Source organism: Metabacillus litoralis (assembly GCF_007994985.1).
GTDB classification, from domain to species: domain Bacteria; phylum Bacillota; class Bacilli; order Bacillales; family Bacillaceae; genus Metabacillus; species Metabacillus litoralis.
Genome location: NZ_VOQF01000006.1, coordinates 173,014 through 230,684 on the forward strand (window position 1 = coordinate 173,014; position 57,671 = coordinate 230,684).

At 34.3% G+C, this 57,671-nt stretch carries 42 protein-coding genes and 1 pseudogene (2 of these 43 only partly in view); 6 read left to right on the forward strand and 37 right to left on the reverse strand.

Annotated elements, in window-relative coordinates; genetic code table 11:
• Positions 1–352: the start of a glycoside hydrolase family 127 protein gene (locus tag FS935_RS11670; protein ID WP_146948732.1), read on the reverse strand. Its footprint begins 1,928 nt before the window's first position; 352 of the gene's 2,280 nt are visible here — the first part of the coding sequence; it begins with the start codon at positions 350–352; its stop codon lies beyond the left edge, outside the window.
• 150 nt (positions 353–502) lie between these two features.
• Between FS935_RS11670 and FS935_RS11675 the strand changes: the two genes are divergently transcribed.
• Positions 503–1,375, forward strand: a complete 873-nt coding sequence (locus FS935_RS11675) for an AraC family transcriptional regulator (RefSeq protein ID WP_146948734.1) — start codon at positions 503–505, stop codon at positions 1,373–1,375.
• A 171-nt stretch (positions 1,376–1,546) separates the two neighbouring features.
• On the opposite strand, the gene FS935_RS11680 is transcribed toward FS935_RS11675, so the two are convergent.
• Entirely contained in the window at positions 1,547–2,833 is a 1,287-nt protein-coding gene (locus FS935_RS11680; protein WP_146948735.1) for a glycoside hydrolase family 27 protein, read from the reverse strand.
• A 285-nt stretch (positions 2,834–3,118) separates the two neighbouring features.
• Here FS935_RS11680 and FS935_RS11685 point away from each other — a divergent pair, with 285 nt between their 5' ends.
• The gene (locus tag FS935_RS11685) at positions 3,119–4,009 is read left to right on the forward strand and encodes an AraC family transcriptional regulator (protein ID WP_146948737.1); all 891 of its coding nucleotides are present in this window, start codon (positions 3,119–3,121) and stop codon (positions 4,007–4,009) included.
• A 91-nt stretch (positions 4,010–4,100) separates the two neighbouring features.
• Here FS935_RS11685 and abnB read toward each other — a convergent pair whose 3' ends face one another.
• Positions 4,101–7,982: an arabinan endo-1,5-alpha-L-arabinosidase AbnB gene (abnB, locus tag FS935_RS24195; RefSeq protein ID WP_146949014.1), complete on the reverse strand. Its 3,882-nt coding sequence runs from the start codon at positions 7,980–7,982 to the stop codon at positions 4,101–4,103.
• A gap of 410 nt (positions 7,983–8,392) precedes the next feature.
• Between abnB and abnA the strand changes: the two are divergent.
• Positions 8,393–9,325, forward strand: a pseudogene (gene abnA / locus FS935_RS11695) (arabinan endo-1,5-alpha-L-arabinosidase AbnA); the annotation flags it as partial.
• An 18-nt stretch (positions 9,326–9,343) separates the two neighbouring features.
• The gene (locus tag FS935_RS23905; protein WP_275669612.1) at positions 9,344–9,772 is read left to right on the forward strand and encodes an RICIN domain-containing protein; all 429 of its coding nucleotides are present in this window, start codon (positions 9,344–9,346) and stop codon (positions 9,770–9,772) included.
• A gap of 414 nt (positions 9,773–10,186) precedes the next feature.
• Here FS935_RS23905 and rhaA read toward each other — a convergent pair whose 3' ends face one another.
• The 9 genes from rhaA to ganA all read right to left on the reverse strand — a co-directional run bounded on the left by rhaA (position 10,187) and on the right by ganA (position 23,209).
• On the reverse strand, positions 10,187–11,440 hold the full coding sequence (gene rhaA / locus FS935_RS11700; RefSeq protein WP_146948739.1) for an L-rhamnose isomerase: 1,254 nt from the start codon (positions 11,438–11,440) through the stop codon (positions 10,187–10,189).
• Positions 11,441–11,445: 5 nt separating this feature from the next.
• Positions 11,446–12,861: a rhamnulokinase gene (rhaB, locus tag FS935_RS11705; protein ID WP_146948741.1), complete on the reverse strand. Its 1,416-nt coding sequence runs from the start codon at positions 12,859–12,861 to the stop codon at positions 11,446–11,448.
• Positions 12,862–13,309: 448 nt separating this feature from the next.
• On the reverse strand, positions 13,310–14,272 hold the full coding sequence (locus tag FS935_RS11710; protein WP_146948743.1) for an AraC family transcriptional regulator: 963 nt from the start codon (positions 14,270–14,272) through the stop codon (positions 13,310–13,312).
• Between the two features lie 118 nt (positions 14,273–14,390).
• Complete coding sequence (locus FS935_RS11715) at positions 14,391–15,155, reverse strand: DeoR/GlpR family DNA-binding transcription regulator (RefSeq protein ID WP_146948745.1); 765 nt, start codon at positions 15,153–15,155, stop codon at positions 14,391–14,393.
• Between the two features lie 226 nt (positions 15,156–15,381).
• Positions 15,382–17,451, reverse strand: a complete 2,070-nt coding sequence (locus FS935_RS11720; RefSeq protein ID WP_146948747.1) for a bifunctional aldolase/short-chain dehydrogenase — start codon at positions 17,449–17,451, stop codon at positions 15,382–15,384.
• 108 nt (positions 17,452–17,559) lie between these two features.
• On the reverse strand, positions 17,560–18,279 hold the full coding sequence (locus FS935_RS11725) for a LutC/YkgG family protein (RefSeq protein ID WP_146948749.1): 720 nt from the start codon (positions 18,277–18,279) through the stop codon (positions 17,560–17,562).
• Positions 18,280–18,282: 3 nt separating this feature from the next.
• Complete coding sequence (locus FS935_RS11730) at positions 18,283–19,707, reverse strand: LutB/LldF family L-lactate oxidation iron-sulfur protein (RefSeq protein WP_146948751.1); 1,425 nt, start codon at positions 19,705–19,707, stop codon at positions 18,283–18,285.
• Position 19,708: 1 nt separating this feature from the next.
• Complete coding sequence (locus FS935_RS11735) at positions 19,709–20,431, reverse strand: (Fe-S)-binding protein (RefSeq protein WP_146948753.1); 723 nt, start codon at positions 20,429–20,431, stop codon at positions 19,709–19,711.
• A 714-nt stretch (positions 20,432–21,145) separates the two neighbouring features.
• Positions 21,146–23,209, reverse strand: coding sequence for a beta-galactosidase GanA (ganA, locus tag FS935_RS11745; RefSeq protein ID WP_439116642.1), 2,064 nt, complete (start codon positions 23,207–23,209; stop codon positions 21,146–21,148).
• A 707-nt stretch (positions 23,210–23,916) separates the two neighbouring features.
• Between ganA and FS935_RS11755 the strand changes: the two genes are divergently transcribed.
• On the forward strand, positions 23,917–24,534 hold the full coding sequence (locus tag FS935_RS11755; protein ID WP_146948761.1) for a LysE/ArgO family amino acid transporter: 618 nt from the start codon (positions 23,917–23,919) through the stop codon (positions 24,532–24,534).
• Between the two features lie 159 nt (positions 24,535–24,693).
• On the opposite strand, the gene FS935_RS11760 is transcribed toward FS935_RS11755, so the two are convergent.
• The 21 genes from FS935_RS11760 to FS935_RS11860 form a co-directional block, all read right to left on the reverse strand.
• Complete coding sequence (locus FS935_RS11760) at positions 24,694–25,203, reverse strand: type 1 glutamine amidotransferase domain-containing protein (RefSeq protein ID WP_146948763.1); 510 nt, start codon at positions 25,201–25,203, stop codon at positions 24,694–24,696.
• 332 nt (positions 25,204–25,535) lie between these two features.
• The gene (locus FS935_RS11765; protein ID WP_146949016.1) at positions 25,536–28,127 is read right to left on the reverse strand and encodes a rhamnogalacturonan lyase; all 2,592 of its coding nucleotides are present in this window, start codon (positions 28,125–28,127) and stop codon (positions 25,536–25,538) included.
• Positions 28,128–28,756: 629 nt separating this feature from the next.
• Positions 28,757–30,133, reverse strand: coding sequence for a family 4 glycosyl hydrolase (locus FS935_RS11770; protein WP_146948764.1), 1,377 nt, complete (start codon positions 30,131–30,133; stop codon positions 28,757–28,759).
• Positions 30,134–30,154: 21 nt separating this feature from the next.
• On the reverse strand, positions 30,155–32,146 hold the full coding sequence (locus tag FS935_RS11775) for a beta-galactosidase (RefSeq protein WP_146948766.1): 1,992 nt from the start codon (positions 32,144–32,146) through the stop codon (positions 30,155–30,157).
• A gap of 89 nt (positions 32,147–32,235) precedes the next feature.
• Positions 32,236–32,910, reverse strand: coding sequence for a rhamnogalacturonan acetylesterase (locus FS935_RS11780; RefSeq protein WP_146949017.1), 675 nt, complete (start codon positions 32,908–32,910; stop codon positions 32,236–32,238).
• Between the two features lie 55 nt (positions 32,911–32,965).
• Positions 32,966–34,000, reverse strand: coding sequence for a glycoside hydrolase family 88/105 protein (locus FS935_RS11785; protein ID WP_146948768.1), 1,035 nt, complete (start codon positions 33,998–34,000; stop codon positions 32,966–32,968).
• A 22-nt stretch (positions 34,001–34,022) separates the two neighbouring features.
• Positions 34,023–35,219, reverse strand: a complete 1,197-nt coding sequence (locus FS935_RS11790; protein ID WP_146949018.1) for an ABC transporter substrate-binding protein — start codon at positions 35,217–35,219, stop codon at positions 34,023–34,025.
• A 242-nt stretch (positions 35,220–35,461) separates the two neighbouring features.
• Positions 35,462–36,127 (reverse strand): YesL family protein, encoded by a 666-nt coding sequence (locus FS935_RS11795; RefSeq protein ID WP_158638599.1) that lies wholly within the window; start codon positions 36,125–36,127, stop codon positions 35,462–35,464.
• Between the two features lie 79 nt (positions 36,128–36,206).
• Positions 36,207–37,040 (reverse strand): carbohydrate ABC transporter permease, encoded by an 834-nt coding sequence (locus FS935_RS11800; RefSeq protein ID WP_146949019.1) that lies wholly within the window; start codon positions 37,038–37,040, stop codon positions 36,207–36,209.
• Between the two features lie 62 nt (positions 37,041–37,102).
• Positions 37,103–38,002: a carbohydrate ABC transporter permease gene (locus FS935_RS11805; RefSeq protein WP_146948772.1), complete on the reverse strand. Its 900-nt coding sequence runs from the start codon at positions 38,000–38,002 to the stop codon at positions 37,103–37,105.
• 163 nt (positions 38,003–38,165) lie between these two features.
• Positions 38,166–39,473 (reverse strand): ABC transporter substrate-binding protein, encoded by a 1,308-nt coding sequence (locus tag FS935_RS11810; protein WP_146948774.1) that lies wholly within the window; start codon positions 39,471–39,473, stop codon positions 38,166–38,168.
• A gap of 554 nt (positions 39,474–40,027) precedes the next feature.
• Positions 40,028–41,566 (reverse strand): response regulator transcription factor, encoded by a 1,539-nt coding sequence (locus tag FS935_RS24200; RefSeq protein ID WP_158638600.1) that lies wholly within the window; start codon positions 41,564–41,566, stop codon positions 40,028–40,030.
• Complete coding sequence (locus FS935_RS11820; RefSeq protein WP_146948778.1) at positions 41,559–43,325, reverse strand: sensor histidine kinase; 1,767 nt, start codon at positions 43,323–43,325, stop codon at positions 41,559–41,561. Before FS935_RS11820 ends, FS935_RS24200 begins: the two co-directional genes overlap by 8 nt.
• Before the next feature lie 157 nt (positions 43,326–43,482).
• The gene (locus FS935_RS11825; protein WP_146948780.1) at positions 43,483–43,854 is read right to left on the reverse strand and encodes a sensory rhodopsin transducer; all 372 of its coding nucleotides are present in this window, start codon (positions 43,852–43,854) and stop codon (positions 43,483–43,485) included.
• Between the two features lie 61 nt (positions 43,855–43,915).
• Entirely contained in the window at positions 43,916–45,289 is a 1,374-nt protein-coding gene (locus FS935_RS11830; RefSeq protein ID WP_146948782.1) for an MATE family efflux transporter, read from the reverse strand.
• A gap of 230 nt (positions 45,290–45,519) precedes the next feature.
• Complete coding sequence (locus FS935_RS11835) at positions 45,520–46,455, reverse strand: glycoside hydrolase family protein (RefSeq protein WP_146948784.1); 936 nt, start codon at positions 46,453–46,455, stop codon at positions 45,520–45,522.
• A 629-nt stretch (positions 46,456–47,084) separates the two neighbouring features.
• The gene (gene kduI / locus FS935_RS11840) at positions 47,085–47,915 is read right to left on the reverse strand and encodes a 5-dehydro-4-deoxy-D-glucuronate isomerase (RefSeq protein WP_146948785.1); all 831 of its coding nucleotides are present in this window, start codon (positions 47,913–47,915) and stop codon (positions 47,085–47,087) included.
• 168 nt (positions 47,916–48,083) lie between these two features.
• On the reverse strand, positions 48,084–48,839 hold the full coding sequence (gene kduD / locus FS935_RS11845; protein WP_146948787.1) for a 2-dehydro-3-deoxy-D-gluconate 5-dehydrogenase KduD: 756 nt from the start codon (positions 48,837–48,839) through the stop codon (positions 48,084–48,086).
• Between the two features lie 125 nt (positions 48,840–48,964).
• The gene (locus tag FS935_RS11850) at positions 48,965–49,729 is read right to left on the reverse strand and encodes a DeoR/GlpR family DNA-binding transcription regulator (protein ID WP_146948789.1); all 765 of its coding nucleotides are present in this window, start codon (positions 49,727–49,729) and stop codon (positions 48,965–48,967) included.
• An 88-nt stretch (positions 49,730–49,817) separates the two neighbouring features.
• Positions 49,818–50,456 (reverse strand): bifunctional 4-hydroxy-2-oxoglutarate aldolase/2-dehydro-3-deoxy-phosphogluconate aldolase, encoded by a 639-nt coding sequence (locus FS935_RS11855; RefSeq protein ID WP_146949020.1) that lies wholly within the window; start codon positions 50,454–50,456, stop codon positions 49,818–49,820.
• A 13-nt stretch (positions 50,457–50,469) separates the two neighbouring features.
• Positions 50,470–51,420: a sugar kinase gene (locus tag FS935_RS11860; RefSeq protein ID WP_146948790.1), complete on the reverse strand. Its 951-nt coding sequence runs from the start codon at positions 51,418–51,420 to the stop codon at positions 50,470–50,472.
• Between the two features lie 313 nt (positions 51,421–51,733).
• Here FS935_RS11860 and FS935_RS11865 point away from each other — a divergent pair, with 313 nt between their 5' ends.
• Positions 51,734–52,369, forward strand: a complete 636-nt coding sequence (locus FS935_RS11865) for a pentapeptide repeat-containing protein (RefSeq protein ID WP_439116649.1) — start codon at positions 51,734–51,736, stop codon at positions 52,367–52,369.
• Positions 52,370–52,474: 105 nt separating this feature from the next.
• Here the strand turns inward: FS935_RS11865 and FS935_RS11870 are convergent, their stop codons facing one another.
• The 4 genes from FS935_RS11870 to FS935_RS11885 all read right to left on the reverse strand — a co-directional run.
• Complete coding sequence (locus FS935_RS11870; RefSeq protein WP_146948794.1) at positions 52,475–54,184, reverse strand: SulP family inorganic anion transporter; 1,710 nt, start codon at positions 54,182–54,184, stop codon at positions 52,475–52,477.
• Positions 54,185–54,368: 184 nt separating this feature from the next.
• Complete coding sequence (locus tag FS935_RS11875) at positions 54,369–55,040, reverse strand: serine/threonine protein kinase (protein WP_146948796.1); 672 nt, start codon at positions 55,038–55,040, stop codon at positions 54,369–54,371.
• 520 nt (positions 55,041–55,560) lie between these two features.
• Positions 55,561–56,046, reverse strand: a complete 486-nt coding sequence (locus FS935_RS11880; protein WP_146948798.1) for a nitroreductase family protein — start codon at positions 56,044–56,046, stop codon at positions 55,561–55,563.
• Positions 56,047–56,308: 262 nt separating this feature from the next.
• Positions 56,309–57,671: the 3' portion of a heparinase II/III family protein gene (locus FS935_RS11885; protein ID WP_146948800.1), read on the reverse strand. It continues 461 nt past the right edge of the window; the window shows 1,363 of its 1,824 coding nt (coding positions 462–1,824); the start codon falls outside the window, past its right edge; the stop codon is at positions 56,309–56,311.

Genomic DNA, 57,671 nt, shown 5'->3' on the forward strand with positions numbered 1-57,671 from the left:
CTCCACCTGCAAACACTTGATCATAACATTCTCTTGGAAATCCGCTTACATACCCATAAGGATCAAATGATTGGACATGTGCTAGTTCATCTATTGCATAATTTAGTTTTTCCTTTAATTTCTCATCTTTTGTTACTGAATACATAGTGGCTGCAGCAGAAAGCCAATGTCCTATAGAATGACCACTAATTCCTCTCGTTTCCCAGCCACCATAACGTGGTTTTTTTGGTGTTAGTGATGCTGCATCATAACAACTAGCAACAAGACGATCTACATCAAGATACAGTAAATATTCTTTCCCTATTCTCTCTGAATCTTTAAAAATACCATCTAATAGCATTACATTATTCATTGTTAGTCACCTGCTTTTCATATTTTATACTACTATTATGAATGTAAAATTTAGTAACGGGAATTCACTAAACAATAGATTACATATCTTTTTTTTAGATATTTATGTTATTCTAACATTGATAGATAACATATGATAAAGGTGATAAATATGAACAACATAAAGATAAACTCATATAATCTTCCACTAATTAGAGATATAGGTTATATCCATGATAGTAACGGAATATTTCGTCATCCTGATCGAAAAATGGAGAAAATTCATGTTTTCATATTTGTCGTTGAAGGATCTATACATGTCTTTGAAGATGAAACAGAATTTCGAATAAATGAAGGATCATATCTATTTCTCAGAAAGAATATATATCATTGGGGTGGAGATTTATATAAACCTGGTACGAAATGGTACTATATTCATTTTTATGATTCTCCACAAAGTGAATCAATGATAGAAGATATAGAATACAAGTATTATCCTCAATCTTCTTTAATAAATGAAGATACCTATTCAACTAAATTAAGTCTACCAAAGCATGGAACAGTAACAAACGCTAATTATACTGAATCCAAACTTAAAAACCTTGTAGCACTATATGACAATCCACATCCGTTACGACCTTTACAGCTTTCATTACAAACTTATCAATTTTTTATTGAATTGTATTCAAATCATATAGAAGATCAGCAAGAATCGAAAAATCATTATATTGTCAATCAAATGATTAAAATAATGAGAAACTCTGAACATAAATTAACAGGAGAAGAAGTAGCTACTACACTTGGTATGAATTATGCTTATTTATCGACCATCTTTAAAAAGCAAACAGGTAGAAGCGTAAACGTTTATCAAAATGAATTACTTATTGAAAAGGCAATTGAAATGTTCAAAAAGAACGAAGGAAATGTTTCTGAAGTTAGTGATATATTAGGATTTTCTAACCCTTTTTATTTCAGCCGAGTCTTTAAAAGAATTACTGGTGTTGCTCCGACAACATATATTAATGAGAATTATCGGTATCAATAAAAAGAAAAGCTCAAGGGTCTTGTTCAGGACGATTATGAAAAAGGGTTTATTTTTCCCTCGAGATTCTAGTGGAAAACAAAGTCTGAAGCTTTCTTATTACATAAAAAAGCAGTGTCAAATAAGTAACACTGCTTTTGATCCTGTAGCTACAAAATTAACTAAAATATATTACTATAAATCTATTTTTAATAGCATTGAAGAATGTGGCAATAATTCATAGCTAATACAACTGTCCATAATATCCACTTGCTGTTGCTTCCATAAATCTTTAACTTGAGTTTTTACTATATTGCTCAACCCTAATGCCTCAAGTTTTACAGATACTTCTTGCTTATCATTTGATATATTAAATAACGCCACATAAATTTCATTTTCACCTTTAGCTGTCCAAACCACTTTATCATTTTCACGGTAAACTTGACGGGCACTATGACTATTTTTGTGCATATCAAGAACTTCTTCATTAGTTAGTAAAGATAATGTCCATTCATCATTATCTCTTAATTCCCCGCCAAACATTAATGGTGAACGAAAGATTGACCATAACGTCATCATAGTTACTTGCTCATCTTTAGTGAATCTTGTGTAACGATCACTGGCTCCTCCATCAACTGACCGAATTCCAATATGTCCTAAAGGTAGCATGTCAGCATCTGGCCAATAACCAGGTCCTATATTTTTACTCCATTTATAACAACGATCAAACATGTTATAAAGCAATTCCCACAGATCCCAGAAATCATCAGTCATGCGCCACATATTTGCATTTTCTTCAAGTAAACTCGCTTGTTCTAACGGAGCAGGCCCTGGTGAAAGACTTAACACCATTGGACGACCACATTGATCTATTGCCTTTCTAATCATTTGGATTTCATCTATGTGTGGACCATAAAGCTTTGAATCTGCAATATCATCGACTTTAACGAAATCAACTTCCCATTCTGCATAAAGCTTAAAAAGAGAATTATAGTATTCTTGGGCACCCTGTTTTGAAACATCAATACCATACATATCTGTATTCCATGGACAAATTGAATTAGGTTTAGCTATGTCTCTTGCAGTACTATTTGTACCGAGTATGGGTCCATTTTGATGTACAGCCTGACGTGGAATTCCTCTCATAATGTGAATACCAAATTTTAATCCAAGATTGTGTATGTAATCAGATAATGGCTTAAACCCCTTCCCACCCTTTGCTGATGGAAAACGATTTTCTGCTGGTATTAATCGAGAGTATTCATCCATTTCTAGGGGAACAAAAGGACGATAAGCAGAAGAAACTGCCCCAGATTCTGACCACTGTATATCAACAACAACATACTCCCAACCATATTGCTTTAAATGCGTTGCCATATAATCTGCATTTCCTTTTACTTCATCTTCTCTCACAGTAGCACCATAACAGTCCCAACTATTCCACCCCATTGGAGGTGTTAATGCATATTGATGATGTTTCATTTTTCTCCCTCCTCTTCAAAAAGTAATCGTTTACAAAAATACTCAAATAATTAAAAATATATCCAGGTAATAAGTTGAACGAATGTATTTTTTGCTATATTATTATTTGTACGTACATTAAGATTAATGTATATAATAGATCTTTGTCAAGGTATAAACAAGGTCTAACTCCTATTAAACTGGCATTACAAAAAGAATGTAGATTCGTTTTTATTATAATTCTTTCAACACAATTTACGCTCGTTACCAAGATAAATTATGTAGAAATATTGAGGGGGATCAAATTTGTACGAACAACCAGCGTTTAAAGAATATACTTTCATTCCTGATAAGACCTTTCCACTAAATATATTCAAGGTCTCTCCTACTAATGGAGCAGGTATCCCTTTGCATTGGCAGGAACATTTGGAATTTATATTAATCCGAAAAGGAATATTTAGTATACAAATACAGGATCAATTTACAGATTTAAATGAAGGTGATGTATTATTTATAAATGCAAAGGAAATCCACGGGGCATACCCCATAAATAAAAATTCAGAATTAATATCAATTGTCTTTAATGATGCTTTAATCCGCAATCTTTCGCTTGATAGTACGGAAAAGAAGTATGTTCTTCCTATTATTAACCAAGAATTAACGATCCCTAGTATCATTAGAGCTGAAAATCCGGTAGCTGCACCGCTAACTAAGCGACTAGAAGATCTGTATATTGAATTTAAAGAAAAGAAAAAAGGATTTGAACTTTTCATTAAAGCTAATCTTATCCATTCTATCGCATTAATTTATAGATTATCTGAAGCGAAGCCTGATACTATTCAAAATAATCGAGAAGACTCATCTATTCAAAACATACTCACTCATCTTAGTGAAAATTTCCAAAATTCAACTACTATCAATGAAGCAGCGACTATTTGTAATCTAAGTCCAAATTACTTTTGTTACGTATTTAAGAAAACAACGGGGAAAACGTTTGTAGAATATGTAAATATGTTACGTGTTCATGAAGCAGATCGGTTATTAAGGGAAGGCTATAACTCTATTAGTGATGTTGCACATAGAGTTGGGTACTCGAACCTTACATATTTCGGAAGAGTCTTTAAACAGTATAAAGCTTGCAGACCAAGTGATGTTGTGAAGGAAGTAAAAGAAGCCTTGGAAACTGTCAATACTTAAAAAAACCTACATTTAAATATAACTAAAAAAGCTTTCTCAACAGATTCAATAAGAATCTGTTAGAGAAAGCTTTTTTTAAAATGTTGTATACTTAACTAGCCATACCATTCTTTCTTCTTTGTAAGTAGAAGAATACTCCACCAATGACTAAGATCATAATTCCCATTGCTAGGAAGTTGAAAGTTGAAGTAGCAGTGTTTGGAAGCTCATAGCTTTCTGTTGATGCACTTGCTAGTTCGATTACTTCTTCTTCATTTTCAATCTCTACAACAGAATAGATACTCAAGTGATCTGTTGATACAGTCACTTTACCATCCTTGTAAACCGCATTTTCTACAATTTCCCATTTATTTGTGTCTTCATTGAAATATACAACTCTAAGATTATCAGTATTTTTCACTTTTTTCGTATCTACTTCAAAAGATAACTCAAGTGGTACTTGGAATGAATGTAGAGTCACATCCCCAACTTTAATCGTAAAATCATAAATTCCACTAACAAATCTTGAGTCTGTAGTATCCTTTAGACGTTTAATTTCAACATCTGCTCCTGCCTCAATCATACTAAGAGGAATACTGATGCTAGATCCAACACCTTTTGGAGAAACAAGGACCGTTTCAACGCCTTTTCCTTTTAGTAAAGCAATGTTTTCTTTTGTTAAAGTAACAGGTGCATTTGAGTTCTTGAATTCAACAATCAATAGCCCATTGTTTTCATCAATTTTCTCTAAATCTTTGTTATCAATTATTACTTTACCATCTTTCACTTTAGGTGAAACAGTTGCTGGTTTTTTATCTTTCTTTGGTTTCTCTTTTTCAGGACTTGGTGTTGTTGGTGTTTCTCCTCCATCACCTTCGCCTGGCTGTTCTGGTGTTGTTGGTGTTTCTCCTCCGTCACCTTCGCCTGGCTGCTCTGGTGTTGTTGGTGTTTCTCCTCCGTCACCTTCGCCTGGCTGTTCTGGTGTTGTTGGTGTTTCTCCTCCATCACCTTCGCCTGGCTGTTCTGGTGTTGTTGGTGTTTCTCCTCCATCACCTTCGCCTGGCTGTTCTGGTGTTGTTGGTGTTTCTCCTCCGTCACCTTCGCCTGGCTGCTCTGGTGTTGTTGGTGTTTCTCCTCCGTCACCTTCGCCTGGCTGTTCTGGTGTTGTTGGTGTTTCTCCTCCATCACCTTCGCCTGGCTGTTCTGGTGTTGTTGGTGTTTCTCCTCCATCACCTTCGCCTGGCTGTTCTGGTGTTGTTGGTGTTTCTCCTCCGTCACCTTCGCCTGGCTGTTCTGGTGTTGTTGGTGTTTCTCCTCCATCACCTTCGCCTGGCTGTTCTGGTGTTGTTGGTGTTTCTCCTCCATCACCTTCGCCTGGCTGTTCTGGTGTTGTTGGTGTTTCTCCTCCATCACCTTCGCCTGGCTGTTCTGGTGTTGTTGGTGTTTCTCCTCCATCACCTTCGCCTGGCTGTTCTGGTGTTGTTGGTGTTTCTCCTCCATCACCTTCGCCTGGCTGTTCTGGTGTTGTTGGTGTTTCTCCTCCATCACCTTCACCTGGTTGTTCTGGTGTTGTTGGTGTTTCTCCTCCGTCACCTTCTCCTGGAGGTGTTGGTTGTGTCTTACCTGGTACTTCTCCAGTTTGATAGTAAGCCAAAATCTCTTCTTCAGTTAGTGACATATTATCATAAATTAATAACTCATCCATTAGACCTTTGAATGGAGTATCCCAGAAGTTAACTCCTAAGCCAAATACTCCGTCAGTTGTTGTAAATACATCTCCGAAATTTTCTCCTGAATACGTATTTACTCCGTTAATATAAATGTTTAGTGACCCATTGTTAACTGTAAACGCAACATGTGCCCATTCATTTGTGTTTAAAGCTAAATTAGTGTTTGCATCAACCCAGTTACCATCACTTGTTGACCAAATCATTGTGTTATGTTGTACCCAATCACCGCCTTGTGGAACAAAGCTTATCCAGTTATCCTCATTTCTAGCTCCAAAGAAAGCTGTTGTAAAGTTTGTTTTTTCTTCTGGATTTAACCAAAATGAAACAGTATATTCATTACTTGAAATAAGTCCATTAGGTAAGCGAATACCTGATGATCCGTCAAATATAGCAGCTTGTCCTACTTGTCCAGCTCCATAAGTATTGTTGCCATCTGTACTATCAATAGTAGCACCAGTCACTGTTCCCTCTTCAACATTTCCTGTGCTGTCTTCGATATTATCCTCAAAAGCATAGTGAGCTACTAATTTACCTTCTTTTTGATGTAAAACAACTACTGAGAATTCTTTCGTTGTAGTAAATCCACCTTTTGTAATTGTTGCTGTTAATGTAACCGTAGCATCAGCATCAGTTGGACGTGAAACTGCTCCATCCTCTGAAACAATCTCCGGATGAGTTGATTGCCATTTAATTTCAGTATTACGATAACCTTCTGTTGGAAGTGTTAAGTTACTAATTACCTTGCTTGTATCACCAAGATCTAAGTTATTCTTCACTTGTTCTACAAGCTCTTCATCTGTTTGAGTGATTGCTTTACTACCCCATATTGCAATACCTTCAGAAGATAAAGTAGTAAAAGTCATTAAATAACTCTGAGTAGTTGGATCCCATTGACGAACAAATACTCCATCATAAGTTTGTCCTTCTACTTGTAACTGAACTTTATTATCATCAATAAACTCCCATGTACCTGTAACTTCACCAGTAATGGTTCCATCACTATTTAAGCCTACAAGAACCGACTTTTTAATTTCAGCAGTTATATCTTTGCCATGATTAATAAGTTTATATTCTCCGATAACATCTGCTTCTGTAACAGTTTCTAATGATTCTCCTGCATACTGATAAGGAGATACTACAGGCCAGCCATTTGAATTCGTATACATTTTATGTACGCGAATTTCATGCTGTTCTCCTCTTTCAGGAAAACGAGTATGGAAGATTAAGAATTGTTCACCAGTTTCTTCATCATAGTAAACTGAGTTATGACCAGGTGAAACATATCCAGTTCCAATACCTGTTCCTGGTTCTCCAACTTTTCGATCAAATAAGAAGTTACCCATCAATTTCACACCGTAAAGTTCAATAGATGCATCATCAAATATCGGAAGATCAGGATTAGCCTTCACATCAATCATGTCATTTCCTTCTGCATCAAGATAAGGACCATCTGGATTTTCTGAACGAACAACTCGCATATTATACCCACCAATTGCATCAAGTCCACCAAATGATAGGTACATATAGTAATAACCAGTTTCTGGTACATATTGAATATATGAAGCTTCTATTCTACTATGATTACCACCAAGTAGTTTTTTCCCATACCCTTGACCAGGTAATTGCTTACCTGTTTTTGGATCCATTTCTAAAATGAAAATTCCACCAGAATAAGAACCATAAGTCATCCAAAGCTTACCATTAGCATCAAAAAATGTATCAGGGTCTACAGCATTTGGATGAATTGTTGCATCATAAATTGTTCCATCTTCACTAATTTGGTCCCACATACCTGATTTTAGAATAATTCCTAAATCTTCATAAGGACCTTCTACTGAATCTGCTACTGCAATTCCAAGTGCAGAACGTGGAGAGTCTCCTTTACATGCATTGTAGTACATATAAAACTTTCCATCTTCAAGTTGAATAACATCTGCTGCCCATAACGTATCAGTTTCAGCCCATTCAAATGTTTCTTTTAAGTTTTCTCTTACATCATCAAATAACGGATTATTTGCATCAACTTCAGATGCAAACTTGTCCCATTTCATTAAATCTGGAGATTTGGCAGCTGCCAAGTGTGATCCGAATACATAAAACATGTCATCAACCTTGATAACAGAAGGATCATGTACAGATGCATTTTGAAAAACAGGTACCTCTGCTGCTTGAACCTTAGGTACATGTTTAAATGCTGAACTTGGAATAGCAATGACGATTACAAATAATAAAATCAAAAACTTTTGCAACAACTGTTTCTTCATTTTCTCCTTCACCTCTTCTTTTATGACGAAGCTAAATTTATGTAATTTATACGCTCCACCAATTTAGTTTTTTAAAAGAACCCTTACAAAACTGAATTTTCAATTTGTAAGCGCTTTTCCTTTACGAAATTTATCGTATTATACACATACGTACATGTCAATATATTTTTATCTTTTGTAAGGTTAACTTTTTAAAAAATCATTGTTAATTGTACGAACCTATTTTATAATTAAACTAAGTCAACTAGTGTTTCATACTATAACGCAAAAATGATAGCGCTTACTTTAGTGTTTATCAATCTAGTTAAATGACGAAAGGAGGTTTCCTAATAGGAAATAGTATTAGATAACAAAATAACGGAGGGATTCTTTTGATTAAACAAAAAAGCTGGAAAGTAAAAGGAAAGTTTATTCTGTTAACTGTTCTAATGGTTTTTACACTTACTCAAACTGTTTCTGCTTCATTTTGGAATTTATCAGGAGATGTGATGCTACACGACCCATCTATTATTAAAGAAGGTAACACATGGTGGGCTTTTGGTACAGGAGAAGCTGATAAAACCGGCTTACGAGTTTTGAGATCTGACAATGGTACCAATTGGTCTGCAACACCTGTTATTTTCCCACAGCCTTTATCGTGGTGGAGTAACTATGTTCCGGGCCATACAAGTGCTCAATGGGCACCAGATGTTAATTATTATAATGGTAGATACTGGGTTTACTATTCTGTATCTAAATTTGGGACAAACACATCTATGATTGGGTTAACCTCTACAGAAAGTATCAATTCAGGTAACTGGAGAGATGACGGATTGGTGATAAGATCCACATCTTCAAATGATTATAATGCAATAGATGGTGATCTGGTTATTGATAAGAATGGAGATCCTTGGCTTTCTTTTGGTTCTTTCTGGAGTGGAATTAAATTAACTAAATTAGATAAAAACACAATGAAACCAACTGGTCAGCTTTATTCAATTGCTGCTAGACCAAACCATCCAGAGCATGCTATTGAGGCACCTAATATTACCTATAAGGATGGGTATTACTATCTATTTGTTTCTTTTGATAAATGCTGTCAAGGTGTAGATAGCACTTACAAAATTGCCTATGGACGATCTGAGAATATTACAGGTCCTTATGTAGACAAAAATGGCGTAAACATGATGAATGGTGGTGGTACAATTCTTGATGCTGGTAATGATCAATGGATCGGACCAGGTCACCAAGATGTTTATAACAACAACATCATTGTTCGTCACGCATATGATGCTCAAAATAATGGAATGCCTAGATTGCTAATTAATGACCTCTATTGGGATGCTAACGGCTGGCCTACTTATGATAGCAATGCTGCAGGTATTCTCACTGGATCCAAATATAAATTAATTAACCGTGGAACCGGTAAAATAGCTGAAGTGAACGCAAAAAGCACAGCTGATGGTGCCGATGTGATTCAATGGTCTGATAATGGTGGTACTCATCAACAATGGACAATCACCAATCTTGAAAACGGTTACTATAAATTAAAAAATGTAAATAGCAGTAAAGCTCTGGAGATCTTTGGCTGGGACACAAATAACAGTGGTGATGCTGTTCAATACTCAGATCTTGGTGGAAACAACCAACAATGGAGCTTTGTTCCACTTGGGAATGGATACTATAAAATAATTAACCGTCATTCTGGCAAAGCACTAGATGCTTTTGGATCGACAAATGGCTCAGATATTATTCAATATGATTACCATGGTGGCACTAATCAGCAATGGCAATTAATAAAGGTGAATTAAGTTTAATATCGATAAGCTAAAAAACTTAGAAACGTCGAAATTTAAAGAGGCTGGGAAAAAGTATTTAAGTTAATCATAAACCCGAAATATTAGGTGATATTTAAATTAATTATCCGCCTAATATTTCGGGTCTTTATTTGCTGCCTTCAATAGATTTTTTGATTTTGCATACTATTTTTAAGATCTAGTGGAATGGAGCGGAAGACATTTGACTCCTGCGGGTGCAGAGGAAAGGCTGAGACCCCACAGGCGCGCAGCTTACGAGGGAGGCTTAGCTTCCTCCCCGCGGAAAGTAAATGTCTGCAGCGCAATGGAACGAACTTGTTTCTTTCAACTTACTGAATTTAGATTTATTCGTCTTTTTGTATGACTTCTTTAATTAAGTCACAGCCTCTCTCTTCTATACCTTATATTTTATCTTTGAGAAAGAACGTCCTTCTCATATTTCTTAACATCTTCCAACCAAGCTTCTTTCACAGGTACCCCCATTTGCTCACAATAATAATCCCAAATTGCTCCAAATGGATATGTTTTGAATTCCTCTATTAAAGCTAATCTTTCTGTGAAGTTTCCTTCTTCTTGTAATTGTTTTAAATGCTCGTTTGGTACAAGCATGGCATTCAGTAAAGATTTAATCATGTTACGAGTTCCGATTGTCCACGCTGCCACACGATTTATACTAGCATCAAAGAAGTCCAGTCCGATCATAACTTTATCTAGTGCATCATTACGTACGATCTCTAAAGATATTTCTTTAAGCTCATCATCAAGTGTCACAACATGGTCACTGTCCCAACGTACTGGTCTTGATACATGTAATGCTAACTTTTCACTATATAACAGCATGGAAGAAATTTTATTTGAAACCATTTCTGTTGGATGATAATGCCCTGTATCTAGTAAACAAAGCTTATTATTTTTCAAAGCATATCCTAAATAAAATTCATGTGAACCAACAACATACGATTCAGATCCAATACCAAATAATTTACTTTCCACAGCATCGATATTATATTGCTCATCAATTTTCGCTTCAAAGATTTTATCTAATGACTCTTTTAAGCGAACTCTTGGTGTTAATCGATCACTTGGTACATCTTTATAACCATCAGGAATCCAGATATTTGTTAAAGTTGGAGTTCCTAGCTCTTTACCAAAGTACTCGGCAATTTTACGACTAGCAATACAGTGATTAATCCAAAACTCACGAATTTCTGGGTTTGGATGTGATAATGTTAAACCATCCGCAGCTTTATCATGGGAAAATAATGTTGGATTAAAATCAAGTCCTAATCCATGTTCCTTTGCCCAATCCACCCAGTTCTCAAAGTGCTTAGGCTCTAATTGATCACGCTCTACCACTTCACCGTTTGTTTCAGCGTAAATAGCATGTAGGTTGACACGATGTTTCCCTGGAATTAGTGATAACGCCTTTTCCAGGTCACTTCTTAATTCTTCAGGTGTTCTTGCTTTACCTGGGTAATTTCCCGTTACATCAATTCCTCCAGATAATTCACCTTTGTTTACTTCAAAACCACCTACATCATCTCCTTGCCAGCAATGAATCGATATTGGTACTTGCTTTAACTGATCTAGTACTTCCTCAACATTAATTCCCCATTTTTCATACTGTTTCTTTGCTAATTCGTAGCTCTCTTTTACTGACATATTTGTCATCCTCTCACGTATTGTGGTTTATATGTTTTTACTTCGAATGAATTCTTTATTAACGCTCTTGCTTGCTGAATATCTTCTACTTCTTCTAGAGCCATAAGCTGTACGACAAGATTTCCGATGGCTGTTGCTTCAATTGGACCTGCACAAACTTCTTTATTCGTGACATTCGCAATCATTTGATTGAGCATCTCGTTTTGGCAGCCTCCACCAATAACATTTATTCTTGAAAAACTTTTTTCAAAGATTTCTTCAATTTCATTGATTGCTCGTTTATAGCTATTTGCTAAACTATCATAAACACATTTTGCTATTTGTCCTGGAGTTAGAGGTATTTGTTGATTAGTTTGCTGACAATATTGTTGAATTTCTTTTACCATATTTTCTGGTTTTAAAAATCGATCATCATCTACATTAACAAAAGATTGAAAGTTTTTCTCTTTTTCAGCAAGAGTGACAAATTCGGCAAATGAATAATTGTCATGATAATTTCTCTTTACTTCTTGTATCATCCAAAGTCCCATAATATTTTTCAAAAAACGAAAACGATAATCCAATCCACCTTCATTTGTGAAGTTATACTTAAGAGCTTTTGGAACACAAATTGGGAAATGGTTTTCTACACCTATTAATGACCAAGTACCAGAGCTAAGATAAACCGTTTCCTCTATTTCAGGAACAGAAATCACGGCTGAACCTGTGTCATGTGTAGCAGGTAAAACTACCTTCATATCAAAGCCAAATTCTGAAACAAGCTCCTCTGATAAAGTGCCTACAACCTCTTTTGGTGGCTGTATTTCAAGAAACATCTCTTTATTAATTCCTAACTTAGCCAACAATTCATAGTCCCATTGTTTTGTAAATGCATTAACAAGCTGTGTAGAGGTAGCGTTTGTGTACTCATTTGCTTTTTTACCTGTTAATAAAAAATTCAGATATTCTGGAATCATTAAAAATGATTTTGCTTTATCAATTACTTCGGGTGACTTCTTTTTTAATGCGAACAACTGATAAATCGTATTAAACTTTTGAAATTGAATACCAGTCTCCAAGTACAGCTTTTCCTTTGACATAATCTCAAATACTTCTTCCATGATTCCATCTGTTCTTGGATCACGATATGCCACAGCATCTGTTAATAAATTGTCATTTTCATCTAATAACACAAAATCAACTGCCCATGTATCAATACCAATACTTTCAGGCTTAATATTTAGCTCGTTACACTTGTTAATTCCCACTTTTATTTCTTGAAATAAAGCTTCAATATCCCAACAGAAGTGTTCATTTCTTTTTACTATATTATTGTCAAATCGATGAATTTCGTTTAATTGTAGCTTTCCATTTTCTACATGGCCAAGGATTAACCTTCCACTTGAAGCGCCAATATCGACGGCTAAACTATATTTAGTCATGATTACCACCCTTTTTTTTGGAGGCTTTTTCTGTTAAAATAGTGTTTTTATTGTTCTAATAGAAAAAGATGCCACTAGACTTTATTCAGTGCTGTTTTCTTCAAGAATCTTATACGAAGTTTATGAAAACAACTCTTATCGAAAACGCTTACTTATTTACATTTTAAAATATTATTTTCCCCTTTACTATAACTTGATTAAACTCTTTTATTGTCCTTATTTGCCACTATAGTGTTGAAAAAATATATAGTTAATAATTTATGTAGACTTTTGCCTCAAACGTTCGCTTTTAAGTGACAATTCTTAAATATTCACCCTATTTTCTATCTTAGGCAACCTTTGGATATAAGAAGAACATATCTTTCACTACAAATAAACACTTCATTTATGCTCTTAATAGTCAAAAATAAAATAGCCATATCATCTACTTTAATTAGTAGTAATACGGCTATTTTTTCAATATTTCATCTCTATAATTTTTAGGAGTATAACCGTATTTGCTCTTAAACACACGGTAAAAGTAACTTATATTTTCATATCCAACCTCTTCTACAATTGATGTAATCGGTAAAGATGTGTTAACCAATAATTCCTTTGCTACACTTAGTCTTTTCTCCTGAACAAGATCCTTAAATGTGAATTTTGTTGCCTTTTTAATTTCTTTGCTTAACGTGTAATGTGGTAGATTTAAATTAGCAGCCAATTCATACAATGTAGCATCTTTATAATTTTCGTCAATGTATTTTAGTGACTCTACAATGGTCTGATGTTTATGGCTCTCTTCGTTATATCTAACTTTATCAGAGTTCTTAATAAGCTCTACCATTAGTAATCCCATATATAGCTTGATCGTTGATTCTGACAACAAAGAAGGTTTCATAATTTCAATAATCATTTTTTCTATAAGCTCTTGTATACTTTCAATTTGTGATACAGCAAAATAAAGATATTCTCCATTTTGTGTTTCATTAAAAATACTACTTATTAAAAAATTCGAAATCATATTCTCTGTTGTTAAATACGAAAAGATAAACGAAAAAAACTCTGGTTTAATGATAAAGTTAATAATAATATCTTCTTCTGAGCATGCTTCAAGTTCATGTTCGATATATTGATTTAGGAAAAGAATATCTCCCTTTTTTAATTCAAGCTTCTCATTGCCAACTGTTTGATTAAGTGTGCCATTATAAACATAGTTAACTTCAATATAATTGTGTTTATGTTTAGGAAATGGTACAAACCTCGTATGTTTTCGTACCATAATCATTCTATTATTTAAAAATTTTTCACCTTCAACAATAAAACTCTCTTGACTCGTATAGAGCTCTTTTTGCACTTCTCTCTTTTGTTGAAGCACTAACTTTTCTTCATCATTTAAGGTTAATAATTCTTGTAAAAGATCGTATTTCATTAATATCCCTCTTTTATATCAAACATAACATTTTATTTTCCTATATTGTAGCATTCAACCCCAATTTTACTTAAAGAAAAACGGCATAGACTAAGCTATACCGTTATCTCCTATGTTTTTATATCTTAACTATTTGAAGCAGCACACCTTTTTCTTCCAAAGCTCGAGAATACGAATCATCAATGCTATCATCGGTAATAACACGTCCAATATTTTGTATTTCTTTAATTTGGGCGAAAGTTCGTACTCCGAACTTAGTAGAATCAGCCAATAATATCGTTTGATCTGCGATAAACATCATTTGCTTTTTCAACAATGCTTGCCACTCATTTGAATCACTTAAACCCGCATCAATATGAACGCCCTTGCACGATATAAAAGCCTTATTCACATGATACATATTAAGTGATCTCTCCGCTAATGGACCAACATATGAAAGTGATTTAGGTTGCAGCATTCCACCAGTAGAAATAACTCGAACTTGCTCTTTTTTACTAAGTTCAACTGCTACTTTAATTGAGTTAGTTAAAACGGTTAGTGGTAAATCTGGCATCTCTTTTGCCATATACCAAGCAGTTGTACTAGCATCAAGGACAATTTGGTCTCCTGGTTCAATTAGTTTAACTGCCTCAATGGCAATTGCTCTCTTTTGTGCTGCATTTGTAATTTCTCTTTCTGTATAAGAAACTTCTGTTTGTTCATCTTGTATACTTACAGCGCCACCATGACTTCGGCGTAATAGGTTTTCTTTTTCTAATTTTTCTAAATCTCGTCTTATTGTTTCTTCTGTTACCTTAAAAATTTTACTTAGTTCTGTTACTCTAACACTTAATTTTTCATTAACAACATCGACTATTTTACGGTGTCTTTCTGCCACAAGCATGTGTGTATGTGCCTCCTAGTTCTCACAATGAGAAATTAAATTATGAGATTGAGCTTACTTGCTAAAAGAGTCAGCTCTTATGCTTGTAGGCTCTAGATATTATTATGACATAGTATAAACTGAAACGCATCGTTTTTAGTTCTTTTACGCTTTCATACTATTAGCTACAAAACAAGGTGTAATAGAATTTTCATCTTTTACACCTTGTTTGTAACCATATTATTTATTATCTAGTAAATGCAGCTGGAACTCCACCATCAACTGTTATCATACAACCAGTTGTTCTATCTGATTTTGATGATGCGAAAAATAAAATAGATTGTGCAATATTTTTTGGATAAATATTCACTAATAAAGTCGTACGTTTACGATAGTGTTCTTCTAATTGATCTGGATGAATACCATATGCTGCTGCACGTTCTTCTCTCCAGCTTGATCCCCAAATAGCTGATCCTTGAAGAACTGCATCTGGAAGAACAGAGTTTACACGAATACCAAATTCTCCACCTTCAGCTGCAATACATCTAGCAAGATGAGTTTCCATCGCTTTTACAGAGCTATATGCTGCTGCGTTCTTTCCTGCATATACAGAGTTTTTTGAACCGATGAACACCATATTTCCGCCAGTTCCCTGTGTTTTCATTTGCTTGAACGCTTCACGAGCAACTAAGAAATAACCCGTTCCAAGAACATTCATGTTTAAATTCCACTCTTTTAATGATGTTTCATCAAAAGGACTTGAAGTGGCAAGTCCAGCATTATTGACAATTGTGTCTACTCCACCATAAGTTAAAGCAGTTTGTTTGAATGCTTCTTGAACAGCTTCTTCACTAGTTACATCCATTTTCACTGCAAATGCTCGTTTTTCACCATATTGTTCATTGATTTCCGCTGCTACCTTTTCCGCACCTTCCAGGTTAAGGTCAGCAATCACAACATGTGCTCCTTCAGCTACAAATTGACGACAAGTTTCACTACCGATTCCACCTGCACCACCTGTTACAAATGCTACTTGTCTTGAAAATTCCGCTTCTGCTGGAGCTAATGATAATTTATAAAGCTCTAAAGGCCAATATTCAACATTGAATGACTCATTTTCATTTAAAGAAACAAAGCTTCCTAGTGTAGTAGATCCTTTCATAACTGCAATTGCACGATGGTATAAAGCACCACTAACATTAGCCATCGGAATATTTTTTCCGCTATTAACCATACCAATACCAGGAATTAAAATAACTCGTGGTGCTGTTTCAGAAATTTTGTCACCTTCGTTTTTATTTCTTTCAAAATATGCTTTGTATTCTTCTTTAAAGTCTTCAATTCCAGCTTTTACTTTTTCTACTAAACTAGCAACATCTTCTGATTGTGGATTCCAATCAATGAATAAAGGTGTCATTTTTGTATGAACTAAATGATCAGGACATGCTGCTCCAACTTGTGATAATTCAGCAGCGTCTTTACTGTTTACAAATTGTAGTACATCTTTTGCATCATCATAAGTTAATAGCATTTTCTTTTCTTCACTAACAGCACCACGAATGACAGGCATCACTTGAGCTAAAATATCTTTACGATCTTCTTCTGGTAAAGCTTCATATTTTTGTCCACCAAATACATTTTCTTCAACAAGTTTTGATTGGATATATTGCTCAGCTTCATTGATAACAGAAATTGTTTTTTCATAGCTTTCTTCAGCCGTTTCACCCCAAACTACAAGACCATGTTTCTCCATTAATACTAATTCAGCATTAGGGTTATTTTTCACACCTTCTGCAATCATTTTTGATAAAGTGAATCCCGGACGAACATATGGTACCCATACAAATCGATCTCCATAAATTTCTTCTGCAATTTGTCTACCATTGTCTGCACAACAAACGCTAATAATCGCATCTGGATGTGTGTGATCAACATGTTTAAAAGGTAAGAATGCATGTAATAGAGTTTCAATTGAAGCACGTGGATGCTTACTGTCAATCATACAATGTGCTAGATAAGCAACCATCTCTTCATCAGGCATTTCATCACGTTCAATTAAAGGACGAATATCTTCCATTTTTAAGCCTGTGAAGTTATGAGCCTTCATTGTCGCTAAATCTGATCCACTTCCTTTTACATACATAACCTCTACATCACGGCCGCGGAAATCTTTTTCAATTGTTTTCATTGATGTATTCCCGCCACCCCAGTTACATACAGAACGATCTGTTCCAATTAAGTTAGAGCGATAAACTAATTCTTCAACACCTTGAGATAATGAAGCTGCTTTTTCTTTATTCCATAAACTTTGTACCATTTTTGTTTCCTCCTCTATTGTTTGTATCTGTTTTTGTTTGTTTTATCTGTTTTTAATTATAAACTACGTTTGTTTGTTTTTGAATATATTTTTTGTTTATTTTTGAAATTATTTATCATGCACAAGAATATAGGTTGCTTTTATCGGTCCGTGAACACCTACAATTAAGTTTAATTCAATGTCAGCACTATTACTTGGACCTGTAATAAAATCAATACAGGAAGAAATGTTTCTACCCTCTTGAACTTGTTTATTTATATAAGCAGTTGCTTGAGTCATTCTTGGTACTAATGTACTTTTGGGGATAATGGCAATATAGGTTTTCGGTAATAAACTAACAGATCTACCTTTGTTTTCACTACTAAATAAAACGACTGTGCCTGATTCAGCTAAAGTCATATCACTAAATGTAATTCCGACATCTGCTTTTTCTGCAGCTTGAATATTTTTCTCTTTTAGAGATGGGTCCCAAATATGAACATCGATATCCTCTTTAGGTAATTCCTTCAATAACTTATCTTCTAAGCCGAACTGTTTATACCGCTCATCTTTCCAAGTTACTACACTTGATACTTCATATTGTTTGAAAACATTTCGGATTTGTTTCGTAAGATCTTCTGAGTTTGTCTCGATAAATTGAGTATGAATTACTTCACAATGTTTTTTTAGGACTTCAACCAACTCATCTTTTGTTGCGTCTTTTAACACGTCATATTGTGGAGTTGTTGTCCACTCTGGTTTTGTTACTGTTTTTCTTCTTTGTCTACCTAGTTTTTCAGCAAGATTATTAAGAAATGTTTCTTGATGATGGATTTGTCCTTCTGCCATTATTTATTCGCCTCCTTTGTTCCTCTTTTTATACCAGTCTCTAAATCTCTCTTTATTAGGAGCAGGAAAATCACGTACATCTGTCCAAGGCTTCATTGGTCCTGGGCCTTTATGAATACTATTATCTTGCGTAAACGGTGCCATCACAGAGGAAGCAGATTTTGTTCCCGCTTTATAAAGACTTGGTGAACTTGCTGCTAATTGATAGCCTTTCATTGCAAGCTTTTCAGCAAAAGGTGACTTTTTCTCATCTTCTACAATTTTTCTACGATGTTTAATTAATAGTTCATGTAGAGGTATTTTTACTGGACATGCATCTGTACATGCTGCACATAAAGATGATGCATATGGAAGCTCTTTATAATCTTCATAACCACCAAGTAATGGTGTTAAAACAGCTCCGATAGGTCCTGCATAAATCGATCCATATGAATGACCACCAATATGGCGATAAACCGGACACACATTAACACACGCAGCACAACGAATACAGTTGAGTGCACTTTGGAATTCTGTTCCTAATATGTTTGATCGACCGTTATCAACTATCACAAGGTGGAATTCTTCTGGTCCGTCAACATCTCCCTCGTCTTTTGGTCCTGTTAAACCAGTAATATAGCTTGTTAGTTTTTGGCCTACTGAGCTTCGACATAGTAAACTAACAAGAATATCTAGCTCTTCCCAAGTTGGGACAATTCGTTCCATCCCCATTACTGTAATTTGTGTTTTAGGTAAAGCGGTTACAAGTCCTGCATTTCCTTCATTTGTGACAAGACTAATAGAGCCTGATTCCGCCACAGCAAAATTGCAGCCTGTAATACCTAGATCAGCACTTAGAAATTCTTGACGTAACTGTTCTCTTGCAAAAAGTGCGAGCTCCTCAGGAATTTCTGATTTATCATAACCGCGTTTTTCTTTAAACGTATCGCGAATTTGCTCTTTATTTTTATGAAGAGCAGGAACAACAATGTGTGAAGGTGGATCATGATCATCAAGCTGAAGTATATATTCCCCTAGATCTGTCTCAATCACTTCACAGCCAGCTTTTTCAAGTGCACTATTTAAATGAATTTCTTCTGTAACCATTGATTTTGATTTAACAACTTTCTTTGCATTTTTCTCTTTTGCTACTTTTGAAATATACTCATTAGCCTCTTCCTTTGTAGAAGCAAAAAAAACATGTCCACCTCGCTTTTTAACGTTTTCACTCAATTGCTCTAAGTAGTAATCAAGGTTTTCAAGAGTATGCGTTCGAATTTCTTCTCCAAGCTTACGCCATTCTTCCCAATTTCCAAGCTCTTCTGTAGCTAAAATACGCTTTCCCTGCATTCTCTCTTGAGCTGAAACAACAGCGTTTCTCATGAACGTATTATTTACACCTTTATCAACACGCTCAAAAAATTTCTCATCACCTATTTTCATTGCCATTTTACTTCACCTCACTGTTTAATACTTCTGCTATATGCATAACCTTAATTGATTTACCTTTTCGATTAATTCTTCCGCCAATATTCATTAAACAACCACAATCAGCTCCAATTAATACTTCCGCTCCGGTCTCTTCAATATGCTTAACTTTTTCATCAACCATCTGCTCTGAAATAGGAACCATTTTCACTGAAAAAGTTCCACCAAAACCACAGCAATCATGACTATTCGGAAGTGGTTTAACATCTAAGCCTTCCACTTGATCTAATAACTTAACAGGAGCATCTTTAACACCAAGTAAACGTGTCATATGACAGGATTTATGATAAGTCGCACATGCTGGTAAACTAGCATTCACGTTTTCTACTTTTAATACATCCACAATAAACTGTGTTAATTCATATGACTTATTGGCTAGCTTTTTAGCTCTTTCCTTCCAAGCTTGGTCTTTCTCAAATAAGTGACTATATTCCTTTAACATGGCTACACATGATCCTGATGGACCAACAACATAATCCGAATTTTCAAATGTACGAATCATATGTTTTGCCACTTCTTTTGTTTCTTTATGATAACCACTATTATAAGCAGGCTGACCACAGCATGTTTGTTTTTCAGGAAAATCCACTTCACAGCCCAGCTTTTCTAAAAGTTCAATTGTATGTTGACCAACATTTGAATAAAATACATCTGCTAGGCATGTAATAAATAAAGATACTTTCATTTCCACTACCTCCCGTTACTAAAAAGTACTGATCTTGTTCTTATTATACTACTTTTCTATCATAATAACACCCGTTTTTGTTTGTTTATATTTATTTATATTTGAATAAATGTTTGTTTTTCTTTTTTTGTTTGTATTTTTGAAAAGTTACACTCTGTTAAACTTGTGATAATTATGTATATGCACAGTAATTAGTTATTCTGATTTTTTTGCGTAAGATGTTTTTGTCGGAAATTGTCTAATCGAAGATATTTTCGGAAAATCGAAGATAAATCCCAAAAATCGAAGATAAAATTTATTTGTGCTTCTCAACAAGCTTTAAAAAGCCCTAATCTTCTTCGGATTAGGGCTTTTTTCGATCTATTAACTATTCATTTTTAAATATTTACGTTTTCTCCATACAAAACCAGATCCAATAACAATAAAAAGCAACCCAATCATCAGATTATTGTATTTTTTGTTGCTGTATTTGGCAACCCATAGCTTTCTGTCTGTTACATCTTCTTCTTTTTCAATTTCTACTACAGAATAGATACTAAGGTTATCTGTATTTTTCACTTTATATTAAAAATAAAAAGTTTTAAGCTATTTGATTTTCTTGTCGCATCACCATTAAAGTAAGGGATTACTTTTATGTACAAAGGAATTTGTTGCAATACAAGTAAAGAGGCACCCAATCTACATTAGAATGGATGCTCTTACTCTAAGAAATCATTAGCTGTTTGTTTTCTCAATTATTCTTACTTCATATCTATCTAGCATGATGTCTCCAGTGATCATCTCTCCAGAAACCATATCTTTTCCTTGGAAATCAAAGCTAACAGGTTGTCTTTCTTCTGTAAAATTCATGATAAAAATATAATCATTTTTTTCTGCCTTTCTGACTTGGACAGAAACACCTTGCTCATGTTTAATATCATGAACAGATCTAAGACTTAATTCTTCTATTAAATCACTATAAAAGTCTCTGTGAAATTGTTCATCTAAGCGTGCACCAATATAATATGATTTTCCTTTTCCATATTGATGACTTGTCACTGCAGGTGTATTTTCATAAAAGTCCTCTTGATAGATTCCTTCTACATTAGCCGTATTAAGATCAATAACTGTTGCATAATCTTTCATCTCATATGACTTGTTTTTGTAAGTAACATGATTTCTATCTTTTGGATACAAAGTATCTGTTTCAAGAGGCTTCATTCCAAAGATCTCTTGAAGATCTTTATGCCAGCCACCCATATAAGTTAAATCATGTTCATTCACAAGACCACTGATGTAAGTCATAACTAATTTACCACCATTAGCAACATATGCTTTTAGTCTTGAAATTGTTTCCTCACTTACTAAATACAGCATTGGCACAATAAGTAATTTATAATTAGAGAAATCTTGCTCTTTCGTTATAACATCTACTGGGATATCTTGTTCCCAAAAGGTGCGGTAATGCTGTTGTAACGTTTGTGGATATAGCTTCGTTTTAAGACCAAAGCCTTGAGCATCATTTACTGCCCAGTTATTTTCCCAATCATAGAAAATAGCTACATCAGATGGACGGTTTGTTCCAACTACATCTGATAGCTTTTCTAATGTTTGACCAACCTTTGCAACCTCTTTAAACACTCGATTTTCTGGACTATTGTCATGATCAACAACAGCTCCATGAAATTTTTCTGAAGATCCTCGTGATTTTCTCCACTGGAAATACAAGACACTATCAGATCCGTGTGAAACCATTTGCATAGAAGAAAGCAAATGCATACCTGGGCGTTTCGCTTTATTTACTTCATGCCAGTTCACTCCACTTGGTGTTGATTCCATTAATAAGAATGGCTGCTGTTTAAGGCTTCTATACAAGTCGTTAATAAAGCCCACTTTCATTGCTAAATCGGCAGTACTCTCCCAATCATTATGCCAAGCAGGATATGCATCCCAGCTAACAACATCAAGATGCTTTGCAAACTTGCTATAATCTAGTGCTTGAAATGGTATTAAGTCAAATGTGTCTGCCATAAAATTTGTCGTAATCGGGATATTAGGTGTTAATTCTCTTAATGGCACAATTTCATTTTCATAAAAGTTTATCGTTTGATCTGTAACAAATCGACGCCAATCCAAGTTTAATCCATGAACGGCACTCTCACCTATTTGGGAAGGAGATTCAATTTGTGACCATTCATTATAAGTATGACTCCAGAAAGGACCCCACCATGCATCATTTAAAGACTTCAAGCTATGATTATATTTTTCTTTTAACCAATCTCTGAATGCATGTTGACAATAATCACAATGACATTCCCCACCATATTCATTGGAAATATGCCACATTAATAAACTTGAATGTTGACCATATCTCTCTGCTAATAGTCTGTTCATTTGCTGCGTTTTTTCACGATAAACCTTTGAAGTAAAGCAATGGTTATGACGACCACCATGTAACTGCTTTAATCTGTTACCGTTTACTCTTAAAACTTCAGGGTATTTTTGAGACATCCACGCAGGGCGAGCACCACTTGGTGTTGCTAGAATGACTCGACCACCAAAACTAGTGGTGTTATCAAAGATTTCGTCTAACCATTCAAAGTTATAAACACCTTCTTCTGGCTCAAGTGCGCTCCAAGCAAATATTCCTACTGAAAAAGTATTAGTGTGTGCCAGCTTCATTAGCTTTATGTCATCCTCTAAAATGTCAGGACGATCTAGCCATTGATCAGGATTGTAGTCTCCTCCATGAAGCATGAAGTTCGCTTTTGATATATATGTTTTATTATTTTCAGGCATAATTTTCTCCTTTTATACAGTTTGCATACTTTTTTATATCATGCAGCTATATTCTTATTTTTCTAACATAAGCACCTTAAGGTCTTCTTCTACAAACACTGAAACTAGGATAATATTGAAATCAAAAAAAGTTTAATATCCATTTTATTACAACTCTTCCGTAATCAATGTTACGATATAAAAGTCTTAACACTTTCTATAGTATAGTCGTAGTAAATCTTGACCAAAAAATAACACTAGATATTAAGAGAAGTTGTTACTAAGTATAATGTCAAATTAAGGTGGTTCTTTCATGAACAATACTAAGAAAATATATTTCATTGGTTATTTCATTTTATATCCAATTATTTTTTTGATCAGTTTTTTTACCTGGATGTATTTCATTAAAGATAATAAGTTATTTACTGTTATACAGGACTGTTTAGCTATTTTAGGGATTTATTATCTTATGACAAGTTTTCTTTTTTTATGGTATTTGCCTAAACAAAATAAAGAGAAGTAATCAAAGTATCATCCCTTCCTCTAATAATTCATAGGAGTAAAGTTCGAAGATGTTTTCTGTCATTTTTTTCACTTACATTTTCTTAATAAATAACGATAGTGTAATGTAACCTAGATATCATAATATTAAATGATTGGCACCCAATTTGTTGGAGACATAATGAACCTTTTTCGTTATTCTATTATGAGAGAAAAGGAGGAATATTATGGAGCCATTACTTCACGGGATGCTTTTAGCTTTTGGACTTATTTTACCTTTAGGGGTACAAAATATTTTTGTATTCACACAAGGAGCGACTCATATAAAATTCACAAATGCCTTACCATCCATTGTTACTGCAGCCATTTGTGATACCATTTTAATTTCATTAGCTGTTACGGGTGTTTCATTTATTGTTTTTAACTTCATTTGGTTAAAAAACACAATCTTTTTTGTAGGCTTTTTATTCTTAATTTATATGGGCTGGATGATGTGGCGTGATTCTTCTAATGTCTCAAAACAACCGGAGCTAAATCCTTTTTCGCCTAAAAAACAAATAACATTTGCAGCTTCTGTGTCATTATTAAATCCCCATGCGATTATGGATACAATTGGAGTAATTGGTACAAGTTCATTAACTTATAGTGGTTCAGATAAATGGCTTTTCACATTGGCATGTATCGCTATTTCTTGGTTGTGGTTCTTAGGCTTAGCTATTGCAGGTAGAAAAATCGGACAGTTGGATACAAATGGAAAGTACTTAAGGTATATGAATCAATTTTCAGCTATTATTATATGGGTTATGGCGTTTTATATTATTAGTCAGCTATTTCAGAAGCATTAAAAATAAGTTTCACTCAAATAAAATACATACAAAAGGAGCAAGCAAACATGCTCCTTTAATTATTGTATACATTGTACAAATTGTAATTCTTGTTTTAAACCATGGGACATAACTCTATCATTTATTCAAGAGTAAACTATATAAGTATTAAAACTGATATTATGATAATTTAGCCAGTATTTCTCGTATAAAAGCAGGTTCATCGGCTGGAGTACGGGATGTAACTATATTTTCTCCAACAACCACTTCTTCATCTTTATAAATTGCACCTGCTAGTTTAATATCATCACGAATTCCTATATAGCTTGTTGCCTCTTTTCCTTTTAATACATCAGCACTGATCATAACTTGAGGACCATGACATATCCCTGAAATTAACTTACCTTGTTCATTTAATTCTTTAACAAAACGAACAACATCCTCATTTACGCGTAAAGCCTCAGGAGCACCACCACCAGGAATAACCACTCCGGCAAAATCACTGCCGTTTGCATCTGCTGCACCTAATTCTGCTGTATAAGAAACTGTCCCTTGCTTACCTGGACATTCCACACCCTTTTCCAAGCCAATAATCACTGCCTCATGACCTGCCTCCTTAATTGCTTCATAAGGATTGATCATCTCTGAATCTTCAAAACCACCTGCTAATAAAAATGCTATTTTAGCCATTTAACTTCCTCCTAGTTCATAGAATAATGAATTAATAGTTATGATTTTAATAATTTAAGATAAGTTTTTAGTACAAAACAATTATTTTCACAATAAGAAAAAGTTAGAAAATAAATTTGTACGCACATTTAGATTAATAGGAAAACGTTTTATTTGTCAAGGTTTACATAATGAATGACAGTGATACCATCATTAAAATTTAAGTTAGGTTTCACTAGTTGTACGGATAATTATTTATAGATTGATTTTATAGTTAACAGAATCCCTATATAGAAAAGCTACCCTAAAATAGAAAGTCTTTCAATCTATTCTAAGGTAGCTATTAAATTTGGTTATCTGCCTGAACGTTCCTCAATATTCACAATTATACTCTCAGCTTTAGCTGTTAAAATTGATTTTGCATTTTCGCTAACTTCTTTTTTCTTCTGTTTTTGATCTAACTGTTTAATGAATTTCTCTAAAAAGGAAATTCCCTTTTTATCAGAGCCTTTATCAATATGATGTTGAGCTTGTTTTAACGTATTTTCAAGTTTACGTATAATTGAGCCATTCAACTCTCCATTTTCTTCATATATGTCTACTAGATTGCTTAAAGAAGTTAATTCATTAGGCATTTTCATATCAGGCTGTGGAACACTTTGCCAATCAGTGTCAGAAGCAAAATAGTAGCTTGGATATGCTGGCTGATTATAACCGACGTTTTGCCAAGCAATACCTGTTCTATATTGTGCATCATGCATCAATGTATATAATTTACGGTCTGTCACTTCTGTGCTTAAATAAATTCTAATCGATTGACTATCATCCGTTCGAACAAGCAATTCCTCACGCCAATCTCCAAAAATATCAGCAACTAATGATGGATTTCCTTTTGTACCATTATTCGTTTTTGTACCTGAAGCAGTTAAAACTGTTCCTTTTTTCCAATCATCAATTGTTGGTGTTTTATCTCCTGATCCATTCACGATCTGTGTTGTCATATCAGCAGACCATTTGATATTCATATTCGTTCCTGGTGAACGTGTATCAAGCTTCGTTCCATTAGCTGTCCACAAACCAACAGCCCAAGTTTCTAATCCACTTTGAGAAGGATCAATATCACCTACCATTCCTCTACCAGTATCTCTACCAGTATAGCCACCATATATAACTTCTCCTGTTGCAGCATCTCTAAGTGCATAGCCATACGGAGCCCAGCGACCACCTTCATGAACCATAAAGATTTCTAAGCCTTCTCTATTAGGATCGATATCTGCAACATGCAATGCATCACCATGTCCTAAGCCAGCAATTACACCTGGTGTTGCACTTTCAGGTGGCATCACATCACTTGAGCTATATAACAAAGAACCATCATGATCAATTGTAGAAGATCCATAAATCACTTCCTGCTTACCATCTCCATCAACATCAGCTGTACTTAAAGAGTGTGCACCTTGAGTTGTAAGTGAACCAAATTCCTCACTTGTCCCAAGTCTTCCATGTGGACCATCATTAAAAGGATTTGTCATTGGTGTCCAGCCACTATCAACATCCCACTCTTCTTTAAGGTGCTTTCCATCCCAGCTATATGATACAAGTGTTGATCTTGTATAATAGCCTCGTGAAAAAATAGCGGATGGGTTTTCACCATCTAAATATGCTACACCAGCTAAAAAGCGATCGACTCGATTACCAGGCTCAATTCGCGACATCGCGTAATCTCCCCACATTAATCCATCATCATGACGTTCATGTTTATAACGAATAGTTTCCATTTCAGAGCCAGTTTCTCCATTAAATACAGTTAAGTACTCAGGACCTTTTACAATAAATCCTTCAAAATCTCTTAAGTCATTACGGCTACTTCTACTAGGAGCATATTCATCAATAAAGTAATCTGCTAAACTTTCAGCATCATCAGTTGATAGCGGGTAATCATATTTCTTTTCGATTCCAAAGGCCTCTTCAAGTGATGCAGGCCAATTTCCATTTACAACTTCCTCATGATTATGCCAATTCTTAAACATATCAACAACATGATTATAATAATCTTCACTACTCATTCGATAATCATCTTGATGACTATATCCTTCTTTTTTATCTTCTTTAAGCATTGTAATAAATTCTTCAGATTTAACATTTCCTTTTGCATCAAACTTTATCACTTTTGTACCTGGTGCTGTTTTAAACATTAATTCAGATTTTCCATCACCATCAAAATCATATACTAAAAATTGTGTATAATGAGCTCCTGATCGGATATTAACTCCAAGATCAATCCGGTACAACAATTCCCCATCAAATGTATAGCAATCAATATACGTATTTCCTGTATAACCTTTTTGTGATACATCCTTTGAATTTGTCGGATCCCATTTCACAAAAAACTCATACTTGCCATCTCCATCAACATCCCCAACACTCATATCATTAGCTGTATAAGAATAGGCTTCACCACTTGGTGTAACACCATCAGAAGGCTTTTTCAACTTCAAATCAAAATATGTATTTTCCCATGGTGTTGTTTCTGAGCTCTGATCAATTTCCTTTCCATTTTCAACAGCAGCTACATAATATTTAGATGTACCTGTACCATTACTATCTAAAAAGTTTGTACTATCATCAACTGTTCCGATCTTTTTACCATCACGATAAACATTGAAGTTAACACCCGTTAAACCAGTTTCTGAATAACCTGACACTTCATCACTTAACAGTCGCCAACTTAAAAAGATCCCCTCTGAAGTACTTGCAGCTACAAGACCTCTGTCTAAATATTCGAGCTGAACAGAACTACTTTGGATGGCCTGCTTATTTGTTTGAGATAATACTGCTGAAGCACTACCTTGAAAACCTGTAAAAAGAAGTGGAGCTGCTAAAGATAAAGTAACTAGTTTTTTAGTAATAGATTGTTTCCTCAAAATTGATTCATCACCCTTCATTAATAGTCGATAAAGTTTCAAAATTCAGTGAGGCCAATATTACTTGAAATTCTATTTGATCTTAACTAGATTGGTTAGTATATTCATTGCTAGCTATTTAATTAAGTAACTTTCTTAAGTAAATTCAAGTACACCAATTGAAACAAGCTTTCCCGTGGTTATACGTAGGCTCCCTTCTTAATCAGTTTTTTGTAAGCCCTTTCATTAATTAGTGTGATCAAGAACTCATTTCAATTATAAGTAATTCTTTATCTTAGATACATATAAAAAACCGCTACTTTATATTAAAAATCAGTGTTGTTTAATAGATTTTTAATTGTTGGAAAGTTATTGGAAAAAGAAGGCTTTTCTTTGGATTGTGATTAAGTAAAACAACCTTTGACTTGGCTTTCCTCTCGTTTGTGTCCTTCATTAGATCTATGACGGACTTTTGCTTGGAGGTTCCTCTCGTTTGTGTCCTTCATCAGCTCTATGACGGACTTTTGATCGGGGCTTCCTCTCGTTTTTGTCCTTCATTAGCTCATGACTATGACGATTTTAACTCATAAATAAAGCGATGCAAAAAAAGTCTTTAACGCAAAATAAAACAAGGCTCCTTAACAGAGCCTTGTTCCTACCCCTATACAAAACTATATATCCCAGCCAGCCAAATAACTTTTCGTATTATCTAACATCTCATTAAATAATTCCTCTGCGTCTTCCCTATTTACTGCTGCCAATAGTGGCTCATTAACAAATGTATTAAACGCTAGTTGTTTATCTTTAGTTAATGATGCTTTTAAAATTGATTCTTGATTAATAACATGTCTACTAACCATATTATGAATGTCTAATGGTAGTTTCCCTGCAAATACTGGTTGAACAGAGTCGTACTTGAATAAAGCATTTGTTTCAACAATTGTTCCTAGCGGTAAGCCTTCAATTTGACCTTTATTTGGATAATTCACATTTGTTACTAGGTCCTCTACACCTAGAAGAGCGAGAATAATGTTAACTCCTTCTTCACTTGAAGAAACAAGATTCAGCTCTTTTTTACCTTCTATTAATGCTTCATTATGATTCACTTTTTCTATTAAATCCTTTTTACGGAAATCCACATGTGTTAGATGAAATTTCCAATAAGCTACTGTTTCTGGATTTTTCAAATATGTTGGTGGCATGAATTCAGCTAAATGGCGATCACCAGCAGCAGCTATTAAGCTATATTTTTTATATAAGTCGAACTTTACTTTATTGCAGGATGAGAAAACACTATTTTTCCATTCTCCTTCTTCTTTTTCATAGCCAGTTTCGTCATATTTTTCTACAAATTGTTTATAGTAAGGCATTAAATCAATATTTTGGTAGCTAGCTTTATTTATCCATGTGAAATGGTTAATACCTAATACATTTACTTTAATGTCAGAGCGATGTTGCACTTCTTTATCTAGAAATTCTTTTACAACTTCAGATAGCAAATTCTGTGTTTCAAATACCTCATGACAGCAGCCAAAGGCTTTGATTTCTGGAAATACCTCATAAAGTGTTCGAGTGCAAAGTGACATTGGATTTGTATAATTAATAACCCATGCCTTTGGTGCATGTCTTTTAATTGCTTGGGCTATTTCCACAAACATCGGAATTGTTCTAAGCGCTCTGACAAGACCGCCAGGACCAACTGTATCACCTACAGATTGATACACTCCATATTTTTCAGGTGCATGAACATCAGAGGCCATTTCCTCAAACGTACCTGGTAAAATAGAAATGATGACAAAATCACTGTCTGACAATGCTTCCTCCATCGTTGTGACAGCTTCATATTTCCAATTACTTTTTGCTTTTTCATGATTTGATATTCTATTTCCTATTTGTGCATTGCGATTGGCAGCTTCATAATTAATATCATATAAAGCAACAGTTCCTGAAATTCTACTTTCTAATGCGAGATCATTCATTAAACTTTTTGCCCATCCCTTTGATCCCCCACCAATATAGGCAATTTTAAGTGATTGTAAATTAGTCATGCAGATCCCCCATGTTCTTCATTAATTTTTTTGAAAAGAAACCACCTTATGTTCATAACTGTTAATCTCATATTTTCCTTTTGGAATGAATTCACCAGTAATTCCATTAACAGCATCATGAGGAATTGTAACCGAGCCTCCGTTTCCATCCATATTAACGATTACCCACACAACCTCATTGGATCCTTGCCTTGGAACAACGATTGTACCTTCTGTTACATTTGTTTTTACTACTACATTCGCTTCTTCAGCATAATGATTTAGACAATTTATTAGGAGCTGTTCACCAGATTCTTCTGTTGGTAGTGACCCAAGCATCACAACTTTTCCTTTACCAACAGAGTGCTCTGTCATGAATGCCTTACCTTTAGAAATTCCTTCACTGATCATGCCTACTGCTTTAGCTTCTTTGGGCTCGAAAATAGCACTCCATAAACTCAGTGGTGCAGCTTTCCCCATGAATTCTCCAGTAGATTCAGTTCCATCCATTGGGTATGTAAATAATGTTTCAACACTAGCTAGTTGGTCCAACTCGCCTAGAGCTGCATCTGTATGAATTGTATGATGCTCTGTTCTTCCACCTGTTATAGGGCCAACAATCCATATTCCACCGCCCTTAACAAAATCCTCTGCTCTATTTCGATAGTCTTGTGTTACGTTATGAATAAATGGAGTAAATAATAATTTATATCCCTGTAAATCCGCACCTTCTGGTAGAAGATCACGATGGTAACCTGCTTTTACTATTTTTTCGTAAAATTCTACGACTAATGAACGATAATCTAAGTTTCGATGTGGTTCTGTTTTCATAAATGCTTTAGCAACGTCAGAATAGGTTATTGCTACTTCAGCCTGTAATGGTTTTGATGATAGAATGATAGACTCTATTTCCTTTCTTGCAGCTTCGACTTCCTTTACATTTTCAAAACCAACTGTCGGTTTACCCCATGCACTTATAACAGATCCATGTGGCTGTTCACATCCTGTTCGCTGCTGTCTCCAAAGCCAATAACAAAATGCTTCTCCCCCTAATGCATAGGCAGCAACTGCTTCAGCTTTTAGATAACCATTTGGATGTGGTGCAGCATGACTTTCAAGAGAAGCACTATATGATGGGCTCGTCTCCATGATCCAAAAATCTCTGTTCTTTTTAAAATTTCTCCATAAATCACAATTGAATAAATAAGCTGCAAAATTGCTTTGTTCTGCGTATGTATCAAATGAAGCAAAATCTAAATTTTTATATAGTCTCTCATTATCAACATGAAAAAAGGTTGTGCTATTGTGAGTAATAGGTGCAGTAGAATATTTTCGAATAATTTCAGCCTGCTCATCAGCAAATTCAGCTATTTTTTCATAAGAGAAAAGCTGATACATTGTTTTTAAGGATGAATTATGAAGAAATGGAGTTGAAATAGGCTGGGGAATTTGATCAAAGCTATGGTAATATTGACTCCAAATATGAGTACCCCAGGCTTCATTCAATCTGTCAATTGATTCATATCGATTTTCTAACCATTCATGCCATAAAGTCTTACAGGTTTCACACATGCATTCACTAACATGACATTTAAATTCATTATCTAGCTGCCAACCAATTACACTTGGATGATCTCCTACCGCTTTTGCAATTTCTTTGGTAATAATTGCTGCCTTTTCTCGAAAATAGTGATTATTCGTACATATATGCTGTCTTGAGCCATGAATCATTGTCTTCCCATCTTCATTAACATACATCCGCTCTGGATGGTTATGTGTTAACCAAATTGGAGGTGTCGGAGTTGGTGTACACATGACCGTTTCAATAGAATGTTCACTCAATTTCTTGATCATATCTACAAAAAAGGTAACATCAATTTTCCCTTCTTCTTTTTCAATGATTGACCAGGCAAACTCACCCATCCTTACTACATTGATGCCAGCTTCAATCATGTATTTTATGTCTTCTTCAATTGCTTCCTCATTCCATAATTCAGGATAGTACGCAGCTCCATGATATAACTTTTTACTCATATGAAGGTATCTCCTATTATTAGTTTTTTTAGTGAGTGTCACTAAGAATTTCAAAGGAATATTGCTGTCAACAGAGTGAGCTTACTAGATTAAGTGGATAAATACGTAACAAGCGGTAAGTCTAACTCTTTTATTCCTTCCACTACTAATTTTCCTATTTCCCTTGCACCTGTTTCTGAAAAATGCGTGTTATCTTCAATTCCATCAGGATAATTCGGATGAGTATTAGGCTCTAGAATTGTGAACAATTTCTTTGATCCTTCTATGCCAAGCTCTTCATAAAGAGCTTTTGTTTTTGTCCATAAATCAATGATTGGAACTTCTAGCTCCTCTGCCAATTGAATCATTGCATAAGGATATTCGCCTAACGTATTTTCGAGACTACCTGCTTGATCAAATTTCCTTCTATGAACAGATGTTAATAAAACCGGCTTTGCTCCTTTGTCACGAGCTCCTTTAATATACTCTCTTAAAGAAGATTGATAAGTCGTATAAGGATCTGTACCATAGGATTTTTGATCGTTATGTCCAAACTGGATAAACAAATAATCATTTGAATGAATACGATTTAAAATAGATTGGAGTCTTCCTTCTTCTATAAAACTATTTGAGCTTCTACCACCCACTGCTTCATTATGAATCCTCACATGGTTATCAAAGAAATGTTGGAAAAATTGTCCCCAACCTGCCATAGGAGATTCATGAGATGGGCAATTAGCTGCAGTGGAATCTCCTGCTATATATATCGTATATTGATTCTGAATCAAAACATTCTCCCCCTACCAATCAATATTTTTTATCATGGCATTTAGTAGAATATTAGTTATATACTTTTTTATTACTTTTGATTAATTCAGCTAGAAATACAAGTGTTAAACCCTGTCCCCACCCTTGTATGCGTTTGTATGGTACGTTTTTATATCCGTCAGCATCATTCATTACGGCTGTTCCTGCTGAAACCTTTGATACTTTTCCATCCTCTTCAATTTCTCTTAAAATACCATCAATTGATTTTTGGATATATTTATTATACAGAGAACCTCTTGTAAGCAATGCAGCTGCAATCGCTGATGTTCCTGAAATTTCACCATATGAAGACGGATCATCTACAATTGTATGCCATAAACCATCTTCACCTTGTAGCCTAACTAAGGCACTTAATTGATCTCGTAATGAGCAATCAATAATCATATAAGAAGGATCCTGTACTTCAACCAAACTTAATGCTTTTGCCATTGTTAATGCAGCCCATCCATTTCCTCTTGCCCAATATATTGATGACATATGGTTTTTCGCAATATTATCCCATCCATGATAATAAAGATTTGTCACTGGATCCTGCAGAAAATCCTCATGACCATGATATTGTTTAAGTCCATCTCTGAAATAATCCTCACGATCTAGTAATCTACCAACTCTTAGAAGAAATAAGCCGGCCATCATCATCGTATCAACCCATGCCTGTTCAGGAAAAACATCTTTTACTGAATTCACTGTATGTTGAAAAATTCCATCAGCAAAACGTGGTGCATCATTTTTAAGATATTCTGCCATCTCTTTAATCACATTCAAGTACTTTTCATCCTCTGTCACAGAGTAAAGTGTGATTAATGTATGTCCAATAGAAACACCATTAATAGACAACTTTGGTAGACCGTCCTCAAGCCATTCATCTACCCATGCTTTTAATAAATCAATATATTCTTGTTTTTCTGTTGCTTCATAAGCTGCTGCTATTCCATAAAAAGCAACACCACCAGGCCAATCCCAATTAAAATCCATTTCAAATGTTCTTTTCACCACTTTATCTAGTACTTCCTGAATTTCTAATTCATCAAATTGAAGTTTTGGCATGTCATTTTCCTCCATTGTTGTTTTAACCATTTTTTAATATCTCATCTGCTTGTTCCCTGAATTTTCTTGCACCTTCTTCAGGAGTTATTTTCTTAAATAATATTTGATCGGAAATATCCTTTAATATTTTCATAACCTGAGAACTTCCAACTGGATCGGGGGGATAAAATTCTTCTGTTATCCCTTTTGCTCTTTCAACATAATTAACTATTTTTACCTCTCCGTCAGTAAGTAAGGGTTTGATAGCATCTGACACCTCTGATGAAACAGGTACTCCACGCTCACCCTTCATTAATTGATTTGCCTCTACGTTGTTAACAAAGAAATCAATAAACTTTGCGGCTTCTTCCTTTTGTTTCGAGCTTTTAGGTATAGAAAAAAGCATACTCGGCTTTAAAAATAAAGCTTTGTTTTCATGATTCTCCGGAGGTAGATTCAACGTTAATGACGCATCTGTTAATTGATCAAATCCAGCATATTGATTTGAATAGTTCCACGTAATAGCAGAACTTCCTTTTACAATAAAGTCACTTTCCATCCCTCTCACTGCTGTAACCTCATCTGGAGTTGGAAATGCACCTTCTTCAATTAAACGCAATTGCATATTAAAGTAATCAATGAATAATCCATCATCTTTATAAGCAATACCTGTTCCTGCATCATTATAAAATTGCTCACCTTTAGTTCGTAAATAATAAGGAAAGAAAATATCTGGAGGATGCATTCCGTTTGATCCATAAACACCAGCTGTTTTCTTAATATCAACAGTAAGCTGCTCCATTTCTTCCCATGTCCATGTTTCATCATTGATTTCTACACCTGATATATCCAACAAAATATCGTTTGAGATCACAGAGAGCACATTTATTCCTATTGTAAATCCGTAAATTTGTTCTCCAACCTTTCCACTGTTTACAACATTTTCATCAATTGTTGAGATATCGATCGTTCCTTTTTGTATATATGGTGAGAGATCCTCAAGTAAACCCTTTTTGCCATATTGAGATATATACGCCATATCCATTTGAATAACATCAGGTAACTGATTTCCGGCTGCCATTGGAGGCAAGTTCTTCCAATAATCATCCCAATTAGCAAACTCTGGCTCGATGTTTACGTTCGGATTTTGTTTTTCATATAATTCAATAATCTTTGTTGTGTATTCATGTCTTGCTTGACTTCCCCACCATGCCACTTTAATCGTAATAACTTCTTCCATATCACTTCTTCTAGGCTCATTTTCCTGACTGCAAGAAGTGGTAAACAATAGCAATAAAATGAGTGTAAAAGGTAAAAACTTATTCACAAAGACCACCCTTTTGTAAGTGTTTACATATTTAAGTTTGATAGGTTTTAGCTTGTAGTGTAATAAATATAATAGACAAAACTGTATAAAAAACAGGGTAATAGCTTAAACCTAAATTAATTGTAAGTATTTACATTCAGTTGGTCTACTTAAAATCACTCATTTATCAGATCTTTTTCATTTAAATTCTTAGTCATGACCATTTCTCTTTTTTTACTTATTGCATTAAACGCATTTATTGCTGGTTTTGTCATAACTAATGCAAATATATTACCACTGCATACTAATAGTAAAGGTGGTCCAAAAGATAATAAAATAGCTAATCCTACACTACTTACAAAGATCATGATTGTTGAAAAAGGTCTCATAATCATAATAAAAAAAGAATTCTTAAACACTTGTGCGATCTTCAAATCATAATGAACATACATTGGAAAAATATAAAATAGGACACAAATAAAGAGTATTGAAATGATTAAAAAAGGAACGGATAATAGATTTTGAATTTGCAGTGAGGCTTGCTGTAGGAAGTAATAGTCAATCACTAATACTGTTCCTGCCATTACAATAACCGCTCCCAGAATATTACTTTTAATAAACTCTTTTTTGTATGATCTCCAAAAAACTTCCGTTATAGAAATATCCATTTCTCCCAATGCCCACCTTCTGACCACAGCAAACATTGCTACTGTTGCGGGAAAGAATCCTAAAACAATGAAACCTAGTAATGAAAAGAAGATCCAAAGAATATTTAAAAGTACTAATCTTGTAATCCATTCAAGAACGTTATTTACACCACCCATAATTCCATGTGTTTCCATCATATTTGCCCCATTCCTTTTTCAATAATTTCTATCTTTTCTTACGTGGTAAAAATATAGAGGGCTAGCTTTGCTAAGCTTAACCCTTTAATCCACTAGTACTAATACCTTCAACTACGTGTCTTTGGAACAAGAAGAAAATAACAAAAACTGGTATTAACGTAACAATTGACATCGCAAACATCGCTCCCCAGTTAGACACGGTTTCATTACTTAAAAACATATTAAGTGCCATTGAAACTGTATATTTATCTGGACTATTTAAATATAGGACTGGTCCCAATAAGTTATCCCATGTCCAATAGAACGAAAATATCGCTGCAGTAGCCAATGCCGGTCTAATTAAAGGTAGAATAATTTTGTAAAAGATTTTAAATGTATTACATCCATCTATAGTAGCAGCTTCATCTAATTCTCTTGGAATTGTTCGAATAAATTGAACAAGCAGGAAGATAAAAAACGGATGTCCGAAATATGCAGGAACAGCGATTGGTTTTATTGAATCTAGCCACCCTAGCTTTGCGAAAATGATATACTGTGGAATCATTACGACTTCATATGGTAGCATTAACGTCACCATCATGATTGCGAACCAAAAGCTTTTTCCGAAAAATTCCAACCTTGCAAACCCAAATGCTATAACTGCTGAAGATATAACTTGACCTACCATTGTAAAAAATACAAGTACAACAGTATTTTTTATAAATACCCCAAAGGAATTTCCACCGATTCCTTCCCAACCTTGTGCAAAGTTATTAAAAACCCATGGATCAGGAATAAGTGATTGTGCAGTAACAAATATTGTTTCACTTGGCTTAAATGAACTCATTAATAGCCAAATTACTGGATAAAGCATAAGTATTGCAAAACCACCTACAAGAATGTGATAAATCCACCATTTAGGTTTTTTCATTTTTCGAACTTTCAATCCTGTTGTACTAGGATACTGTTTTAATTTCGTTTCTGTTTGCATTGTTATTTCCCCCCTTCAGATTCATAATGAACCCAAAACTTCGATGAGAAGAATATGATTGCAGTGAGGATACCGACAATGATTAACATCACCCATGCCATTGCTGATGCATATCCCATATTAAAGAATTCAAAGCCTTGAATGAACAAATATAGTGAGTAAAGAAGTGTACCATCTAAAGGTCCACCTGTACCCTTTGAAATGATAAATGCAGGCACAAATGTCATAAATGCTGCAATTGTTTGCATGATTGTGTTAAATAAAATAACAGGACTTAACATTGGTAGCGTGATTTTCGTGAACTTTTGCCAAAAAGTAGCACCATCAACACTAGCTGCTTCATAATAAGTAACTGGAATGCTTTTTAATCCAGCTAAGAAAATTAACATGGAAGATCCAAATTGCCAAACAGAGAGAAGGATTAGCATCCAAAGTGCTGCCGTAGGATCCCCAAACCAGCGAACATCTGGTAAACCGAATACTCCTAATAAAAGATTGATAATTCCTTCATCACCAAAAATATTTCGCCACATAATTGCAACTGCTACACTTCCACCAATTAAAGATGGTAGATAGAATAATGATCGATAAAGACCTACTGCTCTAGATGCTGTGTTTAAAATCATCGCTATAATAAGAGCAAAACCTAATCTTAATGGAACACCAGCAAACACGTAAATGAGTGTTACTTTAAGAGATTGCCAGTATCTTGGATCTTCGGTGAACATTTTTTTATAGTTTTCTAAGCCTATCCACTGAGGAGCTCCAAATAGGTTATATTTAGTAAAAGAAAAATATAATGAGGCTAGTATTGGGATAAAAGTAAAGGCCAGAAATCCTATTATAAAGGGGCTAATAAATAAGTAGCCTCTTACATTTTGCCTGATAGCTCGTGTACTCATACAATCATTCCTTTCAACGGAACTTAATTTAAGATAAGGCTGTTTTCGATAAAAAGACTGTTTCAAGAGATTATTAAGGCATTTAGCAACAATCTTTCTAAAAAAGAGCCTAAGATAAAGTCTGATAGCTGATCGAATATGATCAGCTATCAGTCTCTACTCTTTATTTATTTTGAGACAAGATACTTTCTGCTTGTTGTCTAAATTGTTTTGCAGCATCTTCGACTTTAAGTTGACCGTAATTCATTTGTTCAGATAAACTATCAAGCATTTCAATGATTTCACCAGCACCAATTGGATCTGGACCATCAAATGCTGAACTGTTTTCCTCAGCCCACTCAACACTATCAAATACTTGAACTTGTTCAGGAGTAAGAACTGGCTTTAAAGCATCCTTCACAACTGATGAACCTGGGATACCACGATCACCTAAGATTAATTTATTTGCTTCTTCATTATTAACAAAGAAGTTGATAAACTTAGCTGCTTCTTCTTTATGCTCAGAATTATTCGCTACTGACCAGAACATACTAGGTTTTAAATATAAACCGTCACTTGTGTTAGGTCCTGGCATATTTTGGATTTTCAATGGTCTGTTAGCTACTTGTTGTAAACCAACAAACTGGTTGGACCATTGCCAAATACCAACTGCTTTTTCTTTTACAACAGGGTCATCTTCAATACCTTTAACCTGAGCTAAATAATCTGGAGTTGGAGCAGCACCATCTTTAACTAATCCAGATGTCATTTCAAAGAAATCAACAAACATTTGGTCATCTTCATAACCTAAAGTTGTACCATCTTTGCTATATAATGTTTTTCCTTGTGTTCTTAAGTAATAGTTAAAGAAAACATCTGCTTTCATACCAGTATCAGCAAAAATTCCTGCGTCTTTAGCTTTTTGTGCCATTTCTTTATAATCATCCCATGTCCAATCCTCTTTAAGAGAATCAACACCAGCTTTCTTTAATAGTGCTTCATCATAATGAAAACCAACAACATTTACTCCTAAGTTAAATCCATATAATTTATCATCAATTTTTCCACCATCAACATAATTATCAGTGAAATTTGTTACATCAATTTGATCTCCAATATATGGTGTCATATCTGCTAACTGACCATTTTCTGCATATTGTGAAAAGTAAGAAAGATCCATTTGGATAATATCAGGCAATTTTTGAGCAGATGCCTGTGGTGCAAGTTTCTTCCAATAATCGTCCCAGCTTGCATATTCAGCTTGGATTTTCACACCCGGATTTTCTTTTTCATACATTTCGATAACTTTCAGTGTGTAATCATGTCTTGGTTCAGATCCCCACCATGCAATACGAACGGTTACTTCCTCTTCCTTTTTGTCTCCTGAATCTCCCGAATCTGAAGTAGATTCACCAGATGTACTGTTACCACTACATGCTGCTAGAGAAAATACCATGAAAACCGATAAAAACAACATCAACCATTTTTTCATTTTTTTATCCCCCTTGTTAAAAACTTTTTTGTTACCGCTTACAACCCTTATTTTATAGGGTTTATTAAACTATTAAAATGTAAAAAACAGTTAACAGTGTTCAAAAAACAGTGTATTCTGATTTATATGTCAAATAAAAGAGAAAGTCCATCCAACAAAAATGAGGCAGGGACATAAATTTTTAAGCTAATGAAAAAACCGAATTATTAAGTGATATGTCAATTAAACATTCGACCTAATAGTTCGGGTTTTTATTTGCACTCTTCAATGTTTTTAGATTTTGCATACTATTTTTAAGAACAAGTGTAATGGAGCGGAAGACATTTGACTCCTGCGGGTGCAGAGGAAAGGCTGAGACCCCACAGGCGCTTGCGCCGAGGAGGCTTAGCTTCCTCCCCGCGGAAAGCAAATGTCTGCAGCGCAATGGAACGAACTTGTTTCTTTCAACTGAACTGAATTTAGGGATTATTCGTCTTTTTGAATGATTTCTTTAATTATGTCCCAGCCTCTATCTTTTTGCTGTAAATGGGTACCTGTAGAACCTTATTAATTAATTAATTCACTTTTTTATATTCTGATGGAGAATAACCAGTTATTTTCTTAAATACCTGACTGAAATATTGAGGGTTATCTCCAAATCCAATCGTCTCTGCTATAGTAAATACCTTAACATCATCCATTGATTGAATTTGTTCGATTGCTTTATTAATTCTAACCTCTGTCACATAGTTTGAAAATTTCTTACCTGTTTCTTGTTTAAATAATTTACCTAAATAATCTGCGTTCATAAAAACTTTATTAGCTACCCATTTTAATGAAAGATCTGCATTACCAAGATTGTCTTTCACAAGATCAATCATTTTTTGAATAATTGCAGAATGATTTGACTTGTGTCTGTCATAATGAATTTGTGTGATTTCAGTTGCTGTTGTAACAAAGAACTCCTTCATTTGTTGAATAGTGTCCATTTCAACTAAAGAAGACATCTTCCCCATATATTCCTGAAGATTACTTGTATCTGCGTTTTGAATCATCATAAGGAATATTTGCATAACATAAGAACGAACTAAACTAATAGACAACCTACTTTGTGTTAAGTCATTAAAGAAACGTGTAATCTCACTTTCTACCTTTTCTAAATTTCCTGATTTTATAAATAAGCAAAGACTTTGACCATCATACTCGTACCCAGCTATTTTATTTTCTTGATGAATATCGCTTTTTGTAATAATGCTTCCCTCACCTAAATAAAACCTATGATTCAAGCATTCAAGTGCTTCAAGATAGAGTCTTCTTACTTGAGTAATACAATCAACATCACTTATTGCAACAGTCATATCCATTTCATAAATATCGTAAAAATGATCCCTCAATTGTTCAATCTTTGATTGCAAGTTCGCAAACTCATGATCACTTACAAGAAATAAAACATATTCTCCTATACTTGTTGATAAAACTGATTGCGAGAATAAATCTTCTCCAAGATTTTCGATAACAAACATATGTTCATAATGATAATCACCTTCTATTCGAAAAATCAGCAAACGAATGTATTCATCTTGAAAATTAACTTTTAACAAACCTTCATAAAATTGAATACCTCTGTTACTATCAGGTTTACTTGAAATAAACTCTTTTAATAGCTGCTTCTTAACATAAGGCTGTACTTGATCTAAACGACTTTTTGTTTCTATTAAAAATTGAGACTTTTTTGCTTCACGATCCAGTTCACCAATTACTTTATTTAACGCATCAGCAATACTTGATTCATTACAGGGCTTTAATAAATACTGTTTAACACCAAATTCCATAGCTTGCTTTGCATAATTAAAGTCATTGAAGCCTGATAAAATAATAAATTTTATGGCTGGAAGCTCACTTGAGATTAATTCAACTAATTGTAATCCGTTCATCCCTGGCATTTTAATATCACAAATGACAATATCAGGCTGCTGTTTTTGAATAAAATCATAAGCCTCAAGACCATTTCTTGCCGTACCAATTAATGTAGTTCCCAAATCTTCCCAATTGATAATTCTTGAAATCCCTTCTAAAATAATCCTTTCATCATCGACAAGTAAAACTTTATACATAATCCCACCTCATCTGATATGGAATGACTATGAGTACCTGTGTTCCTTTACCAAGTTCACTATCAAGTTGTAGTCCATATTCCTGACCGAAAACAAATTTAATTCTCGCATCAATATTTTGTAATCCAATGCCATTACCTCTAGTCTTCATTTCACCATTTTTCACTTGTGCAAGCTGCTGGTTATCCATCCCTGGTCCATTATCTTCAACTAGTAAGTGAAGATAATCTTCTTCTTTAAAAGCAGTAACCCTGATCTCGCAAGGCTCTACCATCATCTCTAATGCATAATGAATGGCATTTTCAACAAGAGGTTGTAGAACTAGCTTTGGGATCATACAATCCTTTACTTTTTCATCAATGAATAATGTAAATACCAATCGCTCTTCAAATCGAAATTTCTGAATGGTCACATAGTGTTCAACCATTTCCATTTCTTCTCTTACAGTAATAACATCATCTTTTATACTTATTGCATTTCTTAATAAATAGCCGAGTGATTCTACCATTTTGGATATCTGTTGTTGCTGATTTACCTTTGCTAACCAGTTAATAGATTCGAGTGTGTTATAAAGAAAGTGTGGGTTTATTTGAGATTGTAATGCTTTAAATTCTGTATCTTTAATTAAAAGCTGTTTTTCATAATTCTCTTTAATTAAGTCATTTATCTGCTCAATCATGATAAAAAAATTCCGATGGAGAATGCCAACTTCATCATGATATTGTGAAGGTGTAAAACTTTCTGCTACTTTAAAGTCCCCCTTTTGAACAAACTTCATAGCAGACACTAAATTTCCTATTGGGTTTGTAATTCTCTCTGAAAATCGGATAATTAATAAAATGGCTGAAATAGAAATGGTTAAAAACAAAAAGATTACCAAAAACTTGATCATTGTTACTTTCGCAAACATTGTTCCAAAAGGTAACACATTCCAATATGTCCAGTTAGCATAAGGAGACTTAGAATGAGTTACAAAAAAGCTTCTTCCATATATGCTTTGAATTTGATAACCCTGTTTACTATTAGTGGTTAATTGAAGTTTATCAAGATTTGCTAACGTGGTATCTTCAGCAAAAAATATATCCTCACCCTTAGAAATAGCAATAAATCCCTCACCTTCCCACTCTCTCGGAAGCTCCTTCACTATATCTTTCAATTTCACTTCTACAATCAATGTTCCTAGATTTTCTAAACTTAAATTTTCATATGATTTAATCTGTCTTGCTGAAAAAATCGTATCTTCGTCATCTTCCAAGGATATCCAACTATTGCTTCCATTTTTATCTTCTGCTTTTTTCATAACATATTCTTTTTGATCATATAAAATCATTGAGGAAACTCCCCCAGCTCGAAACTCCTTTCCACTATGATCAAAAAGATGAATTGACTGGATATATCTTTCAGCACCTATATAACTAGTTAATTTTTCCCAAACCTCTTGTTCAATTTGATATTTTTCATATTTTGATAAATTCTGTTTAGACCGAATTAATGCGTGCTGAATAACATCATCAGTCAAGATTTTGTAAGTTACTTCCTCGATATTCTTAAGTTCATCCTCTATTCGATTAGAAGACATAATTAAAACTTGTGAAGACTGGCGATATATTTGCTCATCATAGCTATTAAAAGCATATTGAAAACCCATGATTATGAAGGACAAACAAACGATTAATAAAATCGAGATAAATAAAATTAACTTGTATTTAATTTTTAAATTTTTATATTTATTTGAAATCAACACTTTTAAGTTCTTCATCGTTTAGAACTCCAATGTAGTAATTTACTGAATCATGGTAAGAATTAGATTTTGAAAATTTAGTAACCGCTTTCAAATTAAAACCCACAATTTATCTCCCCTTCTTGAGTAAAGAGAGCAGCCTTATTCTTGATTGCAGTAGATAAATTCTGTATACCTATTTAAGTGGATATGCCATAGTCGACATTAATGCTAATTGTGGCTGTGTAGAATCTAACCGGCTATATTGAACAATTATTGGAGAATCACTTTCTACTTCAATAGAATACGGAACACCTAAAGGTATAAAATCACCATCTAATTCTAAGGATGAAGTTCGTAAATGATTACTTCTTTTACCTAGTACTTTTACTGGTATTTTTTCAATTGGTTCTCTGTCTTCAAAATAGATTGAGATTAAAAGCTTTGCTTCACTTTCATTTAGATTTACAATACAAATTGACTCATGACTAAGCTGTTCACCAGAACTTAGTGGTGGGATAAATCCGTCTGGGATAATCCAATGTAACTCACCCTTTTTTGTATTCATTATAATACCCTCCTAAACTACTTTTATATGTTAAGGCATTTTGACATAATATTTCGATATTTTAAGATGCATCTGATTGTAATCCTCGTCTACCTAATGCCATTTGACGCCATTTCCCTTGTCGCCATCGCCAAAGCATGAGTAAACCTCTTAACCATTCATCAACAATAAAGGCTACCCAAATGCCTTTTAATCCTAACTCAAAATGAATTCCCAATATATATGCTAAAGGCACGCTTACTCCCCACATGGAAAGGATCCCGATGAATACAGGAAAACTGACATCACCTGCAGCACGTAATGAGTTAATGACCACAGCATTAAATGCACGTCCAGGTTCAACAAATGCAGTTAATAGCAGAAGAATACTTCCTGTTACAATAATATCATGATTATTTGTAAAAAGACGGAAAATTTGGTAACTAAAAAGATAAAGTATGATTCCAATAATCGCTGATACAATGATCGCAATGATAAGACTATTTATACAGCGCCTATAAGCTTCGTCAAATTTTTTGGCACCAACTTGATGTCCGATCATAATTTGCGTCCCTTGACCGATGGCTAAAGAAAAAAGCAGAACAAACATACCTATATTCTGTGCATAAACCTTTGTTGTTATGGCCTCTGTTCCGAGTAAAACGATAAAAGAGGTAATCACTAGCTGTGATCCATTAAAGGATAAATGCTCGCCTGCTGATGGAATTCCTATTCTTAGTATTTTCCTTAACTCAACATGTGGAATTTTTTTAAAAACATATAAAAATGGTAAACTCGGTTTCACTTTTTTAAATAAAATGAAAAACATCACAACTATTCCTATTAATCTACAGCAAATTGTTGAAATTGCCACACCCGTAATACCCAATACTGGAAAGCCAAATAATCCAAATATAAACAGTGCATTTCCAATTATATTAATCAAATTCATTCCAACAGTAACGTACATAGCATCTCTAGTGAAACGGTAACTTCGTAAAATAGCTCCCATCGTCATTAAACCAGATTGAAAACAAATACATCCTCCAACAATTTGCAGATAAAGTGTAGCATCAGCAATAAGTGTGTGTGAAACCCCCATCATGATAATAATTTTTGATGCGAAGAAAATAAGCGTAAGACCCATAATTAAACCGAAGAGAATGTTTGTCACAATCGATACTACAGCTATTCGACTAGCTTCCTTTAAAGATCCTGCTCCTAGATTTTGTGCAACAAGTACACTTGTTCCTGTTGCAACAAATCCAAACATCACAACGATGACGGATAGAATTTGGTTCGATATTCCAACCGCTGCCACAGCATCATCTGAATATTGACTAAGCATAATTGTATCAGCGTTTCCCATCAGTAAATGTAATGATGTTTCAATAAATATTGGCCAGGTTATCGCAAATAATGAAAGCTTCTGAACAGATTTCTCTTTCGATTTCATGTTGTTATCACATCCGTGACAAGTTTAAAATAAAAACTACAATCTAATAATAGAACGCTTTCATTTAAGTCCTTACTGCAAATTTAATTACAATTATAATAAAGTAACTATAAATAAGACATATAAAATTCAGACTTCATGTATTAGAAAACAGTGCAATACTATTAATTAAGATAAGGAAATTTATGAACCTCAAAAACTACTAATACCTCAGTAACATTTCTGAAATCCTAACAATTCATGTTTAATCGCACACTGGCATTTCGATCACAAATAAGCTTCCCATCAAGTATATCTAGCTTTGCAATCTGAAGTGAAGTTCGTTTACTTTCGTAGGATTCCACTGATATTCCTTCTTTTCGACCCGGATGTGTAAAATAAAAAATAAATGCTTCTTGCTCATGAATATGAACATCAGCATGATAGCCAAAAGAACCATCATCATAGCGAGTTCCTGGAATATGTAGAATGGTATTGTTATAGTTCCAGCTTTTACAATCTTTTGATACATAAACAGCTTGACCAGCCCATTTATCAACAACCATCCAATAGTAATCCTTAAAATAGAATACATTAGGGCCTTCATGAGGAAATTCTGTAATCACTGGTCCAACAACTTCCCACTGATATAAATCAGTACTATCTGCTGCATATGTATAAGAGTTATGCTCCTCATCTTTGTACCACATTCTATAGCCACCATCAGGTAAGGTATGAACACAAGCATCAATAACAAACTCAGAACTTAGCTTAAGATTTGATTCAAATGTCCAGTCCCACAGATTATTACTTGTATAATGAAGAATTTTCCTTTTGTGTCCTTGCCATTGATTAGGAACTCCTTGTATATAACTAACATACATATGATAAAAACCTTCATGATAAATAACTTCCGGTGCCCAATATGTATTTCTGCCTTTTTCAAAATCAAGACCTTGAAGTGTTCCTCTGTAATTCCACGTTTGCCCTCCATCAGATGATGATGCAATACCAATGTCTGTTCCATGAACCCAAGAAACACCGTCACAATGAACATTTGCACGTCGGCTTGTGTAAAGTATCCACCATTGCTTTTCCTCGTGATTCCATATTATAGTTGGATCAGCCGCACCATCAAAAATAGGGTCACGAAATAATGGTGAATTAGTTGTTTTAGCTTTGGTCAATATTCTCACTCCTACATAGTTATTTTCGAATTTTCAAACAAAGATATTTTATCTATTAAAAATTGTTACTTTTTATAGGAGATGGTTGATTGAGCTCCAGGTTGCTCGCTTTCCGCAGGGCGGTCGGTGAGCCTCCTCGTCGCTAAGCTCCTGTGGGGTCTCACCTGTACCGCAGTTCCTGCAGGAGTCTCACACCTTCCACTCAATCAACCATTGTTATAGTACTTAGTCTTCAAGGAAACAACAATTTATAAAGCTTGTGTTATCTTTTTTCTTAGATTATTACCTTTTATCCGATAAAACACTGTTTTCTCAAGAATTATTATTAGTTAAAACAATATAGTGTAATGTAGCGGAAGACACTTGACTCCTGCGGGTGTAGAGGAAAGGTCAAGACCCCGCAGGCAAAGCCGAGGAGGCTTGACTTCCTCCCCGGCGAATCTTGTGTCTGGAGCGAAATTAAACGAACTCATTAGTTTGCTAAAACTCATTAATAACAACACATTTTCCAAGTATAATCAATTATTATTATAAAAGGCTTCCTACTAAAAAAGACTTGCATAAAAAGAGTGCCATCACTCCTTACTACGAAGTGTAGTAAAGTGAATGGCACTCTTTAATTGATGAGATTATTTCAGATCTTCCATCTTAACAGCATCCATGTCTGTGAATGTATAATTTTCTCCTGCCATTGCCCAGATAAACGTGTAGTTGCTTGTTCCTACTCCAGAATGAATAGACCATGGTGGTGAAAGAACAGCTTGCTCATTTTGGACCACTAAATGACGAGTTTCTTGTGGCTCACCCATGTAATGGAATACTCTTGATTTCTCATCCATATCGAAATAAAGATACACTTCCATCCTACGGTCATGAAGATGTGCTGGCATTGTGTTCCACATATTGTTAGGTTCAAGTAGCGTCATTCCCATCATTAATTGACAGCTTTGAATACCATCTGCATGAATATATTTATAAATTGTACGTTTATTTGATTCACTGTCAGATCCTAAATGTGTTGGCTCAGCATCTTCAATTGGAGCTTTTTTCGTTGGATATTGCTTATGTGCTGTTGTAGAGACGATATAAAATTTAGCAGGATCAGAAGAATTGCTGCTTTCGAATAAAACTTCTTTATTTCCTAGGCCTACATAAAGACAGTCTCTTTTATTTAATGTATAACTCTGACCGTCAACTAAGACTGTTCCTTCAGCACCAATATTGATGATACCAACTTCACGTCTTTCTAAGAAATAATCAGTTTTTAATGTTTCTTGATCTTCTAGTTTTAGAGATTGAGATGTTGGAATGGCTCCTCCAGTTACAACACGATCATAATGTGAGTAGGTCATATTGATTTCACCTTGCACAAAAAGTGAATCAATTAAAAAGTCGCTTCTTAGTCTTTCCGTTGTATATGTTTTAAAATCTGTTGGATTTGTTGCATGTCTGATTTCCATTATTTTTTCCCCTTTCAAATTTGAGAATTGAGTTATTACTTTAGACTTTGGCTACTTTCATATATGTTGTTGCTTTATAACAAGTGGAGCGGAGGCTGATTTTCGCTACAATCAACCTAACAAAGTTTCTGTTCAATAATTCAAATCTTTTAGAAAAAGAGCCTTCGTTTAAGAGCTCATCCAGCCGCCATCAACACATAAAATATGACCATTAACATAACGCGAAGCATCTGATGCTAAAAAGATAACTGCACCTTTTAAATCATCAGGTGTCCCCCAACGACCTTGGGGAATTCTTGACGTAATATATTCATTACGCTCCTGATTAGCACGAAGCTGTGCTGTATTATCTGTTTCCATGTAACCAGGTGCGATAGCGTTTACATTTATTCCTCTACTTGACCATTCATTTGCTAGAGATTTTGTTAATCCAGCAACAGCATGTTTACTCGCTGTGTATGCAGGTACTCTTAAGCCACCTTGATAGGAAAGCATAGAAGCTATATTTACTATTTTTCCTGATCCATTTTCAAGCATATGTTTACCTACTTCTCGACATAGCTGAAAAACAGAATGTTGATTCACTTTTATCACTTCATACCAATCATCATCTGAAAATTCTTCAGCATTTGATCGACGAATAATACCCGCATTATTAACTAAGATATCAATAGTATTTGTTATTGCTAAAGCGTCATTGACTAGTTGTGCGGCTGCATGATCTTGTGATAAATCAATGGTAAGTTCATGGAATGTTCCACCAACTGCTTCGATTTTACTTCGCGTTTCTGACATATTACTCATTCCAGCTCCAATTACTGTTGCGCCAGCTTCCGCAAGACCAACTGCCATCCCTTGACCTAGTCCTCTGCTAGCTCCAGTTAATAAAGCCACTTTACCTTTTAAAGAAAAAAGTGATTCCATTTCAATACCTCCCCTTGTGTAACTTTGTATTAAATTGTTCGTTTATGTTCATTATAGTTTGATTATAACATAAATAAAAGAGATGACAACGATTAATTGACCGTTTATCATCTCTTTTTTTGTTTTTATATTTCTGCAAAATGTAAGTTTATTTCTCTATTTCTTAAGTTTTCTTTTATTATTTCGTCCAGATTTGTATCTGTCACGATTTCATTTACATCTTGAATGGAAGCAAATTGAATTAATGCTACTTTTTCAAACTTCGTGGAATCAGCTAACAAGGTAATATGATCAGCACATGCGATAATTTGTTTTTTCCAATCAGCATGAATACTATTAAATACTGTTAAACCGTGTTCAATCGAAACACCTGTTGTTCCGAAAAATAGCCGATTCACCCTCATTTTACTTAGCATCTCTGTTGCTTGTGCCCCCATTAAAGATGATGATGAATCAATTCTTGTACCACCTAGTACCATCAAACGAACATTATGCTTTGACAGCAGCACATTCGCAATTTTCAAATCGTTAGTAATAACTGTTATAGGAAAAGCCCCTAATAGCTTTGCAATAGCAATTGTGGTGCTTCCTCCATCCATTAAGATTGTATCATTTGGTTGAATGAGCTTTACTGCCTCTCTTGCAATTGCTTCCTTTACATCACTATGACCTAATTGACGTTCAGCAATTGGGAGCATTCTTCCCTCATCTTCTACTAATACTGCTCCACCATGTATCCTTTTCAATAGTCCACGCTTCTCTAAGATTTCTAAATCGCCACGAATTGTTTTCTCTGTAACATCTAAGAGCTTACTCAATTCAGAAACTTTAATGATTTTATTTTTATCTAATTGCTCCAGTATTCTTTCATGCCGTTCAACAGCAAGCATTATTAGTCCCCCGATACTTCAAAACCATTCTATTTTAATGATACTATTATAGGCTACTATCATACAAAATCAAACGTATAAAACTATATTACTTTTTCCTTGCATCCTGAACAGCTTTTATAAATGCAGATGCTGTTTCTGTTATTTCACTTAAATACTGTTCACTAAGCTCTTTTTTTGTATTCACTAAAGAACTTCCTACTCCTACTCCAGAAGCTCCTGCCTTAATGTATTCTCCAACATTAGCAACAGATATTCCCCCAGTTGTGATCAGTGGAATTTGTGGTAGCGGTCCATGAATATCCTTAATATAAGATGGTCCAAATACATTAGCTGGAAATACTTTGACAAGATCAGCACCATTTTCATAGGCTGAGAGAATTTCAGTTGGTGTTAAAGCACCTGGAATACTAACGACACCATATCTTTTAGCCATTTCAATTGTTTTACTATTGATCGTTGGTGAAAAAATAAACTTCGCTCCTGACATAATAGCAGTTCTAGCTGTTTCAGGGTCTAAAACAGTTCCTGCTCCAACCAATACATCATTCAGCTCTAAAGATGCTTTTTCGATGGCTGCACAAGCTCCTGGTGTTTCAACTGTGATTTCTAAAACCTTTACTCCACCTTTACTTAGTGCTTCACCAATAAGTGCAATATTATCTACTGTAGCCCCACGAATAACAGCAGCAACTCCAGTTTGCTTTATAATCTCAATATGTCCCATTTCTGCATCCCCCTTAACGTATAACATCTTCACGATTATTTGATAAAAGCTGCTCTACTTCATCTCGTTCAGGTAAGCCGTCAACATCTCCATTTACCATTGTCACGAGTGCTCCTACTGCATTTGCTCGTTCGACTGCTTTCTTTAGCTCAATTCCATCCAGTAATCCTGACAAAAAGCCTGCAGCAAAGCCATCTCCAGCACCTATTGGATCCACCACTTGCTTAACTGGAAATCCAGAAATTAAACCGCTTTCTTTTCCAGTGAAATAAAAAGCACCTTCTGCTCCAATCTTCAACACAACGATTGATGCACCATGGTTTAAAAATAATTGCCCTAGTTTATGTGGGTCACTTTCACCAAATAGAAATTCTCCCTCAGCAACACCAGGTAAAATAATATCTGCTTCTGCAGCAATTTCTAGTAATGTTTTTCTCGCTTCTTCTTCACCCCAAAGCTTTGTTCGTAAATTAGGATCAAAGACAATTGTCGTTCCTTCACTTTTAGCCAGCTTAATTGCTTCAAAGATTGTTTCTTTACAGCTATCACTAAGTGCCGGAGTAATTCCTGTAATATGAAGATATTTTGCTTTTGCTAAATACTCTTTATCTAGATTTTCTGGTGATAGTTTACTAGCGGCAGAGCCTTTTCGATAATAATAAACTCTCGTATTATGCTGCCTTCTCGGTTCTTTAAAGTAAATTCCTGTTGGTGCATCTTGATCAAAGGTTACTTGAGTTACATCAACATTTTCAGCCTTTAAAAAACCAAGAATTGCTTTCCCGAATTCATCATCTCCAAGCTTACTTATCCAACCTGACTTATGACCTAATCTTGCTAATCCAACAGCAACATTTGATTCCGCTCCACCAATCCTGTTTGTAAACTGTGTAGCATTTCTCATAAAACCATCACTCGTTGGAGTAAATACCACCATTGATTCCCCTATTGTAATAACATCCATCTCACAATATCCCCCTTTTGTGTGCAATTATGTTCGTTAACTAATTTTATTGTTCGTTTATGTTTATTAAGTATATAATGTTCTGACGATTTTCTCTATACTTTTTATTGATATATTGAAAATTATGATGAGAATTTAATCTAGATGTTCAAACTTTATAAGCACTCATAACTTCCTCCCCATGCTAGTTCAAAAAATGAAAAGGTAGCTTGCACACAATTTATCAAAAAAATAAAGACTTATAATTTCATTTCAATTTATATAGCATTAGTGTTGGTAATAAACAAAGTAGGGGTGTAGCATGGGTAAAAATATAAAAATTGATTCTCCAAAAATCGCAGGAGAATTAGAAAAAGTAAATTTCCAGGATATTTATTATGAAGAAGATCCACAATTAATGAATTGTATGGTTAGTAGTGCACAAGTTGATAATGAGGAAATTAATCGAGTAATCTTTTCAAAGGTTATCTTTAAAAATGTAACGTTTTTGAACTCTTCCTTTTTTAACATCGATATGACTGACGTTATATTTGAAAATTGTAATCTATCTAATGCACGGTTTTGTGATGGTATTATTCATAGAGTCACATTTAAGGATTGCAAGCTTGTTGGTTTGGATTTTTCGAATGCTAATTTGGGCAATGTTACTTTTGATAATTGCGATCTTAATCTTAGTAGTTTTGCAGAAGCTCGTCTTAAACAAGTAGGATTTATTGAATCTTTATTAAGTCATACCAACTTTTATGATTGTAAACTGAACAAAGTGAGTCTAAAAAGCTGTGATCTTAATGAAGCTGATTTTACTGAAACTTCTTTAAAAGGAATTGATATTAGTACATGTTCATTTGAGCAACTAACTGTGTCATTTGAGAATTTAAATGGTTGTGAGGTTTCACCTAATCAAGCCATAGGATTTTCGAGATTGCTAGGATTGAAGATTGTAGAATAACTAAAGTAAGGTTATGTTTAATACATAAAAAGGAACCACCACTCATTAATGAGCAATGGTTCTTTTTTCAAGTTTTCAGATTTAGATTTTCTTAGAAAACACAAATTATATTTGATAATCCAAAACATGTGGATTTGCAACATCTGGTTTCTCTATATTAATACCTTTCGATTTTAACAGCTGCTCTAATGATAAATGATTACTTTGTTCTGTATATTTCTCATTCCATTTAGCTTTATCAACTGTATCTCGAATGGAGCCCTTCATGCTCGCAAATAAAACAGTTATCTTTTTGTTATCACAAAACTCAATTAAATCCTCTAGTGTATCAATTGATATTGTATCAACATCATTAACACCTGACATATCAATAATGAGCCATTTTACCCTTTTATACTTTTTAAGATAATACCTTATCTTTTCCTCAATATAGGAAATGTTCGCAAAATGGAGACTCGAATCGACTCTTAATATTAAGACTTCATCAGAAGTTATTGCTTCAGGATATCGTTCTACATTGCGAAATGTTTTTTCACTTTTCACGTAGCCCATTTGGACAATTGATGGGTGTGAACTTTTATTTACTAATAAAAATAAAGTGAATATTGCACCGATTATAATTCCCCATTGAATTCCTATAAATAAAGTAACAAGAAAAGTTGTAATCCAAATCCATCCTTCAAATCGTTTGACTTGAAAAAGATGCTTTAGCTCTTTTATATCGACTAATTTATAAACGGCAACTAAGATAATTGCAGCTAAAACAGCGTTTGGTAGATAATAAAAAGATGATGTGAAAAACAACAACGTTAAGATGACAAGGCATCCAGTTATAACTGAAGTGATTTGAGTGGCGCCACCTGATTGGTGATTAACAGCTGTTCTAGAAAAACTGCCGTTTACCGGAAAAGATTGAAACCATGATCCAATAATATTTGATAATCCTAATGCCACTAATTCCTGGTTTGGATTAATCTTATATTTTTCCTTTTTAGCTACTACTTTTCCTATCGCAAGCGACTCCATAAAGCCTAAAAGAGCAATTGTGATTGCCATAGGAAGTAAAAGTTGAATCAACTCTGTGGATATAGAAGGAAATAAAAATTGCGGGAAACCTCCTGGTACTCTTCCTACAATCTTCACACCATTTTGATCTAAATTAAGTGATGCAACAACAGCAATTGATATAATAACAATTAAAAGGGCACTAGGTAATTTTGGAGCAGCCTTTTTCATAACAACTAAGAAAATGATGCTTATTACACCTATTACAAATGTAATAATATTAATCTCTTTTATTTCTTGAATGATTTCTATTAAAATAAGATGAATCTGTAGGTGGTTTCCAATTTCAATCCCAAATACATGTTTAATTTGACTAAGACCAATTGTAATGGCAGCTGCTGATGTATAACCGTTCATAACCGAGTGGGGAATGAATTTGACGATAAATCCTAATTTACTAAGACCTAACAGAAGCTGAATCATACCAACCATTAAAGCTAATAGAAGTACAAGCGATATATATGATCCTGACTCTGGAGCTTCAATTGTGGAAACTCCTGAAAAAACAAGTAATGATGTAATGGCCGTTGGTCCAATAGATAAATGTTTTGATGAAGCAAAAATTGCGTAAATAAATAAAGGCACTGTAGCAGCATATAACCCCATAACTGCTGGAAGTCCAGCAACCATTGCATAAGCCATTCCTTGAGGAATTAACATGATAAATAAAGTGATTCCTGCGATTAAATCTCTTTTAAAAAGCTCTTTATTATAAATTAATAAAAAATCTAATGGTTTCCACTTAGGCAATAAAGTCTCTCTCCTTCCTCTGAAGGCTATTTCATTATTTAAATATTTTCGTTAATTTTCACTTCGTTACATTACTTTTATTTAACTCTTTATAAAGAAAATATTATACAACTTAAGTATAGATAAAGATACAAATAAAATCCAACCCCTAAAAAATCGAGATTGGATTCAATAACATTATAAATTACTTCCAAAAGAATTTCAGTTTAAGAACATCCTTCATAAATTCATCAATTGATGCAAAGCTTCTCTGGTTATACCACCTTTGAACTGTTTCCATTAACCAAAAAGGGATTGCCTTTCCATCAATTTTTTCGTAATACGCATCATATCCTTTTCTCAAATGCTCCCAGCGATGGTCATCTCCAGGTTTACAATATTCGGATACATCAATTACTTTTGCTCTTCCATTCTGTAGTAATATATTTTTCAAATGAATATCTCGTGGATTTAATTTTTGTTTTACTACATAATTCCTTGCATCTTCTACATCCTTGATTACTTGATAAGGAATATGAACTCCCTGTAGTAAGCAATCATAAAGAGTGATTCCTGATTCAAAGCTCAGAACTAAATATCGATCATAAGCTGCAAAACACGTTGGAAAATATGGTGATTTCTTTAATTGATCATAGACTTTTGCTTCTAATTGAATTTTATCTTGTTTATCGTCTGCGAATAATTTAAACGCATAATCGGGTAAATCTATATATTGAAAAACAGCTGCATCAGTCCCGATACCAATGCATCTCAAATCATTTGAACTGCCAGTAATTGTTACAGGTTTATTGTTTGGGTTTGACATTATTTTTATTTCTGATAAAAGTTTATCAACGATTACCCATTTCTCTTCCATCATTTTCACCTATCTTTTTGGAATACTATCTGATTAATAAATCTTACTTGGGTTATGTGTATTATCTTATATATATTTTCTAAGAGCTAAGATCCTCCCACAAACCCAAATGTTCTACATTAATCTAACCACCTAGCATTTAATAAAATTCCTAAACTTTGTAATAACAATCTAATTCCCTATCTTATTTATAATAAAAATGACCTTTACTACCATGTAAAGGTCTAAAAAAAGACCTTTACCAATCTAGAATTGGCAAAGGTCTCGCTAACAATAAAATTGCCAACAAAGCCGGGGTGTTTTAACCCGTAATGACGACTTTGTTTAACAGCTACTCCCCTTTGGAGTAATGACGTCTATTCAGTTAACCTTATCTTAGCAAAGATCTGGTATATGGTCAATTTATAAGCCAAAAACTTACAAAAGCTTTTGGCAAGACGATAAGTGTACTCATTTCCCTGCCTGATGATAATTTCTTCATAAAAGAAGGCTGCCCATTTTTTCGGACAGCCTCTCAGTATTATGGTAAGTGCTTAATTTTTTCTTCGATTGATGTTCTATCTTTTGGAGTACTAATTTCCTCTGGGTAACCCACTCCAAAAACTCCAATCACATCATACTCATCTTGAACACCAAGAATCTCACGGTTTTTCTGAGCATTTCCTACAGAAGACCAGAATGTACCGACTCCTTCTTCCCAAGCTATCAGATTAAAATTTTGTACAAAGCAAGCAGTAGCTAGGGCGTTCTCTGCTTTTTCAACTTCTGTACTACCATGCTTTGATAAAACTGCCATTACAACAGGAGCATTGAAAAAATTAGCTTTATGATTTAAAGCTGCTCTTGTCTCAGGCCCTACCAAATACACTTCCCATGGTTCAGTCATTTTGTGATTTGGTGCCATAGTGCTTGCTTGTAGCCATTTACTAATTTGCTCCATAGAGATTGGATCTGCTTTGAAGCTTTTGATAGTACGTCGTGAATAAATGATATCAGTGATAGTCAAGTCATGTTCCTCCTTAAAAATATAAAATCCTCATATTTGCAGATGGAACCCTATAAGTATCCAGGAGTTCAGTTTCACAATAAGAGAATGGTATGTGACTAGGTTAAGATATTAGTTGTTAATTTGATTATAACAGGAAAATAGGTATAATCGATACATTCTAGTTAAGCAAATTTTTCTTTGACTGAATTGCTCCATGATTTTATTTTTTTAAAAAATTGCTTTAAAAATCTATTTAATAGGTTTTCCACATGACTTACTTCTACATAAATCGAAAACTCAATTCTACAGAAGTCAATTTGCTGGGCTTCTTAACTGTAAAATCTAACTGATACAACTCTTCTCTCTTCCCAAAATGATTTATAAATTCATTTTCTCGAATAATTAAATCTAGTTGCTCTCGATCAAAATACACTTTTATTTTCTCAGATCCTTCCAAAATTATCCCTGTAGAATCTTCAATGACCTTCATGACAGGAGTAATAAATCGTTCAACGATGGAAATTGGATTTTCTAAAAAATGAAATGTATCAATTAGAACCAGTTCTGGTGTATGATTTTTCTTCCATTGAAATTTCCTTACTAAATGCTCTAAGCTCTTCATGTTATATGCTTTATTAAGATCCATTTCAATTAAATCTTCTGTTTGATTGCTGAAATAATCTATAATCGTTGATTTGTGATTGTATCCTTCAGTTTGAAATTGATTGTTGATGACTGGCACCGAATGTCCATGAGATCCATTACATAAAAATGTATAACGTTTTTGGTTAAAATAATCCTCACAATACATTCCACTTCCTAAATCCTTAAAAAAAGATTCTCCTTTTGCTTGTAAAATAAAATGGCCAATATCATTATGATTATGTGGCTCATCATTATGTCCACCTTTACAAGCAAATACATACTCATCATGTCTTGAAATGAACCATTGTGAATCTTTAAGATAATACGTTTCGTTACGCCAAGGATTACCACTTAACTTTTCATCTAACCAAAGTAAATTTCTAAAAGCTGGTGCCCATCTACTACAATGGTCTTCATCATAAGATGCACGTAGCTCTACTTCGGGAACTTCAATATCAGGAAAAATAGTTTTTAAATAATGACTAAGACCTAAAAATATAGCTCCTCTTTCTGTTGAGTCAGAAAAGTTTACAACCTGATTTTTATAGATAAAACATTTTTGCTGAAAAAGAGCTATTTGATGAACTTTTTGAATATGAAATAAGTTAATTTCATCAGATGTTTTTTTCTTGAGTAAATCTGCAAAGTAGACATAAAAACCAAAACCGTACTGCCAGTATCCATATCCCTCCATACAAGCACCATCATTGTTAAATCCTTTTAAGTAATATGAAATAGCTTTTAACACTTTCTCTAGAATTGAAGCTAATTGTTTATCATCCTTTATTAAATGTAATGCAGCTGATCCGATTGCGCCTGCACAGACCGCTGACCAATTATGAGTTGAGGTCTCCCAATCAAATGATTGTTTTTGGAAGGGAACAAGTACGCGACGAAATACCTCATTCACCATTCTTTTTTGAATGAGGGGATCAATGATATGCTCCGTTAATTTCAGTATTTCACTGAGTGTAAATGCGGTTTCAGCAGCAAACAAA

Coding starts and splice junctions, on each gene's coding strand:
- FS935_RS11770 (WP_146948764.1), bottom strand. CDS start 30,133: ATGACTAATTTACAATCACTTAAAATTGCCTATATTGGTGGGGGATCA.
- FS935_RS11830 (WP_146948782.1), bottom strand. CDS start 45,289: ATGAAATCGAAAGAGAAATCTGTTCAGAAGCTTTCATTATTTGCGATA.
- rhaB (WP_146948741.1), bottom strand. CDS start 12,861: ATGACTAAATATAGTTTAGCCGTCGATATTGGCGCTTCAAGTGGAAGG.
- FS935_RS11820 (WP_146948778.1), bottom strand. CDS start 43,325: ATGAAGAACTTAAAAGTGTTGATTTCAAATAAATATAAAAATTTAAAA.
- FS935_RS11875 (WP_146948796.1), bottom strand. CDS start 55,040: ATGGAAGAGAAATGGGTAATCGTTGATAAACTTTTATCAGAAATAAAA.
- FS935_RS11825 (WP_146948780.1), bottom strand. CDS start 43,854: ATGAATACAAAAAAGGGTGAGTTACATTGGATTATCCCAGACGGATTT.
- abnB (WP_146949014.1), bottom strand. CDS start 7,982: ATGAAGAAACAGTTGTTGCAAAAGTTTTTGATTTTATTATTTGTAATC.
- FS935_RS11810 (WP_146948774.1), bottom strand. CDS start 39,473: ATGAAAAAATGGTTGATGTTGTTTTTATCGGTTTTCATGGTATTTTCT.
- rhaA (WP_146948739.1), bottom strand. CDS start 11,440: ATGTCAGTAAAAGAGAGCTACGAATTAGCAAAGAAACAGTATGAAAAA.
- FS935_RS11760 (WP_146948763.1), bottom strand. CDS start 25,203: ATGGCTAAAATAGCATTTTTATTAGCAGGTGGTTTTGAAGATTCAGAG.
- FS935_RS11710 (WP_146948743.1), bottom strand. CDS start 14,272: ATGAAATACGATCTTTTACAAGAATTATTAACCTTAAATGATGAAGAA.
- kduD (WP_146948787.1), bottom strand. CDS start 48,839: ATGGAATCACTTTTTTCTTTAAAAGGTAAAGTGGCTTTATTAACTGGA.
- FS935_RS11850 (WP_146948789.1), bottom strand. CDS start 49,729: ATGCTTGCTGTTGAACGGCATGAAAGAATACTGGAGCAATTAGATAAA.
- FS935_RS11785 (WP_146948768.1), bottom strand. CDS start 34,000: ATGCCAAAACTTCAATTTGATGAATTAGAAATTCAGGAAGTACTAGAT.
- FS935_RS11860 (WP_146948790.1), bottom strand. CDS start 51,420: ATGGATGTTATTACAATAGGGGAATCAATGGTGGTATTTACTCCAACG.
- FS935_RS11720 (WP_146948747.1), bottom strand. CDS start 17,451: ATGGTACAAAGTTTATGGAATAAAGAAAAAGCAGCTTCATTATCTCAA.
- FS935_RS11790 (WP_146949018.1), bottom strand. CDS start 35,219: ATGGAAGAAGTTATTACGATTAAAGTGGCATGGTGGGGAAGTCAAGCA.
- ganA (WP_439116642.1), bottom strand. CDS start 23,209: ATGCCTGAAAATAATAAAACATATATATCAAAAGCGAACTTCATGCTT.
- FS935_RS11800 (WP_146949019.1), bottom strand. CDS start 37,040: ATGAAAAAACCTAAATGGTGGATTTATCACATTCTTGTAGGTGGTTTT.
- FS935_RS24200 (WP_158638600.1), bottom strand. CDS start 41,566: ATGTATAAAGTTTTACTTGTCGATGATGAAAGGATTATTTTAGAAGGG.
- FS935_RS11675 (WP_146948734.1), top strand. CDS start 503: ATGAACAACATAAAGATAAACTCATATAATCTTCCACTAATTAGAGAT.
- FS935_RS11725 (WP_146948749.1), bottom strand. CDS start 18,279: ATGGCAGAAGGACAAATCCATCATCAAGAAACATTTCTTAATAATCTT.
- FS935_RS11730 (WP_146948751.1), bottom strand. CDS start 19,707: ATGGCAATGAAAATAGGTGATGAGAAATTTTTTGAGCGTGTTGATAAA.
- FS935_RS11735 (WP_146948753.1), bottom strand. CDS start 20,431: ATGAAAGTATCTTTATTTATTACATGCCTAGCAGATGTATTTTATTCA.
- FS935_RS11680 (WP_146948735.1), bottom strand. CDS start 2,833: ATGAAACATCATCAATATGCATTAACACCTCCAATGGGGTGGAATAGT.
- FS935_RS11755 (WP_146948761.1), top strand. CDS start 23,917: ATGGAGCCATTACTTCACGGGATGCTTTTAGCTTTTGGACTTATTTTA.
- FS935_RS11795 (WP_158638599.1), bottom strand. CDS start 36,127: ATGGAAACACATGGAATTATGGGTGGTGTAAATAACGTTCTTGAATGG.
- kduI (WP_146948785.1), bottom strand. CDS start 47,915: ATGGAAATCAGACATGCAACAAATCCAACAGATTTTAAAACATATACA.
- FS935_RS11805 (WP_146948772.1), bottom strand. CDS start 38,002: ATGAGTACACGAGCTATCAGGCAAAATGTAAGAGGCTACTTATTTATT.
- FS935_RS11775 (WP_146948766.1), bottom strand. CDS start 32,146: ATGAGTAAAAAGTTATATCATGGAGCTGCGTACTATCCTGAATTATGG.
- FS935_RS11715 (WP_146948745.1), bottom strand. CDS start 15,155: ATGCTTGTGGCAGAAAGACACCGTAAAATAGTCGATGTTGTTAATGAA.
- FS935_RS11765 (WP_146949016.1), bottom strand. CDS start 28,127: ATGAAGGGTGATGAATCAATTTTGAGGAAACAATCTATTACTAAAAAA.
- FS935_RS11855 (WP_146949020.1), bottom strand. CDS start 50,456: ATGGGACATATTGAGATTATAAAGCAAACTGGAGTTGCTGCTGTTATT.